38 protein-coding genes, 2 tRNA genes and 1 pseudogene are annotated in these 43,639 nt (G+C 67.9%); 21 read left to right on the forward strand and 20 right to left on the reverse strand.

Annotated features, from left to right (window positions below; all coding sequences use genetic code 11):
* On the forward strand, positions 1-923 hold a 923-nt coding region (locus E3O62_RS03375; protein WP_134397547.1), incomplete at its 5' end, for an HNH endonuclease signature motif containing protein.
* Between the two features lie 138 nt (positions 924-1,061).
* On the opposite strand, the gene E3O62_RS03380 is transcribed toward E3O62_RS03375, so the two are convergent.
* From E3O62_RS03380 to serS, 5 genes are all read right to left on the reverse strand, one after another.
* Positions 1,062-1,152: transfer RNA gene (locus E3O62_RS03380), tRNA-Ser, on the reverse strand.
* A 104-nt stretch (positions 1,153-1,256) separates the two neighbouring features.
* Positions 1,257-2,501 (reverse strand): LCP family protein, encoded by a 1,245-nt coding sequence (locus tag E3O62_RS03385; RefSeq protein WP_134397548.1) that lies wholly within the window; start codon positions 2,499-2,501, stop codon positions 1,257-1,259.
* Between the two features lie 41 nt (positions 2,502-2,542).
* Positions 2,543-2,627, reverse strand: a tRNA-Ser gene (locus tag E3O62_RS03390).
* Positions 2,628-2,748: 121 nt separating this feature from the next.
* Positions 2,749-3,561, reverse strand: a complete 813-nt coding sequence (locus E3O62_RS03395) for an HAD family hydrolase (RefSeq protein ID WP_134397549.1) — start codon at positions 3,559-3,561, stop codon at positions 2,749-2,751.
* On the reverse strand, positions 3,558-4,826 hold the full coding sequence (gene serS / locus E3O62_RS03400) for a serine--tRNA ligase (RefSeq protein WP_134394391.1): 1,269 nt from the start codon (positions 4,824-4,826) through the stop codon (positions 3,558-3,560). The genes E3O62_RS03395 and serS overlap by 4 nt, the downstream gene beginning before the upstream one ends.
* A gap of 48 nt (positions 4,827-4,874) precedes the next feature.
* Here serS and E3O62_RS03405 point away from each other — a divergent pair, with 48 nt between their 5' ends.
* Complete coding sequence (locus tag E3O62_RS03405) at positions 4,875-5,870, forward strand: diacylglycerol kinase family protein (RefSeq protein WP_134397550.1); 996 nt, start codon at positions 4,875-4,877, stop codon at positions 5,868-5,870.
* Positions 5,871-5,900: 30 nt separating this feature from the next.
* On the opposite strand, the gene pheA is transcribed toward E3O62_RS03405, so the two are convergent.
* The gene (gene pheA / locus E3O62_RS03410; RefSeq protein WP_134397551.1) at positions 5,901-6,842 is read right to left on the reverse strand and encodes a prephenate dehydratase; all 942 of its coding nucleotides are present in this window, start codon (positions 6,840-6,842) and stop codon (positions 5,901-5,903) included.
* Positions 6,843-6,878: 36 nt separating this feature from the next.
* Between pheA and pgm the strand changes: the two genes are divergently transcribed.
* Complete coding sequence (gene pgm, locus E3O62_RS03415; protein ID WP_134397552.1) at positions 6,879-8,495, forward strand: phosphoglucomutase (alpha-D-glucose-1,6-bisphosphate-dependent); 1,617 nt, start codon at positions 6,879-6,881, stop codon at positions 8,493-8,495.
* A gap of 83 nt (positions 8,496-8,578) precedes the next feature.
* On the opposite strand, the gene E3O62_RS03420 is transcribed toward pgm, so the two are convergent.
* On the reverse strand, positions 8,579-9,289 hold the full coding sequence (locus E3O62_RS03420) for an amidase domain-containing protein (protein ID WP_134397553.1): 711 nt from the start codon (positions 9,287-9,289) through the stop codon (positions 8,579-8,581).
* A gap of 154 nt (positions 9,290-9,443) precedes the next feature.
* Positions 9,444-10,244, reverse strand: coding sequence for a D-alanyl-D-alanine carboxypeptidase family protein (locus E3O62_RS03425; RefSeq protein WP_241973291.1), 801 nt, complete (start codon positions 10,242-10,244; stop codon positions 9,444-9,446).
* 149 nt (positions 10,245-10,393) lie between these two features.
* On the opposite strand from E3O62_RS03425, the gene E3O62_RS03430 reads away from it, so the two are divergent.
* From E3O62_RS03430 to E3O62_RS03465, 8 genes are all read left to right on the forward strand, one after another.
* Positions 10,394-12,172, forward strand: coding sequence for an MDR family MFS transporter (locus E3O62_RS03430; protein ID WP_241973292.1), 1,779 nt, complete (start codon positions 10,394-10,396; stop codon positions 12,170-12,172).
* A gap of 164 nt (positions 12,173-12,336) precedes the next feature.
* Positions 12,337-13,017 (forward strand): NAD(P)H-binding protein, encoded by a 681-nt coding sequence (locus E3O62_RS03435; RefSeq protein WP_134394396.1) that lies wholly within the window; start codon positions 12,337-12,339, stop codon positions 13,015-13,017.
* A gap of 204 nt (positions 13,018-13,221) precedes the next feature.
* On the forward strand, positions 13,222-16,725 hold the full coding sequence (locus E3O62_RS03440; protein WP_134397554.1) for a hypothetical protein: 3,504 nt from the start codon (positions 13,222-13,224) through the stop codon (positions 16,723-16,725).
* A gap of 125 nt (positions 16,726-16,850) precedes the next feature.
* The gene (locus E3O62_RS03445; RefSeq protein WP_134397555.1) at positions 16,851-18,128 is read left to right on the forward strand and encodes an ABC transporter substrate-binding protein; all 1,278 of its coding nucleotides are present in this window, start codon (positions 16,851-16,853) and stop codon (positions 18,126-18,128) included.
* A gap of 107 nt (positions 18,129-18,235) precedes the next feature.
* Positions 18,236-19,222, forward strand: coding sequence for a carbohydrate ABC transporter permease (locus tag E3O62_RS03450; protein ID WP_134394399.1), 987 nt, complete (start codon positions 18,236-18,238; stop codon positions 19,220-19,222).
* Positions 19,219-20,061 carry a carbohydrate ABC transporter permease gene (locus E3O62_RS03455; RefSeq protein WP_134394400.1) on the forward strand — a complete coding sequence of 281 codons (843 nt, stop codon included), beginning with the start codon at positions 19,219-19,221 and terminating at the stop codon, positions 20,059-20,061. The genes E3O62_RS03450 and E3O62_RS03455 overlap by 4 nt, the downstream gene beginning before the upstream one ends.
* A gap of 41 nt (positions 20,062-20,102) precedes the next feature.
* On the forward strand, positions 20,103-21,515 hold the full coding sequence (locus E3O62_RS03460; protein WP_134397556.1) for a GH1 family beta-glucosidase: 1,413 nt from the start codon (positions 20,103-20,105) through the stop codon (positions 21,513-21,515).
* A gap of 40 nt (positions 21,516-21,555) precedes the next feature.
* A complete protein-coding gene (locus tag E3O62_RS03465) occupies positions 21,556-22,584 on the forward strand; it encodes a LacI family DNA-binding transcriptional regulator (RefSeq protein ID WP_134394402.1) in 1,029 nt (342 codons plus the stop codon).
* 110 nt (positions 22,585-22,694) lie between these two features.
* On the opposite strand, the gene E3O62_RS03470 is transcribed toward E3O62_RS03465, so the two are convergent.
* Positions 22,695-23,621 (reverse strand): LLM class F420-dependent oxidoreductase, encoded by a 927-nt coding sequence (locus E3O62_RS03470; protein ID WP_174720102.1) that lies wholly within the window; start codon positions 23,619-23,621, stop codon positions 22,695-22,697.
* Entirely contained in the window at positions 23,618-24,628 is a 1,011-nt protein-coding gene (locus tag E3O62_RS03475; protein ID WP_166786408.1) for a site-specific DNA-methyltransferase, read from the reverse strand. The genes E3O62_RS03470 and E3O62_RS03475 overlap by 4 nt, the downstream gene beginning before the upstream one ends.
* A gap of 34 nt (positions 24,629-24,662) precedes the next feature.
* On the opposite strand from E3O62_RS03475, the gene E3O62_RS03480 reads away from it, so the two are divergent.
* On the forward strand, positions 24,663-24,995 hold the full coding sequence (locus E3O62_RS03480; protein WP_134397557.1) for a GNAT family N-acetyltransferase: 333 nt from the start codon (positions 24,663-24,665) through the stop codon (positions 24,993-24,995).
* Positions 24,996-25,019: 24 nt separating this feature from the next.
* On the opposite strand, the gene E3O62_RS03485 is transcribed toward E3O62_RS03480, so the two are convergent.
* Positions 25,020-26,069, reverse strand: coding sequence for a biotin/lipoate A/B protein ligase family protein (locus E3O62_RS03485; RefSeq protein WP_104170055.1), 1,050 nt, complete (start codon positions 26,067-26,069; stop codon positions 25,020-25,022).
* Positions 26,070-26,078: 9 nt separating this feature from the next.
* Positions 26,079-26,930: an alpha/beta fold hydrolase gene (locus E3O62_RS03490; RefSeq protein WP_134394405.1), complete on the reverse strand. Its 852-nt coding sequence runs from the start codon at positions 26,928-26,930 to the stop codon at positions 26,079-26,081.
* A 192-nt stretch (positions 26,931-27,122) separates the two neighbouring features.
* On the opposite strand from E3O62_RS03490, the gene E3O62_RS03495 reads away from it, so the two are divergent.
* From E3O62_RS03495 to E3O62_RS03505, 3 genes are all read left to right on the forward strand, one after another.
* Positions 27,123-27,527 (forward strand): MarR family winged helix-turn-helix transcriptional regulator, encoded by a 405-nt coding sequence (locus E3O62_RS03495; RefSeq protein ID WP_241973293.1) that lies wholly within the window; start codon positions 27,123-27,125, stop codon positions 27,525-27,527.
* A gap of 5 nt (positions 27,528-27,532) precedes the next feature.
* Positions 27,533-28,846: an MFS transporter gene (locus E3O62_RS03500; protein WP_134397558.1), complete on the forward strand. Its 1,314-nt coding sequence runs from the start codon at positions 27,533-27,535 to the stop codon at positions 28,844-28,846.
* A gap of 155 nt (positions 28,847-29,001) precedes the next feature.
* On the forward strand, positions 29,002-29,622 hold the full coding sequence (locus E3O62_RS03505) for an AbiV family abortive infection protein (protein WP_241973295.1): 621 nt from the start codon (positions 29,002-29,004) through the stop codon (positions 29,620-29,622).
* A gap of 605 nt (positions 29,623-30,227) precedes the next feature.
* On the opposite strand, the gene E3O62_RS03510 is transcribed toward E3O62_RS03505, so the two are convergent.
* The 3 genes from E3O62_RS03510 to E3O62_RS03520 are packed head-to-tail and all read right to left on the reverse strand — an operon-like array spanning position 30,228 to position 32,113.
* A complete protein-coding gene (locus E3O62_RS03510; RefSeq protein WP_134397559.1) occupies positions 30,228-30,641 on the reverse strand; it encodes a hypothetical protein in 414 nt (137 codons plus the stop codon).
* Positions 30,634-31,266 carry a TetR/AcrR family transcriptional regulator gene (locus tag E3O62_RS03515; RefSeq protein WP_134397560.1) on the reverse strand — a complete coding sequence of 211 codons (633 nt, stop codon included), beginning with the start codon at positions 31,264-31,266 and terminating at the stop codon, positions 30,634-30,636. The genes E3O62_RS03510 and E3O62_RS03515 overlap by 8 nt, the downstream gene beginning before the upstream one ends.
* Positions 31,259-32,113, reverse strand: coding sequence for an alpha/beta fold hydrolase (locus E3O62_RS03520; RefSeq protein WP_134396157.1), 855 nt, complete (start codon positions 32,111-32,113; stop codon positions 31,259-31,261). Before E3O62_RS03520 ends, E3O62_RS03515 begins: the two co-directional genes overlap by 8 nt.
* A 458-nt stretch (positions 32,114-32,571) precedes the next feature.
* Here E3O62_RS03520 and E3O62_RS03525 point away from each other — a divergent pair, with 458 nt between their 5' ends.
* Complete coding sequence (locus E3O62_RS03525; RefSeq protein ID WP_134396158.1) at positions 32,572-33,624, forward strand: IS30 family transposase; 1,053 nt, start codon at positions 32,572-32,574, stop codon at positions 33,622-33,624.
* Positions 33,625-33,953: 329 nt separating this feature from the next.
* On the opposite strand, the gene E3O62_RS03530 is transcribed toward E3O62_RS03525, so the two are convergent.
* Positions 33,954-35,420 (reverse strand): peptide MFS transporter, encoded by a 1,467-nt coding sequence (locus E3O62_RS03530; RefSeq protein WP_134397561.1) that lies wholly within the window; start codon positions 35,418-35,420, stop codon positions 33,954-33,956.
* Between the two features lie 115 nt (positions 35,421-35,535).
* Between E3O62_RS03530 and E3O62_RS03535 the strand changes: the two genes are divergently transcribed.
* The 4 genes from E3O62_RS03535 to E3O62_RS03550 all read left to right on the forward strand — a co-directional run bounded on the left by E3O62_RS03535 (position 35,536) and on the right by E3O62_RS03550 (position 39,385).
* On the forward strand, positions 35,536-35,931 hold the full coding sequence (locus E3O62_RS03535) for a sortase (protein WP_134394409.1): 396 nt from the start codon (positions 35,536-35,538) through the stop codon (positions 35,929-35,931).
* Between the two features lie 152 nt (positions 35,932-36,083).
* On the forward strand, positions 36,084-37,184 hold the full coding sequence (locus E3O62_RS03540) for a glycerophosphodiester phosphodiesterase family protein (protein ID WP_134397562.1): 1,101 nt from the start codon (positions 36,084-36,086) through the stop codon (positions 37,182-37,184).
* Between the two features lie 124 nt (positions 37,185-37,308).
* Entirely contained in the window at positions 37,309-38,109 is an 801-nt protein-coding gene (locus tag E3O62_RS03545) for a FadR/GntR family transcriptional regulator (RefSeq protein WP_134397563.1), read from the forward strand.
* 16 nt (positions 38,110-38,125) lie between these two features.
* A complete protein-coding gene (locus E3O62_RS03550; protein WP_134394412.1) occupies positions 38,126-39,385 on the forward strand; it encodes an alpha-hydroxy acid oxidase in 1,260 nt (419 codons plus the stop codon).
* 108 nt (positions 39,386-39,493) lie between these two features.
* Here E3O62_RS03550 and rocD read toward each other — a convergent pair whose 3' ends face one another.
* Both rocD and ddaH read right to left on the reverse strand, forming a co-directional pair.
* Entirely contained in the window at positions 39,494-40,738 is a 1,245-nt protein-coding gene (rocD, locus tag E3O62_RS03555) for an ornithine--oxo-acid transaminase (RefSeq protein ID WP_134397568.1), read from the reverse strand.
* A gap of 8 nt (positions 40,739-40,746) precedes the next feature.
* A complete protein-coding gene (gene ddaH / locus E3O62_RS03560) occupies positions 40,747-41,625 on the reverse strand; it encodes a dimethylargininase (RefSeq protein WP_134397564.1) in 879 nt (292 codons plus the stop codon).
* A gap of 347 nt (positions 41,626-41,972) precedes the next feature.
* On the opposite strand from ddaH, the gene E3O62_RS03565 reads away from it, so the two are divergent.
* Positions 41,973-42,410 (forward strand): Lrp/AsnC family transcriptional regulator, encoded by a 438-nt coding sequence (locus E3O62_RS03565; RefSeq protein ID WP_104099917.1) that lies wholly within the window; start codon positions 41,973-41,975, stop codon positions 42,408-42,410.
* A 62-nt stretch (positions 42,411-42,472) separates the two neighbouring features.
* Here the strand turns inward: E3O62_RS03565 and E3O62_RS03570 are convergent, their stop codons facing one another.
* Complete coding sequence (locus tag E3O62_RS03570) at positions 42,473-43,216, reverse strand: ABC transporter permease (protein WP_134394451.1); 744 nt, start codon at positions 43,214-43,216, stop codon at positions 42,473-42,475.
* 176 nt (positions 43,217-43,392) lie between these two features.
* Positions 43,393-43,639, reverse strand: a pseudogene (locus E3O62_RS03575) (NAD(P)-dependent oxidoreductase); the annotation flags it as partial.

Consider the following 43,639-nt stretch of genomic DNA (forward strand, 5'->3'; position numbering starts at 1 on the left):
GCGGGCTGCCCGGGGAGGGGTTCGCGTTTCCCGCGGACCTGGTGCGGGGTATGGCGGGGCAGTGGCAGGCCCGCCTCGATCCCGACGGCACCGCCCCGAGCGAGCCCGTCGCCGAGGCCCGCAGCACTGTGGGGTTCGGGCTCTTCCGTGACGGTCTCTACCCGCTCCGCGGCGGCGTCACCGCGGAACTCCGCGGCATCATGAACGCCCTCTTCGACACCTACCTCTCCGCCCACGCGGCGCCCGCATTCCCCACGGCCGAAGAACAAGCGCGCATGGCTTCAGGCCAGCTGATCCCGGGGGCGGAGGCGGCGGCCCTCAGCGACGACCGTGACGGTGGTCAGAAACGCGCCGACATCCTCCGCGGTGTGTTCGAAGCCGCCACCCGTGACGCGGGGACCCCGAGCATGGGCGGCGCCGCCCCCACCGTGATGATCCACGTCAACCAGGCCGACCTGGCCGCCGACCAGGGGGTGGGCTGGATCGACGGCGTCGAAGCGCCCATCTCGCTGGTCAGTGTGAAGCAGGCGCTCTGCGCCGGCGGATTCCAGGAGATCGCATTCGGCCTGAGGAACGAGGTCCTTGCCCTCAGCACCGAGAACGGTTTCTTCAACCGGGCACAACGCCGCGCCCTCGCCGCCCGCGACGGCGGCTGCACCATCCCCGGCTGCACCATCCCGGCGGCGTGGTGCGAGGTGCACCACGTGATTCCCTGGTACCGCGGCGGAAAAACCACGATCGACAACGGGGTCCTGCTGTGTTGGTACCACCACCACACTATTGATACTTCCGGCTGGCAGATCCGGATGGTGCGCGGCAAACCGGAGGTCCGGGCACCGTACTGCTACGACCCCACCCGCACCTGGCGGCCTGGGGGAGGGAACCGGTTGAGGGCTCGACAAGCTCAACCAACGTTGGCGTGATTTTTCGGGATCGAGTCACCAAATGGCTCAGACGCGGACGTGGGTTTGAGCCTCTGGAATCACGTCACCGATGCGTTCCGGGACAGAAAAACCCCCGCACCCCGTGAGAAAAACCGGGATGCGGGGGAACGAGAAGCGCGGAGACGGTGGGATTTGAACCCACGGTACCCCGTGAAGGGTACTCCACCTTAGCAGGGTGGTGCACTAAGCCGTACTATGCGACGTCTCCTTGATGCCTGCAATGCAAACACACGTCAATGATCATAACCGTACAGACGGCATCCGCACGAACCGAGCACGCACGAACCGAGAGCTGCGGGCTCCGCCCGGAGGCTACTGGTCCTCGAGCGACCGGCCTGCAGAGCAGGTGACGTCTCCGGCGGTCTGGCCCTGGACTGAATCGGAAAGCACTGCGGCCGGGGGCGTCGCGGCCGGATCCGGGACCGGTGCGGCCGGATCGGTCGTGTCATTGGGATCCGGGATCGCAGCCGGGTCCTCCGCAGCCGGGTCTCCGGCCAGTTGGAGCGACTCGTCATCTAAGACGGCGGTGAACAGGTCGTCGAAGTCCGGCTGGATCGGTTCCACGCCGCCGTCAACACTGCCGGTCGGGGCCTGCACGAAGACCACCTTGCTGAGGTCGATGTCCTTCAGGGCCACGGCAATCGACGCCAGGGTGGCAACGTCGTTGAGACTCGTGGACAGGTTCATGTTGGCCGTCACGGCCTTGGCCAGCGAGTACACCTTGACGGGGTCGGAGAGTGTGGACGCACTCTTCACGGTTCGCACGAGGGAGGACAGGAACACCTGCTGGTTGCTGATCCGCGTCAGGTCGCTACCGTCACCGACGCCGTGGCGGGTGCGCAGGAACTGCAGGGCTTCCAGACCCTCGAGCGTGTGCATTCCGGCCGGAAGGAAGGTGTTCGTGTACTCGTCTTCGATGTCTTCGGCGACACAGACCGGCACGCCACCGACGGCCGTCGACATGGCCATGACGCCGTCGAACTGTACCTCTGCCGCATAGGGGATGCTCAGGCCGGTGAGCTTCTCGACCGTGAGCACGGTGCACGCCAGACCACCGTAGGTGAGGGTGGTGTTGATCTTCTGGCGGCTCATCGCGTCGAAGGTGCCGCCGGCAGGGTCCGGGCACTCGGGGATGGGAACATACATGTCCCGGGGGAAGCTGATCACGGAGGCGTTGGTGTGGTCTTCGGAGATGTGCAGCAGCATGGTTACATCATTGAGGTCGCCGGTGGAATCCTCCGGCCCGAACGAGGCATCCTGACCCTTTCGGCTATCACTGCCGACCACCAGCAGGTTCACGCCGCCCGGGATCGCATCGATCTTGGGGGCAGGACCCTCGGTCTCGTTGGCCAGAGGCACGCTCTCCTGCACACTCGACGCAACATCGTAGGTCGCGATCGCGGCGACGGATGCGCCACTCACGAGCAGCACGGCCAGTGACGCGGCGAGCACCTTGACCACGGTCACGAACGGGTTGGAGCGGCGCAACCGGCCATGGCGGGCGATGGTACTGAGCCTCTTCGATCGTGTCGAGCGGGGGCGTAATTCGTCGCTCACTCCGGTCCCTTCGTTAGTGCAGGCCGTGCAGAATCGAGGTGCGGAGGGCGTGGGATTCGAACCCACGAGACATCTCTGCCCACCAGTTTTCAAGACTGGCTCCATCGGCCGCTCGGACAGCCCTCCCGGTTCGCTGCCCGCGGCGCTGGTGGAACACGCGGTCGCGGACTAGCGAATACCGACCGATTCTAGCCGCTTGCAGACTTACCACAGTGCCAGAGGATGCTGGCAGCGGGCTGGGCGCCGCCTAGAGGCTGCTCAGAACGAGCGCGAGCCCATCTTCGTGAACGGCGCCGGTGATCTCGGCGGCCGCCGCGAGCACCTCGTGCGGAGCCTGCCCCATGGCAACTCCCCGACCCTGGACCGACGCCCACTGCAGCATCTCGATGTCGTTGCGCCCGTCGCCGACGGCCATCACACGGCTCCGCGGAATCCCGAACTCGGCGCGCACCCGCTCCATGGCGGTGGCCTTGTTCACGCCGTCGGGAGCGATATCGAGCCAGGCAGTCCAGCCGATCGCGTAGCTCACCCGGTTCAGCCCCATCCGGTCGACGATCTGAAGAAAATCCTCCATGTCGTGGTCAGGCGAGATGACGACCACCCGGGTGGCGTCCTGGCGCAGCAGATCGTCGAACTCGACGTGCTCGCTGTCCAGCCCGATCGTGGCATCCGGGAACGGCTCCGTGTAGCGGTAGAAGCCGCGCTCGTCTTCGACGGCGTACCTGGCACCGACCAGGTGCGAGCGGATCTGCAGCAACACATCGGTCGGATCGAAGGTCTCGACCCATTCGCGCCGGTAGCCGGTGGGGGAAGCCGGGTCGCGGTGCAGGGTGATCGCACCGTTCGAGCAGACCACGAAGCGCGGGGTGATGTCCAGGCGCTCGAGCACGGGGAGCGTGGTGGCGGACGAACGCCCGGTGGCGAGCATGACCTCATGACCGGCCGCGGCGAGCCGTCGCACCTGGTCGAGGACGCCGTCGCTGATCGTGCCGTCCTCGTGCATGGTGGTGCCGTCGATGTCGAGGGCCACCAGCCAGGGGGCATCCGTCCGCGTCGTCATGCGCCCACCGGCCGAATGACGTCGAGGCCGCCCAGCCAGGGGCGCAGCGCCTCGGGGATGAGTACCGAGCCATCCGCCTGTTGGTGCGTTTCGAGCAGGGCCACAATCCAGCGGGTCGTCGCCAGGGTGCCGTTGAGGGTTGCGACCGGCGCGGTCTTGCCCGACTCGGTGCGGTAACGGATATCGAGCCGGCGCGCCTGGTAGGTCGTGCAGTTGCTCGTGCTGGTCAGTTCGCGGTAGGCGTTCTGGGTGGGGACCCAGGCCTCGATGTCGAACTTGCGGGCGGCGCTGGAGCCGAGGTCGCCGGCGGCCACGTCGATGACGCGGTAGCTGAGGCCGAGCGCCTGGAGCATGTCCTCCTGCAGGGCGACGAGGCGGTCGTGCTCGGCCTCGGCATTCTCCGGCAGCACGTAGGTGAACATCTCCAGCTTGTTGAACTGGTGCACCCGGATGATGCCGCGGGTGTCCTTGCCGCCCGAACCGGCCTCGCGCCGGTAGCAGGTGGACCAGCCGGCGTAGCGGAGCGGTCCGCCGGACAGGTCCAGGATCTCGTCCGAGTGGTAGCCGGCGAGCGCGACCTCGCTGGTGCCGGTGAGGTAGAGGTCGTCGGCGGGGAGGAAGTAGACCTCCTCGGCGTGCTCGCCGAGGAACCCGGTGCCGTCCATGATCTCGGGCCGCACCAGGGTGGGCGTGATCAGGGGGATGAAGCCGGCCGCCAGCGCCCGGTCGAGCGCCATGTTCATCAGCGCGATCTCGAGGCGGGCGCCGATGCCGCGCAGGAAGTAGAACCGGGCGCCGGACACCTTTGCCCCTCGGGCCATGTCGATGGCGCCGAGCAGTTCGCCCAACTCGAGGTGGTCGCGCGGCTCGAAGTCGAAGGCGGGCACGGCGCCGTGGGTGCGGAGGGTGACGAAGTTCTCTTCACCGCCGGCCGGTACGCCGTCGATCACGGGGTTCGCGAGGGTGCGCACGACCGCGGTGAACAGCGCCTCGGCCTCGCCCGAGGCGGCCGCGGCGGACTTGACGTCGGCAGCGAGGCTCTGCGCCTGGGCGACGAGGGCCTTCTTCTCCGCGGGAGGCGCGGAGGCCACCTGCTTGCCGAACTGGTTCTGGGCGGCACGCAGCGCCTCGAACGCCCGGATAGTGGCGCGACGCTCCGCGTCGGCGGCGAGCGCATCGTCGACCGCCTCGACCGACGCACCGCGCGCTTTCTGCGAACGCTTGATGAGGTCAGGATTCTCTCGCAGCAGCACAGGATCAATCACCGAATCAGTCTACAAGCGCATGGTCCGGCACCTTGCTAGCCTTACCGCGTGGATACTCCCGATCAACCGAGCGTTGTTCGGCGGGCGGCAATCGTCTACAACCCCACCAAAGTCGACCTGGACCGCCTGCGGGCGAGCGTGGCCCGCGCGGAGACCGCGTCGGGCTGGGCCGACTCGCTCTGGCTCCCGACCGCCGCGGACGACGCCGGCAGGCAGTCCGCCCGGCTCGCCTTGGCGCAGAGTGCGTCCCTGGTGCTCGTGGCGGGCGGCGACGGCACGATTCGCGCGATCGCCGACGTGCTCCGTGGCTCCGGTGTGCCCCTGGCCATCGTGCCCGTCGGCACCGGCAATCTGCTCGCCCGCAACCTGGGCCTGCCACTGTCGAACCTTGACGAGGCCACCATGGTTGCCTTCACGGGCGGAAACAGGCCGATCGACGTGGGTGTGGCATCCGTGCGCGCCGACGACGGCGCCCTGGCCGACCACGTCTTCCTCGTGATGGCGGGCATCGGCATCGACGCCCAGATGGTCGTAAGCACGCGGCCCGAACTGAAGCGGGCGGTGGGCTGGCTGGCCTACGTCGACGCCGTGGCGCGCGTGCTCCCCCGGGTCAAGCCGTTCCAGATCCGGTACAGCCTGAACGGGCGCCCGCACCGGCCGGCGCACGTGAGCACCATCCTGATCGGCAATTGCGGCCTGCTGCCGGGAAATATCCAGATTCTGCCGGATGCCCGCCTCGACGACGGCATCCTCGACATCGCCATGCTGCAGCCCAAGGGTGTGCTCGGCTGGCTCACAATCTGGCGCCGGGTGACGTGGGAGAACGGCGTTCTGCGCCGCTCGGCGGCCGGGCGTCGCATCATCGAGCGAACCGAATCGACCACTGCACGGGTGATGACGACGCTGCACGCCGCCGATATCCGGATCGTGTTGGTCGAGGCGCAGGAGTTCGAGGTGGACGGCGACGCGCTCGGCCCGGTGCGCTCGGTGTCCCTGCGCACCGACCCTGCCGCCCTCGTCCTGCGGGTTCCCGTCGCGCCCTGAGGGCCGGGCTGGGCTGGGCTGGTGGGACCGTCAGGCCGCGGGCTCGCCGAGCAGGCCGCGCAACCAGGCGCGCGCACCGATGAAGACGTTGTCGTTGTAGCGCGAGGTGAACTCGATCGGCTGCTTGTCGGCCCGCGGGTACGAGCCGAGGAAGATCACCTGGGGGCTGAACCGGCGAAGGCCGAGCAGCGCGTCGGCCACGCGTTCGTCGTGGATGTGACCGTCAACGTCGATCACGAACCGGTAGCGCCCCAGGGCGTCGCCGATGGGGCGCGATTGGATCAGGCTGAGGTTGACGCCCCGGGTGGCGAACTGCTCGAGCATCTCGAGCAGGGCGCCTGAGCGGTCTTCGGGCAGCTCCACGATCAGGCTGGTCTTGTCGGCGCCAGTGCGGGGCGGCACGGTGGTGTTTCGGCTGACGAGCACGAAGCGGGTGACCGCGTTGGCGTTGTCGCCGATGCTGCGGGCGAGCACGACCACATCGTGGTGCTCCTCGATGCCGGGCGGGGCGATGGCGGCATCCGCCTGCCCTGATTCGACCAGCGACGCGGCGGCGGCCACGTTGCTCGACGCCGGAAGGTGGCCGTGGTGCGGCAGATTGGATTCCAGCCAGCGACGGCACTGCGCATAGGCGACCGGATGCGCGTTGATGGTGTTCACATCGGCCAGCGCGGTGCCCGGGCGAGCCACCAGGACGAAGTTCACCGGAACCAGGTACTCGCCGATGATGCGCAGGTCGGGCACGCTCGCGAGGGCATCCTGCGTGGCGGACACGCCGCCGTCGACGGAGTTCTCGATCGCGATCATTGCGGCCACACTGCGGCCGGACACGACGTCGTCGAACGCCTCGCCGACGTTGTTCACGGCCCGCCACGGCTTGCCCTGGGCTTCGACGACCTGGGTGAGGGCTGCCTCGGTGAAGGTGCCCGTCGGCCCGAGGAAGCTGTAGCTGACATTGCGCGACTCGGACATGCAGATCAGCCTAGTTGCAGTGCAAGACTGGACACCATGAACGAACGCGCGGGCACAGCGGCCCTGGAATCTGACCTTGTCGATGTCGAAGCGCTGGTGAAGGCGTACTACGACCTGAAACCGGATGTCACGGTGCCCGGCCAGCGAGTGGCCTTCGGCACCTCCGGTCACCGAGGGAGCTCCCTCAACACGGCCTTCAATGAAGACCACATCATCGCGACCACTCAGGCGATCGTTGAATTCCGCGCCATGCAGGGCATCACCGGGCCGCTGTTCATCGGCACCGACCCACACGCCCTGAGCGCGCCAGCCTATACGACCGCCCTCGAAGTGCTCGTCGCGAACGGCGTGCGCGTGCTGGTCGACGAGTTCGACGACTATGTGCCCACCCCTGCCCTCTCGCACGCGATCCTGGCCTACAACCGGGCCGGGAACAGCGACGAGGCGGATGGGATCGTGGTCACCCCGAGCCACAACCCGCCCTCCGACGGCGGCTTCAAATACAACCCGCCGCACGGCGGACCGGCCGACAGCGACGCCACCTCGTGGATCGCCGCCCGGGCCAACGAACTCATCGCCGCCGGGCTCAATGATGTCAAAATGAGCGAGCCCAGCGCGGTCGAGACCTACGACTTCCGCGGTGGGTACGTGAACGACCTTGAGAACATCATCGACATGGCCGCCATCAAGGCCAGCGGTATTCGTATCGGAGCCGACCCGCTCGGCGGCGCGAGCGTGGGCTACTGGGGTGCGATTCGCGACCGCTACGAGCTCAACCTGACCGTGATCAACCCCCACGTCGACCCCACCTGGCGCTTCATGACCCTGGACTGGGACGGAAAGATCCGGATGGATCCGTCGAGCCCGTCCGTGATGGCGTCCGTCGCCGCCCACAAGGACGAGTTCGACATCGTCACCGGCAACGACGCCGACGCCGACCGGCACGGCATCGTCACCCCCGACGGCGGGCTGATGAACCCGAACCACTTCCTGGCCGTGGCCATCGACTACCTGTACAGCCACCGCGAAGGCTGGCGGGCGGATGCCGCGATCGGCAAAACGCTCGTCTCCTCCACCATGATCGACCGCGTCGCGGGTTTCCTCGGCCGCGACCTCTGGGAGGTGCCGGTCGGTTTCAAGTGGTTCGTTCCGGGCCTGATCGACGGTTCGGTCGCTTTCGGCGGCGAGGAGAGCGCCGGCGCCAGCTTCGTGCGCTTCGACGGAACCGTCTGGACCACCGATAAGGACGGCATCCTGTTGGCCCTGCTCGCCTCGGAGATTCTCGCCGTGACCGGCAAGACGCCCAGCCAGCGCTACGCCGAGCTGGCCGAGCACTTCGGCGACCCGGCCTACGCCCGGGTGGACGCGGCCGCGACGCCCGCCCAGAAGGCGCAGCTGTCCAAGCTCGACGGAGCCGCCATCACGGCCACCGAACTCGCCGGCGAAAAGATCATCGCCAAGATGAGTCACGCTCCCGGCAACGGTGCGGCAATCGGCGGCGTCAAGGTCGTCACCGAGAACGCCTGGTTCGCGGCCCGGCCGAGTGGCACCGAGGACGTTTACAAGATCTACGCCGAGTCCTTCACGGGCCCGGAACACCTGAAGCAGGTGCAGATCGAGGCCAAGGCCATCGTCGACGGCGCCATCGCCTGACGCGTCTGCCCTGGACGGGCTCGCCCACCGCGGCGGTCGAGCCCGCCGGGACCGGAGACCAGCAGTAGGGAGTGCTTCGGTACCTAGGGAATGCTCCAGTAGTACGCCGTGGCGCCCGGGTGCTTCTCGGTGATCGCGTAATCGACCGACCGGAAGTCGGTGTCGTCGGTGTGGCCGGCATAGTAGATCTGGATGTCGTCGCCCGACCCCTCGATCCGGGTGACGACCCCGGTGTGGTCGCGGTCCCCGGAGTTGTCCCAGTCGAACTGGGCGACGTCGCCGAGCCTGACCTGATCGCGCTGGTCATCCGTCAGGGCGGTGGCGCGGCCGGACTGCGCGACGTAGTCCCGGAACGCGGTTGAGCTGATCCACGGTGACGAGGTGTCGAAGTCGGAGCCGGTCCCCTCTGCGTACCACTGGTCGTCCATGGTCCAGCCCCGCTCGATCAGGGATTGGCTGGTGAAATTGACGCAGTCGTTGTCGGTGATGACGCCGTAGTCATCCGTGTTGTAGTCGGTCCAGTGGGCGAGCATGTAGCTGACCTGCGCCTGAACCTGGGCGTCGATGGGGACCGGCGCTGCGGCCTCCGCGGGGGCGGCCCGGTCTGTGGCCGTCGCGTCAGACTCGGCCGCATCGGCATTCGGCGCCGTTTGCGTGGAGTCAGCAGCCGGGGTCGGAGTCGCCGAGACGACGGGTTCGTCCCCAGTTACCTCGGCCACGGCGGCCGTTCCGGCCACGAGGCCACCCAGAACGAGCACGGCAGCGACGATGCGGAAGCGTCGGGTCAGAACCACAGATTTCTCTCTTCGTTCGGGGTGCCACCGGAGGGTGTGGCAGACACGCCCCGTTCGGGGGACGGTTTCTAGATAATCACACTTATCCGGGAAATGCCCGGGTGGACGACAGACCGGTCCTGCGCGGATCAGGAAACGGGATCGGGGAACGGAATCAGTGGTAGCCGGGAGCCGCCGGGAGCCCGAAGAACTCCTCGAGGGTGGCGGTGCCGGTGGCGTGCATCTCCATGGCCAGTTCCGTTCCGATGTAGCGGAAGTGCCAGGGCTCGTAGCCGTAGCCGGTGATGGCCACCTTGTCAGCCGGGTAGCGCAGCAGGAACCCGAAACGCCAGGCATTCACGGCAAGCCACTGCCCCTGTGGGGTGTCGCCGAAGCAGGCATCCAGCGAACAGATTCCGGGCAGTGCGCTGATGTCGATGGCCAGACCGGTCTGGTGCTCGCTGGTTCCCGGCCGGGCCGTGCTGGTGTCGGCGAACGCCTGTCCGTTCGCGGCGACATCCGCGTCGTAGACCATCACCTGGGCCGCGAAACTCCGATAGGCGCTGTGGGACTGCAGCTTCAGCCCGGTCTCCGCCTCGAACGCGGAGAACAGGGCCACGGTTGCGTCCGACGCCTCCCGGCGAAGTTGCGGGCTCCAGACGTGAGCCACCGGGACGTCGACGAGGTCGGTCGGAGCGTAGTCGGTAGGGTTCAGCGGGCGGGTCTTGTCAACGACGACCCAGAGGCTCGCCGGGTCGTCGCGTGAGCGGGCGGAACGGTCGAAGGTAGGCATCACGACCGGCTCCGGGGAACCTGTCGGGGCGGCACGAGGCGGGGTGGGGGTGGCGCTCGGTTCGGCACGGGGAATCAGCGTCGGAACGACGGCGGAACCGACGACGGGCGGCACGGTTTCCCCGGTCAGGGCTCCGGCCGCCACCGCGCCGGCGGCGAGTACAGAGATGACGATGGACAGCACGACGATACGCCTCCGCCGGAACGGATGCGCGACCCCCACTGCCCGATCTGCCCACACGGTGCTGAGCCTAGACCGCAGCGAGCTCCGCCAGCCTCCGACGGCCCGAAGGTGCTTGAAGATTGTTTGCCCATCGTGTAACTTTGCGCACAATGCAAACTTCTTCCGCTCTCGCCGCCCCGCCGCTGATGTCCCACCGGCAGATTCTCTTCGTCATCTTCGGACTGGTGGCCGGAATGTTCCTCTCCGCCCTCGACCAGACCATTGTCGGGACATCGATGCGCACCATCGCCGACGACCTCGACGGCATGGCGTTGCAGGCCTGGGTGACGACCGCCTACCTGATCGTGTCGTGCATCAGCACGCCGATCTACGGCAAACTCAGCGACATTTTCGGGCGCCGCCCGCTGTTCCTGATCGCGATCACGATCTTCCTCATCGGCTCGCTCCTGGCCGGACTGGCGAACTCGATGTACGAGCTCGCGATCTTCCGGGCCATCCAGGGGCTCGGCGCCGGCGGCCTGATGGCTCTCCCCCTAACGATCATGGGCGACATGCTGGCACCCCGGGAGCGGGCGAAATACCAGGGGTACTTTCTGGCCGTCTTCGGGGTCTCCAGCGTGATCGGCCCGCTCATCGGCGGCGTCCTGTCGGGCTCGGACACGATCCTCGAAATTACGGGCTGGCGGTGGGTCTTCCTGATCAACCTCCCGATCGGCATCATCGCCCTCGCAATCGTGCTGAAGTTTCTACACGTTCCCCACTTCGCCCGGCCCGTTCGCATCGACTGGTGGGGAGCGGTGACTGTGATCCTCGCGGCCGCGCCGCTACTGCTCGTGGCCGAGCAGGGCCGCACCTGGGGCTGGGGCTCGATCCCCTCGATCGCCTGCTACGTGATCGGACTCCTCAGCATCGCGGCCTTCATCCTCGCCGAGCGGCTGATGGGCGACGACGCGCTCATCCCGCTGAAACTGTTCCGTTCGTCCACGTTCAGGATGGCGACCATCCTGGGCGTCTTCGTCGGCTTCGGTATGTTCGGCGCCATGATGACGGTGCCGCTCTACCTGCAGCTCGTGAACGGGGCCACCCCGACGGAGAGCGGCTTCCTGATGCTGCCGATGATCGCGGGCCTGATGATCTCCTCCATTGTGAGCGGCCAGCTGATCGCCCGTACCGGGCGCTACAAGATGTTCCCCACCATCGGCACTGCCTTCATGTCGGCAGGCTTCCTGCTCTTCACATTCGCCACCGCCGACAAGCCGGTCGGATTCATGATGGCCGGGATGCTCCTGATCGGCCTCGGCCTCGGCCAGCTGATGCAGACGCTCACCATCGCCAGCCAGAACTCGGTCGGCCCTCGGGATATCGGCGTAGCCACATCCGCCTCGACGTTTTTCCGTCAGATCGGTGGCACGCTCGGCACCGCCGTACTCTTTTCGGTGCTGTTCACCCGCATCCCCGACACGATCGGCGCGGCCTTCGACAACCCGACCATCATCTCCGGGGTCAGGGACGCTGCAACGGACCCGGCCGTGCAGGCCGACCCGGCGAACACCGGCATCCTGGCGCTGTTGGCCAACCCGGGCAGTGTCGGCGGCGCCCTCGACGGCGACACCTCGTTCCTCAACACGGCCGACCCGCGGCTCGCGGAGCCGTTCCTCGTCGGCTTCAACGACGCATCCGTCACCGTCTTCTGGGTGAGCCTGGCCGTCGTGCTGGTCGCATTCGTGCTGAGCTTCTTCCTCACGGCGCCGCCGCTGCGCAACACCTCCGCCCTGCAGGAGGCCGCGGACGAGAACGCGGCCGAGCTGGCCGCGCAGGCCGAGCTGACCCGGGACGCGCAGCGAGCCGCCGACAGGATGGGCGCCCTGGTCGAGCCGGGGATCGACGTCGACGAGTTCGAGCGCGAGACCCGCACCCAGCCCCGCTAGCACCCGAACGAATTCGACGGAGATCTTGCTCCTACCGCCCCGTTTGGGCCTCAAACCGTCGCTTTGTGGCAAAATCTCCGTCGAATGCGCACAGGGCGCGCAGTCACGGATGGCCCGGTCCGGGCGTTGGGAATTGTGCGGGCCATCGGGGCGTTGTACCGATAATGCGCATTGTTATTGCAGGTGGACATGGAAAAATCGCCCGGCAACTCACGCGGGAGCTCACGAAGGACGGCCACGAGGTCGTCGGGCTGATCCGCACGGAGGATCAGAGGGCGGACCTCGTCGCTGTCGGAGCCGTTCCGGTGGTGATCGACCTCGAAAAGGCCTCATCGACCGACATGGCGCACCTCTTGGCCGGCGCCGACGTCGCGGTGTTCGCCGCGGGCGCCGGAGCTGGCGGCAGCGAGGAGCGCCGTCAGGCCGTCGACTTCGGCGGCTCCGTGCGGCTGGCCGATGCGGCCGAGGCCGCCGGCGTGGCGCGCTTCATCCAGATCTCGTCGACCGGCACCGAGAAGGTGCGGGACGGTCAGACCCCGACGGATGTCCCGGCGGACTTCCTGGGCTACCTGCAGGCCAAGCTGGCGGCCGAAGAAGACCTCATCACCCGCCCCCTGGCCTGGACGATCGTTCGCCCCGGCGGCCTGCTCGACGAGGCAGGAACCGGACTGGTGCGCCTGAACCCCGCCGGCCCCGGCCTCTCGGAAGAACGTGCGACTGTGCCCCGCGCGGACGTCGCGGCCGTCCTTGCCGCGCTGATCGAGACCGGCGCCGCCGAGCGCCGGGTGCTGCACCTGGTCTCCGGGGACGAACCCGTCGCTGTCGCCGTAGCCGCGTTCGCCTGAGGCTTCGGCCGCCAGGCCGGCCTCCTCCAATCGACCCCCTTCACCTTCAGCCGACCCAGCGCCGGCCCTCCGCACAACACCGCGGGGGCCGGCGCTTGAACGCGTGGCAGATGTCTGGCAGTCTGTGAGAGCGCTCTCATCAGTGTGATGGTGGAGCACTCGCCGACCGGAACATCTGCCGGAGTGAATCCAATGGAGGATCGCATGCCCCTCGAGACCATCATTCAGCCCATCGACCGGGGCGAGATCCCGTTCGACCCCGCAGAGGGCACTGACCCCGCGGAGGGCACCGTCCGGGGCGGACCGGTCGACCTGGACGGACGCCGGTTCTACCGGATCCAGGCCTACGACCAGATGCCGCCGTTCTTCATGACCCTCGTCAGCGCGAGCGACGTCTGGCTCTTCATCTCGAGCACGGGCGGCCTGACGGCAGGACGGGTCGACGCCGATCGGGCCCTGTTCCCGTACTACACCGACGACAAGATCACCGAGAGCGGCGGCCGAACCGGCGGGTTCAGCGTGCTGCTCGTTCGACGCCCCGACGGGACCAGGATTCACTGGCAGCCGTTCGCGGAGGTGCGTCCCGGCGATCAGGCCGTGCAGCGCACGCTGTACAAGGACGCCCTCGGCACGACCCTGGTCTTCGAGGAGACCCGCCCGGATCTCGGCCTGCGCCTCCGCGTGACCTGGCAGACGAGTGCCCGCTTCGGCGTCGTGCGCAGCTGCGCCCTGACCTCGCTCACCGACCAGCAGCTCACCGGCGAGCAGCTCGGCGAAACGCTCGACGTCGACCTCCTCGACGGCCTGGTCAACATCCTTCCCGCCGGCGCCCACAAGAAGACGCAGAACGAGCTGAGCGTGCTGCTCGACGCCTACAAGCGGGCCGAACTCGACTCTTCGACGGGCCTCGGGCTGCTGACGCTGAACGCGACGCTCTCCGATCTCGCCGAACCCAGCGAGTCGCTGCAGGCCAACGTGGTCTGGCAGGTCGGGCTGGGCAACGCCGAGCACCTGCTCTCGATCAGCCAGGTGGCCGCCTTCGCCCGGGGCCGGGGCATCACCGCCGAGACGGATGTCCGCGGCCGGCGCGGCGCCTACCTCGTGCACGCGCGGATCACGCTGCCCCCCGGAAGCACGCAGCGCTGGCAGATCGTCGCCGACGTCAACCAGGACGCGGCCGATGTCGTCGCCCTGCGCGAGAAGCTGCGCGATCCCGCCGGGCTCGCCGAGGAGCTCGCGGCCGACATCGTCGGCACCCGGTCCGACCTGGAGACGATCCTCGCGGCCACCGACGCCGCCCAGCACAGCGGCGACGAGCTCGCGACCATCCACCACACCGCCAACGTGCTTTTCAACACGATGCGCGGCGGCGTTCCGGCCGAGGGCTACACGGTGGAGTCGAGCGACGTGCGGGCGTTCATTGTTCAGCGGAGTCAGCCGACCGCCCAGCGCTGCGCCGGCGTGCTGGCGGCGCTGCCCGAGCGGCTGCGCGCCGACGAACTCATCGCCATCGCCCAGGAGCACGGCGACGGAGACCTGTGGCGCCTCACCACGGAATACCTGCCGCTCACGTTCAGCCGCCGGCACGGCGATCCGAGCCGGCCGTGGAATCAGTTCCGGATCGTTCTGAAAGACGAGAGCGGCATCCGTCGCCTGGAATACCAGGGCAACTGGCGGGACATCTTCCAGAACTGGGAGGCGCTGGCCTGGTCATTCCCCGAATACGTGGAGTCGATGGTCACGATCTTCCTTGACGCCACGACCGCCGACGGCTACAACCCGTACCGGATCTCCCGCGAGGGCATCGACTGGGAGGTTCCCGAGCCCGAGGACCCGTGGGCCAACATCGGCTACTGGAGCGATCACCAGATCATCTACCTGCTCAAACTGCTCGAGACCTCCCGCCGCTTCCATCCGGGGCGCCTCGACGCCCTGATCAACCGGGCGGACTTCACCCACGCCGATGTGCCGTACCGGATCGCCGCCTATGCGGACATCCTCACGGACCCGTACAACACGATCACCTTCGACGACGAGCGGCAGCGCACGATCAGCCGGCGGGTCGCCGCGGAGGGCTCGGACGGTCGGCTCGTGCACGGCGCCGACGGCGACCTCGTGCGGGTGACGCTGGCCGAGAAGGTGCTCCTGCTCCTGCTGGCCAAGCTCGTCAACCTGGTGCCGGACGGCGGCATCTGGATGACGACCCAGCGTCCGGAATGGAACGACGCCAACAACGCGCTCGTCGGCCGCGGCCTGTCGGTGGTCACCCTCGCCTACCTGCGCCGCTACCTCGTCTTCGTTCAGGACCTCCTGACGGTCGACGTCGAGCTCTCGAGCGAGCTCGCCGGACTGCTCACCGCGGTGCGCGACGTGCTCTGCGAGCATGCGGATGCCCTCGCCGACGGGTTCGATTCCACTCGCCGCCGGACCGTGATGGACGGTCTGGGCGAGGCAGGGACCGCCTATCGTGAGCGGGTCTACGCCGGGTTCGGCGGAGCTCGCATGACGGTCGCCGCGGGAGACGTGGCCGAACTGCTCGATCTGGCTCGGCGCTTCGTCGAGTCCGGCCTGCACGCCAACCGGCGGGACGACGGGCTCGTGCACTCCTACAACGTGCTGGAGCTCGGGACCGATGGGGCCGACGTGCGGCGGCTCGCGGAGATGCTGGAGGGCCAGGTCGCCATCCTCTCCTCCGGTCTGCTCGGCCCGGAGGAATCGCTGGTCCTGCTCGGCGCCCTGCGCACGAGCCGGCTGTACCGCGCCGACCAGCACAGCTACATCCTCTATCCCGACAAGGACCTTTCGTCCTTCCTCGCACGCAACACCTTCAGCGCCGAGCGGGCCGCCGACTGCCCCCTCACCCTGCGCCTCACCGCGGCCGGCGACCGCAGCATCGTCGTGCGGGACGTCCAGGGCGACCTGCACTTCGCCGCCCACATCCGAAACGCCCGGGGCGTGTCGGAGGAGCTCGACCGGCTCAGCGCCGACCCGGCCCTGCAGGGCGCCGTGGAACAGGACCGGGCCGAACTGCTCACCATCTTCGAGGAAGTCTTCCGGCATGCGGAATTCACCGGGCGCTCCGGCTCGTTCTTCGCCTACGAGGGCCTCGGCAGCATCTACTGGCACATGGTCGCGAAGCTGCTGCTCGCGGTGCAGGAGACACTCGACCGGGCCGTCGCAGAGCAGGCGGATGAGGCCGCGATCCAGGGTCTGATCGCGGCGTACGAGGATGTGCGTGCCGGCATCGGCTACCGCAAGGATCCGCTCACCTACGGCGCATTCCCCACCGATCCCTACTCGCACACGCCCGCCGGCCAGGGCGCCCGGCAGCCGGGGATGACCGGGCAGGTCAAGGAGGAGGTGCTCACCCGCCTGGGCGAGCTCGGCCTGCGGGTCGAAGACGGTCGCATCCGTTTGCGGCCCACCCTGCTGCGGGCCGGCGAGTGGACCACGGCTCCCGGCACGTTCGCCTACCGGGATGTCTTCGGTGAACAGCACAGCGTCGCGCTGCCCGCGGACACGCTCGCGTTCACGTTCTGCCAGGTCCCGGTGGTGTTCCACCGCGGCGGCCCGCTCGAGGTGGTTGCGCACCTCGCCGACGGCAGCCAGGTGCCCGGCCCGGGCGGCGCGCTCGACCCCGAAGTGAGCGCGAGCGTCTTCCGCCGCGACGGCCGGGTGCGCTCCCTCACGGTGACGGTGCCCGACTGAGAGCGCTCTCTTGACAAACCAGCGATGCGCACACTAGCGTAAGCATCACAACGTGAGAGCGCTCTCACAGCACTGCTGAGAGCGGCCTCGCATCCACCCATCAGCACGCACACAAGGGAGTGACCGTGAAGCGTTTCCCGCGCACCACACTTGCAGTAACAGTCGCCGGAGCAGCATCCTTTGCACTGGTTCTATCCGGTTGCTCGGCGGACGCCGGCACCGGGCAGTCGACCGACGAGAACGTCAAACTGACCGTCGCGACGTTCAACGAATTCGGCTATGACGACCTGTTCGCCGAGTATGAGAAGGCCAACCCGAACGTCACCATCACGCACAAGAAGGCCGCCACCTCCAACGAGGCCCGCGACAACCTCACGACCCGTCTCGCCGCAGGCAGCGGCCTGAGCGACGTCGAGGCCATCGAGGTCGACTGGCTGCCCGAGCTACTCCAGTACTCCGACCAGTTCATCGACCTCGCCTCTGACGACGTCGACTCGCGGTGGCTCGACTGGAAGACCGAGGCCGCGACGGATGCCGACGGCCGCCTGATCGCCTACGGCACCGACATCGGGCCGGAAGCCGTCTGCTACCGGTCCGACCTGTTCGCCGCCGCCGGCCTGCCGACCGACCGCGCCAAGGTCGCCGCACTCCTCGGCACCAGCTGGGAGAGCTACTACGCAGCCGGCGACACGTTCGCTGCTGCCGGCACGAACGTGCCGTGGTTCGACTCGGCCGGAGCCACCTGGCAGGGGGTCGTCAACCAGATCCCCAACGCCTATGAAGAAGAAGACGGCACCATCATCGCCACCGAGAACCCGGAGGTGAAGGAGGCCTACACGAGCGTGCTCGAGGCCAGCAGCACGCTGTCCGCGCACCTCGGACAGTGGAGCGACGACTGGACCGCCAGCTTCCAGAACGACGGCTTCGCCACGATGCTCTGCCCGGGCTGGATGCTCGGCGTGATCTCCGGCAACGCTGAAGGCGTCGCCGGCTGGGACATCGCCGACACGTTCCCCGGCGGCGGCGGCAACTGGGGCGGTTCGTACCTGACCGTTCCCGAGCAGTCCAAGAACCAGGTCGAGGCCCAGAAGCTCGCCTCCTGGCTGACCGCCCCGGAGCAGCAGCTCAAGGCGTTCGCGTCCAAGGGCACCTTCCCGAGCCAGGTCGAAGCCCTCGAGAGCGACGAGCTCCTCGGCGCCACGAACGAGTTTTTCAACAACGCGCCGACCGGTGAGATCCTCGCCAACCGCGCCGCGGCCGTCGACGTCACCCCGTTCAAGGGTGAGTTCTACTTCGCGATCAACGACGCCATGCAGCAGGCGCTCACCCGCGTCGAAGACGGCACGATGACGCCCGACGAGTCGTGGGCTCAGTGGGTCACCGACGTCGAGTCGCTCGGCTAACCAGCACCACCCCGCCGGTCGGGCCGGTCGAGACCACCTGGTCTCGACCGGCCCCCGGTCTCGACAGGCTCGACCACCGGACAAGCTCAACCACCGAAGGACTGTTCATGACTACCGCCGCCGCCGTCGAGGTGAATGCCCGCAGCATCCGCCGCATCGCCCTCAGTCACAAACTGAGCCGCTGGGATGTGCGCTTCTCGCCCTACCTCTACATCTCCCCCTTCTTCCTCGTCTTCGCCGTCATGGGTCTCTTCCCGCTGCTGTACACGGCGTGGGTGTCGGTGCACGACTGGAACCTGATCGGCGGCCAGGGCGACTTCGTCGGCCTGGAGAACTTCGTCACGGTTCTGACCCAGGGGTACTTTTGGAATTCCTTGCGCAACACGTTCAGCATCTTCCTGCTCTCGAGCATCCCCCAGATAATCGTCGCGCTCGGCATCGCCGCCGTGCTCGACTTCAACCTGCGCGGCAAGACCTTCTGGCGCATGGGCGTGCTCCTCCCCTACGTCGTGGCCCCGGTCGCTGTCGCGCTGATCTTCAACGACCTCTTCGGTGACAAGTTCGGCCTCATCAACAGCGCGATCATGAGCATGGGCCTCGAGCCCGTTCGCTGGCACGTCGACGTGATCCCCAGCCACCTCGCCATCGCCACAATGGTGAACTTCCGCTGGACCGGCTACAACGCCCTCATCTTCCTCGCCGCCATGCAGGCCGTGCCGCGCGACTACTACGAGGCCGCCATCATCGACGGCGCCAACCGCTGGCGCACCTTCCGGTCGATCACCCTGCCGCTGCTGCGACCGATTGTCATCTTCGTCATCCTGACCTCGACGATCGGCGGCCTGCAGATCTTCGATGAGGCGCGCATGTTCGACAACGTCGGCCAGGGCGGGGCCAGTCGCCAGTGGCAGACGCTCACCCTGTACATCTATGAACTCGGCTGGAGCCAGCGCAACTTTGGCCGGGCCTCCGCCGTGGCCTGGCTGCTCTTCCTGATCATCATCCTCATCGCCGTGATCAACTTCCTCATCACCCGGCGCATCGCGGGCACCGCCGAACGCAAGCTGCGCGTCCGCGCGAAAGGCATCTCATGAGCAGGACCATCATCGGCGGCCACGACCGTCGACCCTCCCTCTGGGTCTACGGCATCCTGATCGCGGTTCTCCTGGGCTCGGCCTTCCCGATCTGGTGGTCGTTCCTGATCGGCAGCCAGGACGCCTCCGCGCTTAACCAGAACGGCATGATGTGGATCCCGGGCGGCAACTTCCTCGCCAACGCGGCCACCGTCATCGACAGCATCCCGTTCTGGACGGCCCTCGGCAACAGCATCATCGTGTCGTCCGTGGTGTCGCTCAGCGTCGTGATGTTCTCGACGCTCGCCGGCTATGCCTTCGCCAAGCTGAAGTTCCGCGGCCGGGAAGGCATGCTCATCTTCGTGATCGCGACCATGGCCGTGCCGACTCAGCTCGGCATCGTGCCGCTGTTCATCGTCATGTCGAGGCTCGGCTGGACCGGCAGCCTCTGGGCCGTCATCGCACCCGCCATGGTGACCGCATTCGGCGTGTTCTGGATGACCCAGTACCTGCGCGACGCGCTACCCGACGAGCTGATCGAGGCGGTGCGCATGGACGGAGCGTCGATGATCCGCAGCTTCTGGCACATCGGCCTCCCGGCCGCCCGGCCGGCCGCCGCGATGCTCGCCCTGTTCACGTTCATCGGCACCTGGACCAACTTCTTCTGGCCGTTCATCGTGCTCGGCCCGGGCAACCCAACCCTCCCCGTGGCGCTGCAACAGCTGCAGGCAGCCTTCTACGTCGACTACTCGCTGGTGCTCGCCGGCGTCGTACTCTCGATCATCCCGCTGATCCTGGTGTTCATCTTCCTGGGCAAGCAGCTGGTGGCCGGCATCATGCAGGGTGCGGTCAAGGGATGACCTCGTTCGGAACACGCGAAACAATCACCGAGAATATGGGTATGACCTCACACGCACGTTCCTTCCCGCCCGAGTTCCTCTTCGGGGCGGCGACGGCCGCCTACCAGATCGAGGGCGCCGCCCATGAGGACGGCCGCACGGATTCCATCTGGGACACGTTCAGCCGCGTGCCGGGTGCTGTCCTCAACGCCGACAACGGTGACGTCGCCTGCGACCACTACCACCGCTACCGGGACGACGTCGCCCTGATGAAGGACCTGGGGCTGCAGACCTACCGCTTCTCCACGTCCTGGGCCCGGGTGCGTCCCGACGGCGGGCCGGTCAACCCGAAGGGCGTGGACTTCTACTCCCGCCTGGTCGACGAGCTCCTCGGCGCCGGCATCAAGCCGTGGCTGACCCTCTACCACTGGGACCTGCCGCAGGCCCTCGAGGAGAAGGGCGGCTGGACCAACCGCGACACCGCCGCACGCTTCCGGGACTACGCCCTCTCCATGCACGACGCCCTCGGCGACCGCGTGGGCGTGTGGACCACTCTCAACGAGCCGTGGTGCTCCTCCTTCCTCAGCTACACCGGTGGCGCCCACGCGCCCGGGCGGCAGAGCCCCCGGGACGGCCTGGCCGCCGCACACCACCTGCTCCTGGGGCACGGCCTCGCCATCGAGGCGCTCCGTGAACGCGACCCGAAGCTCGAGCTCGGAATCACGCTCAACCTCACCGTCGCCAAGCCGGTCGATCCCACGCATGCCGGCGACGTGGACGCCGCGCGCCGCATCGACGGGCAGTTCAACCGGGTCTTCCTCGATCCGATCTTCCGCGGCTCCTACCCGGAGGATGTGCTCCAGGACGTCGCCGAATTCGGGCTGACCGATTTCATCCACGAGGGAGACCTGGCCCAGATCAACCAGCCGATCGACAGCCTCGGCGTGAACTATTACCACGGCGACCTGGTCAGCGATCGCCCGCCCGAGCATCCGCTGCTCGCCCAGGCTCCGACCGACCGCCCCACCCGGTCGCCGTACCCCGCGGCCGACGGCGTCTACGACCACCCGCAGGGGCTGCCGCTGACCGCCATGGAGTGGGAGGTGCAGCCCGACGGGCTGCGCGAACTGCTCGTTCGCGTGAACACCGACTACGCCGCCCCGACCGGCACGAGCCTCTACGTCACCGAGAACGGCGCGGCGTTCGACGACGTCGTCGCCGCGGACGGCAGTGTTCCGGATGCCCGGCGCACCGAATTCCTAACCGACCACCTGGGCGCCATCCTCGATGCGATCGATGAGGGCGTCTGCGTCTTGGGCTACTTCTACTGGTCGCTGATGGACAACTACGAGTGGGCCTGGGGCTACGAGAAGCGCTTCGGCATCGTGCGGGTCGACTACGAGACCCAGGAGCGCACCGTCAAGGACAGCGGCCGAGCTTACGCCGAGATCATCCTCAACCGCGCCCTCTCCTGATCCGCATCGGCGACGGACACGGGCAACTTAGAATGACGTCATGACAACCAGTGTGCGCCAGGCCCGCCCCTCGCAGCCCACCCTGGAAATGGTGGCCGAGGTGGCCGGGGTCTCCCGGGCCACCGTGAGCCGGGTCGTGAACGGGTCCACGAAGGTCAGCCCCGAGATCGTCTCCTCGGTGACCAAGGCCATCAACCAGCTCAACTATGTTCCGAACCGGGCTGCCCGCTCGCTCGCGAGCCGGCAGACCGAGGCCGTGGCCCTGGTCGTGCCCGAGGACATGACCCGGTTCTTCGGTGACCCCTACTTCGCCGCGGTCGTGCAGGGCATCACCCGCCGACTCGACCAGAGTGACTACACGCTCAACCTGCTCGTCGCCTCGAGCGACCCTCGGCACAAGACCCTGCGCTACCTGCGCTCGGGCAACGTCGACGGCGCGCTGATCATCTCGCACCACACCGGTGACGATTTCGTGGCCGAACTCGAGACCACGATGCCGGTGGTCTTCGGCGGCCGGCCGCCGAACGCGGACAACCTCGACGCCTTCTTCGTCGACGTCGACAACGCAGCGGGAGCCGAGACGGGCACCCAGCGCTTGATCGACATCGGTCGCCGCCGCATCGGTACGATCGCCGGAGCGGTGGACATGCCGGCCGGCATCGACCGCCTCACCGGGTTCGAGCGCACGCTGGAGCGGGCCGGGCTGCCCACGGATGCCGTCGAGCTCGCCGACTTCACGGCCGCCGGCGCAGCGGCGGCCACCCGCCGGTTGCTGGAGCGTTGCCCCGACATCGACGGCCTCTTCGTGGCGAGCGACCTGATGGCCACCGGGGCGGTGGATGTGCTGCGCGAGCTCGGCCGTTCAGTGCCCGGCGACGTGGCCATCGTCGGGTTCGACGACAGCCCGGCCGCGACGAGCGGCCCGGTGCCGCTGACCACGGTGAGCCAGCCCTCCGAGGAAATGGGCTACGCGATGGCGGACATTCTGCTGCGCCGGCTCGCCGCCGACGAGAGCATGCCGCACCGCACCCTCATGCCGACCCGTTTGGTGCTACGCGAGTCGGCGTGACACGCGCGGCTTCCCCGGTGCGGGTGCTGCGCCGTTGCGCGCGTGGCGCGCCGGCAGCGTAGCGGCGCAGCACCCGCGCACCGGCAATACCGGCGGGACGGGCAGGGCGGTCAAGCCAGCTGAGGCATGACCTCGCGGGCGATGAAGTCCAAGTGATCGAGGTCGGACAGGTCCATGATCTGCAGGTAGACGCACTCGACCCCGTCGTGGGCGAGGGCGCCGAGGCGGTCCACGACCTCGGACGCCGTGCCGGCCACGCCGTGCGCCCGCAGCTCGGCCGGTTCCCGGCCCACGGCCGCGGCCCGGCGAATGAAGTCGGCCTCGTCCGCGCCCGCGACGGCGATCAGCGCCGCCGAGTACACCAGCTCACGGGGATCGCGACCGATGGCCTCACAGGCAGCGCGCACGCCGGAGAACTTGACCGGGACATCCGCGAAGTCCGGGAACGGCAGGTTGAACTCCGTGGCGAAGCGGGCAGCCAGGGCCGGGGTACGCCTGGCGCCGCCACCGCCCACGATCACCGGGATGCGGGCCTGCACGGGCTTGGGCAGGGCGGGCGAGTCGACGAGCGTGTAGTGCTCGCCGGCAAAGCTGTAGCGGTCGCCGACCGGGGTCTTCCAGAGCCCGGTCACGATCTCCAGCTGCTCCTCGAGCATGCCGAACCGCCTGGCCGGGAACGGGATGCCGTAGGCCAGGTGTTCCTGCTCGAACCAGCCGGTGCCGAGGCCGAGCTCGACCCGCCCGCCCGACATCTGGTCGACCTGCGCCACCTGGATCGCGAGGATCCCCGGCGGACGGTAGGTCACCGACGAGACCAAAGTGCCCAGGCGGATGCGCCGGGTCTCCCGGGCGAGGCCCGCCAGGGTGGTCCAGGCATCCGTCGGCCCCGGCAGCACGGGAGCCGTGTCTCCCATCGCGAGGTAGTGGTCGGAGCGGAAAAACGCGTCGAAGCCGAGCGTCTCCGTGGCCTGGGCCACGGCGAGGATGTCGTCGTAGGAGGCACCCTGCTGCGGTTCGGTGAAAATGCGAAGTCTCATGCTCCCAATCTTGCCTCGGGCCGGTCGGCGCCGAAATCGAACAGCGCCGGCTGGGCCGGCTCCGGCACGGCCGGTTCGGGCACGGCCGGCTCCGGCACGGCCGGTTCGAATCCGCCGGGCAGGAACTCCACCGCGGGCAGCAGTGCGAAGCGCGTGCGCATGACCTGGATCGACTCGGGGTTCTGGTCCACCAGCACGAAGCGGCGGCCGAGGGCCGCGGCAACCGCGCCCGTCGTGCCGCTCCCGGCGAAGAAGTCGAGCACCCAGTCCCCCTCGCGGCTGGACGCCTGGATCATGCGGCGCAGGATGCCGACGGGCTTCTGGGTGGGATACCCGGTCTTCTCCTTGCCGGTGGGCGACACGATCGTGTGCCACCAGACATCCGTCGGCAGCTTGCCCTTCGCGACCTTCTCGGGGGTGACCAGACCGGGCGCCATATAGGGCTCGCGGTCGACCGTGGTCGAGTCGAAGTAGTACCGGGCCGGGTTCTTCACGTAGACCAGGATCGTGTCGTGCTTGGTCGGCCAGCGGTTCTTCGACTTCGCGCCGTAATCGTAGGCCCAGATCAGCTCGTTCAGGAAGCAGTCCCGGCCGAAGAGGGCGTCGAGCAACACCTTGGCGTAGTGCGCCTCGCGATAGTCGAGGTGCAGGTAGAGGGTGCCGTCATCGGCCAGGAGGCGCCAGGCCTCGATCAGGCGCGGCTCGAGGAAAGCCCAGTAGTCCTCGAACTGGTCGTCGTAGCCGAGCAGGTCACCCTTGATCCGCTCGTACCGCTGGCCCTTGAAACCGGTGATGATGCCCGCGGCGTCCGCACCCAGGGCGACGGATGCCGGGCTCGCCGCTGCGCGCACCGACGTCGTGGTCTGCCGGTTCTGCTTGCGCCCCGTGTTGAACGGCGGGTCCAGGTAGATCAGCGTGAAGGCCGCGTCGGGCAGCTGCGGCAGAACCTCGAGGTTGTTGGCGTGGACGACACGGCTGGGGGAGGAGGGAGACCACGCGATCGGCATTCCTACATTGTGTCAGGGAGCCTACGCTGAGGGGATGACACCAGATGCAGCATCCCCGGAAACGACCGGGGAATCCGACTCGGTCGTATTCCGTCACGAACCGGCCCTGGCCCGGTACACGCTCGAGTTCGCCGGCACCACGGTGGGCTTCGCCGACTACGAGGTCGCCGGCCAGGACGTGGTGTTCACCCACGTCGAGGTGGACCCGACGCACCGGGGCGAGGGGCTGGCGGGCATCCTCGTCGAGCAGGCGCTCGACGATGTGCGCACCCGCACCACCCTCACGGTCGTGCCGGTGTGCCCCTACGTCGTGCGCTGGATCGACCTGCACGCCGAGTACCAGGACCTGCTCACGCGCGGACGGTAGCCCGCATACCGACGGCCCCGTGGCCTAGGGAACCCGCCCGATCCACTCCTCGGTGCCGAACTTGGTCTCGACCAGCTCGGTCGCCCTGGCATATTCCGCCTCGGTGATCTCTCCGGCGACGGCGCCATAGAGCCCGGTGAAGGTCGCCTTCATCCGGTCGATGATCGCATCCCGGCTGAGGCCGGTCTGGCTGCGGAGCGGGTCGACGCGCTTCGCGGCGCTCGTGATGCCCTTGTCGCTGAGTTTTTCCCGGCCGATGCGGAGCACCTGCACCATCTTATCGCCGTCCATGTCGTAGCTCATGGTGACGTGGTGCAGCACGGCGCCGCTGCCGAGACGTTTCTGCGCGGCCCCGCCGATCTTGCCCTTGGGGCTCGTGATGTCGTTCAACGGCTGGTAGTACGCGTCGATGCCGAGGGATTTGAGCGCCGTGAGCACCCACTCGTCGAGGAATGCATAGGAGTCGGCGAACGTCATGCCCTGAACGAGGTCGGTCGGTGCGTAGATCGAGTAGGTGATCACCGAGCCGGCTTCCATGAACATGGCGCCGCCGCCGCTGATCCGGCGCACGACGGTGAAGCCGTGCTTGGCGGCCTGGACCGGGTCGACCTCGTTCTTCAGGGACTGGAAGCTGCCGATGACGACGGCCGGCTCCGTCCACTCCCAGATCCGCAGCGTGGGGTTGCGGCGCCCCTCGCCGACCTCGATCGCGAGCACCTCGTCAAGCGCCATCTGCATGACGGGAGCGACAGCCTTGGTGTGGATCAGCTGCCACTCGTAGTCGCGCCAGCCGCTGGCCTGGGCGAGGGAGCGACGGATCGCCACCGCCACCGATTCGGGCGAGAACCCGAGCAGCGTGGCATGGGCCGGGAGCGCGGCGCGCACTGCGGCGGCGATGCTGACCGCGTCGCTGTCGGCGGACAGGCCGTTCACGGCCGCGTTGATGTCGCCAAGCGCACTGTCGGGCTCGAGGAAGAAATCACCGGCCAGCCGGAAGTCGACGATCGTGTTGTCAACGACATCGAGATCGACGACGACGAGCTTGCCGCCTGGAACCTTATATTCACCGTGCATGACGCCAGCCTAATCGGCGCGCACGGCAAAACGTTTGGCCAGCCACCCGATCAGGTCGTCGAAGACATCCTCACGGTTCGTCTCGTTGAACACCTCGTGGCGGGCACCGGGATAGATGATGATCCGGATGTCCCGGAGTCCCGACCGCCCGGAATAGGCCCGAACCAGCCTGCGAGCGCTGCGCTCCCCGCCCACGATGTCGTCACCGCCGACCAGGATGAGCAGCGGCAGGCCCGGCGGCAGGTCGCGGCCCGGCCTGCCGAAGAGGCGCGCCGCCTCCCGCAGCCCGAACAGCTTGGCCAGCGGGGTCGTGGTCGTGAGCGGGTCGGCGATGAAAGCGCGGGCCACCTCTGGATCGCGGCTCAGCCACTCCACCCCGGTGTCACCGAGGTGCTTGTGACGGCGGTTGAGGTCGCCGCTGTCCAGGTAGCCGGGCATCCGGTAGGCCGTGCCGCTGAGCACGACCGCATCGTAGTCGGAGGCGTGCGCGTTGACGATCATCTGCACCATGAAGGACCCCCAGCTGTGGCCGAGCAGCACGAGCGGCAGGTCAGGGTGAGTGGCGCGGATGATCCCACTCAGCTGGCGTACGCCGGCCACCGCCGCGCGCAGTCCGCCGGGGCCGAGGCGGCCGAGGCGGGACAGGTCGCCGTCGTACTGGTGCACTCCGGTCTGGCCGTGGCCGCGGTGGTCATCGGCGTAGACCGTGTAGCCGGCCGTGTTCAGTCGGGTGGCGAGCTCCGCATACCGCTGCGCATGCTCACCGACCCCGTGAGCGACCTGCACGATGGCCCGCGGGCGATCGACCGGCCAGGTGAAATACGTGATCGAGACGCCAAAGTCATCCGTGTAGGTAGGCACGAGGCCAGTCTGGCAGGACTCGCCCCGCGCGTCTCTGGATTCCGGTTGTTCGCCGTCGATCCTGAACTAGGCTGCGTGCAGGGAATACTTAGCAAGGCTAAGTGGTTAGGGTGGGTAGCTATGGAATCTTCACCGACATCTCACGTGCTTGCGCCGGAGGTCTCTCCTGGTCGACGTGCGACGGTAGCCGAGTTGAGTCATGATTTCCGGCTGGCCAACGGCCGGCTGGCCCGCCGCCTGCGGCAGGAGAAGGCCGACAATGAGCTCAGCTCGAGCCAGTTCTCGGCACTCGGCACCCTGTTTTTCCATGGCCCGTTCACCCTCCGCGAGCTCAGCGAACGCGAGCGGGTCACCCCGCCGTCGATGAACCGCACGGTCAACGCGCTGGTCGACGCTGGCCTCGTGAACCGGGCCGGCTCTGCCGACGACGGCCGCAAGGTGGTGCTCACGGTGACCGACCAGGGGCGCACCCTGATGCGGGAGACGCGCAAACGCCGGGATGCCTGGCTCGCCCAGCGCATCGTCACGCTCAGCTCCGACCAGCGCCGGATCCTCACCGAGGCCGTCGACATCATGAAGGAACTCGCCAACAGTTGAACAACATGTTCCGCTCCCTGAGCATCCCGAACTATCGAATCTGGTTCGCGGGGGCCCTCGTGTCGAACATCGGAACCTGGATGCAGCGCACGGCCCAGGACTGGATCGTGCTGACCGAACTGACCGATTACAACGCCACCGCGGTGGGCATCGTGATGGCTTTGCAATTCGGGCCCCAGCTCGTGCTGATGCCCTGGTCCGGCCTCATCGCGGACCGGTTCAACCGGCGCAGACTGCTCATCCTGACGCAGACCCTGATGGGCCTGCTCGCCCTCGGCCTCGGTGTGATCACCGTCACCGGCGTCGCGGAGCTGTGGCACGTCTACCTCTTCGCCCTGGGCCTCGGGATCGTCGCGGCGATCGACGCCCCCGCCCGCCAGACCTTCGTATCGGAGCTGGTCTCCGACAAGGACCTCCCGAACGCCGTGGCCCTCAACTCCGCATCGTTCAACGGTGCCCGGCTGATCGGACCGGCCGCCGCGGGGCTGCTCACGGTCGCCGTCGGCGCCGGCTGGGTCTTCATGATCAACTCGGCGACGTTCGCGGCGACGGTGCTCGCGATGACTCTTCTGCGCACCGTTCAGCTGAGGCCGCAGCCGCGGGCCTCCCGCGAGCGGGGACAGCTGACGGCCGGCTTCCGGTACGTGTCCCGCCGGCCCGACATCATCGTCGTGCTGATCACCGTCTTCCTGGTGGGCACCTTCGGCTTCAACTTCGCGATCTTCACGGCGACGATGGCCACGGTCGAGTTCGGCATGGGTGCCAGCGAGTTCGGGCTGCTCAGTTCGATCATGGCCGTCGGCTCCGTCGCGGGCGCGCTGATGGCCGCCCGTCGCGGCCGGCCGCGGCTGCGTCTGGTCATCGTCGGATCCTTCGCGTTCGGCCTGTCCTGCGCCGTGGCCGCGGTGATGCCCAACTACCTGACCTTCGCGATCTCCCTGACCTTCGTCGGCCTGTCCTCGCTGACCCTGATGACCACCGCGAACGCCTACGTGCAGACCACGACGCGGCCGGCCATGCGCGGGCGGGTGATGGCGCTCTACATGGCGATCTTCGCCGGCGGCACGCCACTCGGGGCACCCCTGGTGGGTTGGGTAGCCGACCAGTTCGGCCCGCGCTGGGCACTCGGCGTGGCCGCGCTCTCGGGCCTCCTCGCGGCCGGGGCGGTGCTCTTCTGGATGGTGCGCTACCGCAGCCTGCGGGTACGGATCCGTCGGGGCGTGACCCCACGAGTGCGGGTGCACCACGACGGAGACGGCCGCACCGCCGAGACCGCCACCCGCGAAATCGCGATCGTCGAGGCCACGGCGACGCGCTAACGGAGTGAGACCTGACGAGCCTTGTGACTGTTAGCGCTTCGTGGCGGCGCTCTTTGATCGCTATTTGGCGCTATCGACGGTCAGGCGCTTCTTAATCCGGTATGAGGCCCAGGGCGCGCGCCCGGCGAGGACCACCCATCTAGCCTGGCAAGGTGATGATGCTAACGCCCGCAGCTGCCCGAGTATTCTGGCTTGCGCTCCTAGAGAATGCAGCGCGGCTCACCGTCGACGCGGACGCACTCTTTCCGTCACCGCGCGCCCAAGCATTGGTTGTTCTTGCCCAGGAAGAAGTGGGTAAAGCGGTCTGGGTCTATAAGGCGTTCTGGGACGCGTGGAACGACAGCGAAGAGACGCAACACGAGGTGCACGAGCTACGCAAGCTGGGGTTAGATCACGTCGCGAAGCATGTACAGGCGAATGACTTCTTGACCGCGATGGTCGACGTCCCCGGCTTCTCGGATTCCGTGGACATCGAAATCGCGAGGGAACATGCCCCCGATGCGCTGCGTGCCTATCTTGCGTCTCTCGCTCAGGAGGACAACGACGCTAAGAAGAAGGCCTTTTACGTCGATATGAAACCAGACGGTTCGTTCACCGTCCCTCACGAGATCGACCGGCCTTTCCTAAGATTCGACATATACCGGGTTGCTGACATGATCCATTGGTTTTGCGCCGAGGACCAGCTTCGAGCCAGCGTCAGCAGCACGCCGCGATCCCCGACCCAACACATCGAGGTCATGTTAGAGCCGGTCTTGGCTAAGGGCTCGGACGGCTGAATCCGAATACGAAGGTAAGTTATCTCTCCCTCACGAGTGCAACTCGACTTGTTCCGGCCCTCGCGAATACCGACGCAGTCGGGCGTTCTTGCCGGTGTCTCATAACCCAGTTGTCGCGTAACCCATGGGATACGCGAGTCATAGCTGTCGCACAGCGGCAGGCCGCTGATGTGCTCGCAAACGATCGTTTGTGGGCGCGGCGAGGGTTGCGTCATGGACGCGATCACACGATGCCGCCATTTAGCGGAAACGGTGTGTGTCATTTTTCGTACTCGACTGCACGGATCTTTACGCTCGTCTGCACGGCACCAGCTGATGGCGCACTGTGCGGACTATGCAAGCCTCTAGATCGATTTCACCGTCTTGTATTCCATGGGACATGAGGCGCTTTTGAAGTATCAGGTTGGGCCGTCATCGTCGCCATGACCTGGTGAACTGCCCGGCACTACAGGGTGGCAGCTCGGCGCATCATGTAACGTTCGTGATACACGGCGACACAGATCAGGAACGAGCGCGGCCAGCACGTTTGTTCCTCGAGCATTTCTCCGGAGCCCGATCACGGCACGCTCCACTCATCGAACAATGCCTCTCAGACCGCGGCAGTTTCACTGTCGTTTGGTCAGTGCGCGCCATCGTGGTTGCTCGGTGACGACGACGACGAGACAGAGCGCGGTGACGAAGACAGCGATCCACGACGGCCAGAGCACCCATGACGCCCAGCTCGCCGCGACCAGCTGAGCGACCAGCAGCAGGATGGTCACGATGCCAGGTGCCGCTACGGGTCCGCCGCCGCCGGGACGGTCGCCGGGCGTGCTGAACACGGCCGGGAGTCCGATGAGCAAAACCACGACACCGATCGCCAGCAGGATCGAGTGCGGCCACAACGCCCACGGGGTCGCGACCCAGGCGACGAGCTCGGTCAAAAAGCGGAGGCCGCCGCGGACCGGATCGGGACCGGGACCGGGACCGGGCGGGTGCGGGTGCGGGGTGCGCGAGGACGAGCGTTCGCGCTCAGCCACGGGATGAACCCGTCACTGGTCGGGCCGCGTCCCGATCACCCTTTCCCGTATCGGAAGACTCGCCGCCGACACGCAGGCCTTGGTCGATGAAGGTGATCATCCAAGCGAAGCTGTCGCCAACAACGGTGTCCATCTGGAAGCCATCGGACATCTCCAGGGACGCGAAACCGTGCAAGCTGCTGCGGAGCATCCGAAGCGCGTGGATCTCTTCCGTCGGATCGAGTCGGTAGCCGCGTAGGACTGCCGAGAAGGAATCGAGACTCCGACTCAGCGCCGCGTGCAACGGATCATCGGGGCCGCCCGGCCGGGCACCGAGGGTCGCGGCATACCGGCCGGGATGTCCCTCGACGAAGGACCGGAGGGCGTGGGCTGCGGCGGCAAGTGCGTCGCCGCCGGCTCGGCCCTGCGTAGCGTCTCGAATGGCATCGCCGAGCTCCGTGGTAGCAAGGATCGCGATGCGGTGGATGAGCGAGGACAGGCTGTCGACGTGTTTGTAGAGCGAGGGTCCTTTCACGCCGAGGCGTTTAGCAATGACGTTCATGCTCAGGTTCGCCAAACCGATCTCGTCGGCCAAGGCGGCGCCGGCCCGGGTCACGACGTCGGCATCGAGGCCGGCCCTAGGCACGGTGTGCCGGGGGGGTGGCCGGGAGAGTTTTGGATAGGAACGGAAGAAGCAAACCGAGAAGCTTCTCGGGCGTCTCGGCATGCAGGTAGTGGCCTGCGCCGTCGATGACGGCAAGCTCCCCAAGACCGGCCGGGAGGTCTGCGATGATGCGTTCGCCCTCAGCCCGGGGGTTGGCCCAGTCCGGGTCCGCGCCGCCTTCGACGATGAGGACCGGGCAGCGAACGTTGGCCAGCTGGGCGCCGGCGTCAGCCGGGCTCGTCTTGGTCATGGCCTTCAGGACTCCCATGCGATCCGGGTCGCTCAGCATTGTCTCGATGCGGGCGCGTTCAGTACTCCAGTCCGCGGGCTTCGTGGGGATCGCGAGGTTCAGGTAGTTCATCCAACCCTTGAGGCTGCCGCCCAGCATGACTTTCGCCAGCTGGACCGTTCCGCGCCGGTGGTTCTTGACGCGGAGCAACCCGCCGAGATCAGCCGACTGCTTACGGGTGAAAGGCGCCAACTCGACGACACCGGAGATCAGATCGGGTGCCGTGGCAGCAGCGATGGTCGCCGCCCCGCCGCTGATCGACTGGCCCACGATGACGGCGGGCCCGCCAAGATGACGCGCGAGGGCCACGAGGTCGCCCGCGATGTCGGTGCGCTCGTACTGCGACCATCCGGTGCTCGATTCGCCGCTACCGCGAATATCCGCGTTAGCGACCCGGTAGCCGGCCGCTACGAGAGCGGGGACGATGAACCGGTATGAGTGTCGGCTGTCACCCATCCCGTGGGCCAACACGACAAGCGGGCCTTCGCCCTGCAAGTCGTATGCGATGGTTCCTTCATCGATGTTCAGTGTCTCCGTCATAATGCCCTCCAGTGGCTAAGTGCGGTAGCGCAAAGCTAGCATGCATAGCCTGAGGTGTCTACTTCTTCGTCGATCGAACGTCTGCGGCCGTCGTTTCGAACGAGACAACGGCTGGCAGAAATATTGAATGGGCGCTCCGACGGACTCCTACCACCCCGTTGTCACCCGGCCCGCTCAGCGGCAGCCCCTTCGTGCGAGCCGCTCAAGGCCCGCCCGAAAGCCAATCCTTGGGTTCTCGCGGTGGTCGCAACGCTTACTGAATGGAGAGTGTTGTGGCGGGCTTGGCGTTGAGGTTCCGGCTGGATCTGGTCCAGCTGGCATGGGAGTGCTTTCAGGCGGGGCAGTTCGCGAGTGAGGCGGGCGAGCGGATCGGGGTGGATCGCACGACCGCGAAGAGGATGCTCCTGGCGGCCGGCGGGGTCAGGCCGCGCCGGGGCCGGGACCTTTAGTGCCGGTATCTGTCGTTCGTGGAGCGCGAGGAGATCGCGCTCGGGATCGCCGCCGGCCAGTCGATCTGTGCCGTCACGAGACGTATTGGTAGGGCGCCTTCGACGGTCTCGCGGGAACTCGCCCGGAACAGCATCAAGGGCGGCTATCGGGCCTCGAGCGCTCAGGTGGCGGCGCACCATCGCGCCTCACGCCCGAAGTCGGCGAAGCTGAGGGTGAATGAACGTCTGCGTGCGAGGGTGGAAGCGGACCTGGCCAAGCGGCGATCGCCGGAGCAGATCGCCGGTCGGCTACGTCGAGAGTTCCCCGACGATCCGGAGATGCAGGTGCAGATCAGCGACGACCTCGCGGTCGTGTTCGCCGGCCAGGCCGAGCTGCAGGTTTCGCACGAGTCGATCTATCAAAGCCTCTACGTTCAGAGCCGCGGTTGCGCCGGAGTGCGCCTGCACCGTCACCTTCGACGGGGCCGATCCGCCCGGAAACCACGGGGCACACAGCTGAACGCGCCGGGCAAGATCCGCGACAAGGTGATGCTGAGCGAACGGCCCAAAGAGGCCAACGACCGGAAGGTCGCCGGTCACTGGGAGGGCGACCTGATCGTCGGATCCGCGTCGGGATCGGCAATCGCGACTCTCGTTGAACGCACGAGCCGGTTCGTCGTCTTGGTGCATCTGCCCAATGGCCACAGCTCCGGCGCACTCCACGATGGACTCATCAGTGCATTGGACGGTCTGCCGGTACTGCTGAGGCGCTCTTTGACGTGGGATCAGGGAACCGAGCTGGCCCGGCACGTTGACATCACCAAAGCCACCGGCGTTCCGATTTTCTTCTGTGATCCGGGCTCACCGCGGCAGCGCGGCTCGAACGAGAACACCAACGGCCTGCTGCGCCAGTACTTCCCGAAAGGCACCGATCTGAACGCCCACAGCGCTCAACGCCTCCTCGAAGTCGCCACTGAACTCAACGAGCGACCCCGCAAAACCCTCAAACGAAGCACCCCAGCCGACCTGCTCAGCGAGCTAACCTCGAGGAAGGAATTAGCCCCTGTTGCTTCCACCGCTTGAAACCGCCCATGAGATACGAGACGCTGACTCCCCACCGGCAACCAGGTCGATGCGCCAAATAGCGATCACAGAACGCCGCCACATAGCGCCGAAAGTCACAGACGAGCCTGGCGGCAGTTCTCCCCGAACGAATTCGACGGAGATTCTGCCCAAATCGTTGCCATAAGGCCCGAAAAGGCAGGTTTCGCTCAGATTCTCCGTCGAATTGGTTCAACACCGGACACCGCGCCCCCCTGTGCTGCACAGAGTCCGCGCAGCGCAGCCAGCTCCGAGTTCGTGGGGCGCAGCACAGCACATCGCTTGGCACCCACTCGGCTGACGGATGCCGGTCAGCGCACGCCGTTCATCAGCCGCAGGATCGGTCGGGCGATCAGTGCGAGCAACAGCCCGAGCGCGATCGCGACCCCGCCGATCACGCTGAAGTAGACCGTCTCCGACACCGAGGTGTACCACTCGGCGAGCCAGCCGGACACCGCGGTGCCCAGGGCGATCGAGAGGAAGAACAGCGCGACCATCTGGGTCTTGAAGGGTTCCGGGGCGAGCCGCGTCGTGACGGCCAGGCCGACCGGCCCGATCAGGAGCTCCGCCACGGTGAGCACGAACAGGATCGCGATCATCGCGACCAGTGGCGTCGAATTCGGGCCGCCGTCGACGAACGGGAGGAACAGCAGGAACGCGGAACCCATCAGCGCGGTGCCGAACGCGAACTTCACCGGGGTGGACGGCTGGCGGGAACCCCAGCGCGTCCACAGCGCGGCGAAGGCACCCGAGAGCAGGATGATGAAGACCGGGTTGAACGACTGCACCCACGAGACCGGCAGCTCCCAGCCGAACACGTCGCGGTTGAGCCGTTCGTCGGTGTAGATGGTCACCACCGTGAACTGCTGCTGGGAGAGGGACCAGAACGCGGCACTGGCCACGAACAGCGGCATGAACGCGTAGACGCGTCTGCGCTCGAGGGCGGTGATCTGACGGTTGCGCAGGATGACCACGAAGTAGCAGACCGTGGCGATCAGAGTCAGCGCGATAACAATGGTGACCAGGCCGGATGCCGTGATCACACCGAGCAGGACCAGCACCACGATCACGGCGGCCGTTGCGATCGCGGCCCAGAGGTAGCTGGCGTGGCGCGACGCCGGCAGCGGGTTCGGCACCTCGTGCACGATGGCCGGCAGGCGCTTGCGGCCGAAGGAGTACTGCACCAGGCCGATCGCCATCCCCACGGCGGCGAGCCCGAACCCGTAGTGAAAGCCGAGGGTCGTCTGCAGCAGGCCGGTCAGGACCGGCCCGAAGAAGGCACCCAGGTTGATGCCGAGGTAGAAGAGCGAGAAGCCCGCGTCGAGCCGAGGGTCGTCCTTGGCGTAGAGCGCGCCCACGACGCTGGTCGCATTGGCCTTGAGCCCGCCGCTGCCCAGCGCGATCAGGATGAGCCCGGTCGCCACGCCGCCGAGGCCCGGCAGGAGCGCGAGCGCCACATGCCCTACCGCGATCACGATGGCGCTGAAGAAGAGCACCCGCTCCGAGCCCACCAGGCGGTCGGCCACCCAGGCTCCCAGGATGGTCGACAGGTAAACGCCGCCGCCGTAGGCCCCCACGGTGCCTGCCGCGGTGGCCTGCGGGATTCCGAGGCCGCCGTCGGCCGCGGAGTAGTACAAATAGAGCAGCAGGATGCCCTGCATCCCGTAGAACGAAAACCGCTCCCACATCTCGACGCCGAACACGTTGGCAAGGGCGCGAGGCTGTCCGAGGAAGCTTCGGTCGTCACGGGTGGGGGATTGTTCAACAACCGAGCTCATTGCTTGACCTTACCGTGTGCCCCCAGACCTGGGGGCATCGGCCGGGTCGCGGCATCCGGCCCGGTGGCGCGGTACGATTTTGCCCGTACCGTTACGGCGACCGGGAAGGGGCATCGTGGACACCTACTCGCTCGTTTCCCTTCTCAGCGAGGTGCTGACCCTGGTCGGCCTGGCCGTCGGCGGGGCACTCTTCGCGGCCGGTCTCGTCGCGCGCGGCGTGAAGGGTCGCTGGGTGCTGACGGATGGCGTCATCGCGTCCTCCCGGGCCGGAACGGTCATCCGCTGGTTCGACCGTGACGGCGAGGTGCACGAGTGCCCGGCGAACACACACGAGACGCACGGGCTCGCGCCCGGCGACGACGTGCCGGTCTGGTTCAGCCTCCGCACCCCCTCCCGGTGCCGCACCCACACCCCGGAGGCCGAGGGTAGGGCGCTGCGCCTGACCGGCCTGATCCTGCTCGGCATCGGCGCCGCGTCCGGCGTGCTCGGCATCGTGCTGCTCTTCATCTGAGATCCTCTGCGTTCGCACGGAGCCCGCCGCCGTGACCAGGCCCGTTCATGTTGAGTACAGGCGACCTCTCCACCCCGGCCACCTCCGGTTCGTAGCGTGGAAAACCGGGGGCAGACTGCCGCCGGTTCACGCAACACCAGGGGGAACACGCAATGCGCACAATCCTGCTCTCGGTGGCCGCCGCCGCCATCCTCGCCGGGGCCGTCACCGGGACGTTCGGAGCCTCGCCGGCCCGGGCCGCTCCCTCCGATCCGGGCACGCCGGCCGCCACAACCGCCGATCCGTCCGGCTCCGAAACGACCGGCACGGTGAACGCCCTTCGGTCCAACCAACGCAATGGATCATTCGATCTGCAGTCGCACCGCGGCGGTCGTGGCCAGTGGACCGAGGAATCACTGACCGCCTTCGCCGGGTCTCTCGAGTTGGGTGTGAGCACGCTCGAGCTGGACACCCATTTGTCCAGTGACAACCAGGTGGTGGTGTGGCACGACGACGTGATGACGTCCAGCAAATGCGCCGACACCGCGCCCGCGTTCCCCGGCGACCCGGCCTTTCCCTATGCCGACGACCGGGTGCGCGACCTGAGCCTGGCCGAGATCCGCACCCTGGACTGCGGCTACCAGCAGTTGCCGGGTTTCCTTGAACAGGCGAACACCCCCGGTAGCCGAATCGCGACGCTGGGCGAGGTGTACCAGCTGGTGCGCGACTACGACGCCCGCAAAGTGCACCTCAATGTCGAAACCAAGGTGGAGGTCTCCGGTCCTGACGGAGCCGAGGAGATGGCGGCCCTCACCCGCGCCGTCGTCGGTGAGATCGAGGCTTCCGGCATGGCGGATCGGTCAGTCCTGCAGAGCTTCGACTGGGCGTCACTGAACCTCACCCGGCAAATCGCCCCGGACCTGACCCTGGGGGCCCTGTCGAGCGGGGATTCCTGGCTGGGCGTCGGGCAGCCCGGATCCAGCCCGAACCTGGGCGGCATCGACATCGACTCCTACAACGGTTCCCTGGCCCAAGCGGCTGCGGCCCTGGGCTATGACATTGTCTCCCCCGCTTTCGCATCGGTCACGCCCGCTATGATCGCCGACGCCCACGGCCTCGGCCTCCCGGTCGTCCCGTGGACGGTGAACGAGACCGCGGACTTGACCAGCCTGATGGAGGAGGGAGTGGACGGCATCATCACCGACTACCCCGACCGCCTCCGCACGGTCCTCGAGGAGCGCGGCCTGAAGGTGCCGGCGGCGTACACCCGGTGACGGATGCGCCCCGGGCGCTGGTGCGCACCGGGCGCGTCGTGTAGCGTGTGGTCAGACCACACCGTCCGACGCGTGATCCCCCGCCGGGCACACCGCATGCCACCCCAACGTCGAGGAGGACCCCGTGAGCATCGAACGCCGTGCCTGGGAAATCGTGTTGCAGAGCATCGAGCGGGATCTCCTCAGTGGGCGACTACGCCCGGGTGACCATCTTCCGCCCGAGCGGGCCCTCGCCGCCGAACTGGGCGTCGGACGGTCCAGCGTGCGTGAGGCCATCCGGGTGCTCGAAGTACTCGGGCTGCTTCGCACGTCCGCCGGGTCGGGGCCCACGGCGGGTGCGATCATCGTGGCCCTGCCCGGCGGCGGCATGTCGGCGCTGATGCGTCTGCAGGTGGCGGCGCAGGGGTTTCCCGTCGCTGACGTGGTCAAGACCCGGCTGGTCCTCGAGGCCTCGGTCGTGACCGAGCTGGCGGAGGCATCCGCCCAGGCCAGTTCCACCATGGACGCCAACGCCTCCCTGCACCCCGACCTGACGACGCCCGAGCTGCTGCTCTGCGCCATGGAGTCTCCCGCGCTGACCGAGGGGGAATTCCTGGCCCTCGACGCCGCGTTCCACCTGGCCCTGGCCACCGCATCGGGTAACCAGGTCGTGACCGCCACGATGGCGGGGCTGCGCAGTGCCATCGAGGGCTATGTGCGGGCGGGGGCGACCAGCCTCGCTTCCTGGCCCGACACCTCCGCCCGGCTCCGCGCCGAACACCGCGCGATCCTCGGCGCGATCGTGGCCGGCGATCCCCCGGCCGCCCGCAGGCTCGTACAGTCCCATATCGCGGGTTACTACGCGGAAACCCACCTCGCCAACCACCTGCCCGACCTCTTCGCCAACGACCACACGGATGCCAACGGGCACCCGGTGGCCCGATAGAAAGGACCCTTCGACCATGGTTCAACGACGCATCCCGAAGATCAAAGACCTTGCCCCGCTGATGCACTTCAAGACCCCCGAGCTGAACGCGAAGAAGCGCCGCCTCGAGGGCGCGCTCACCATCTACGACCTCCGCGACATCGCCAAGAAGCGCACCCCCAAGGCCGCGTTCGACTACACCGACGGCGCCGCCGAGGCCGAGCTGTCGCTGGGCCGTGCCCGCCAGGCCTTCGAGGACATCGAGTTCAACCCGTCGATCCTGCGGGACGTGTCGGCCGTGTCGACCGGCTGGGACGTGCTCGGCGCCCCGGTGGCCCAGCCCTTCGGCATCGCCCCGACCGGGTTCACCCGGATGATGCAGACCGAGGGTGAGATCGCGGGCGCCCACGTCGCGGCCCGGGCCGGCATCCCCTTCTCCCTGTCGACCATGGGCACCACGTCGATCGAGGACGTCAAGGCCGCGAACCCCCACGGGCGCAACTGGTTCCAGCTCTACATGTGGAAGGACCGCGACCGCTCGATGGCGCTCGTGGACCGGGCCGCGAAGGCCGGTTACGACACCCTGCTGGTGACTGTGGACGTGCCCGTGGCCGGCGCGCGCCTGCGCGACAAGCGCAACGGTTTCTCGATCCCGCCGGCCCTGACCGCCGGAACGGTCATCAACGCACTGCCGCGGCCGGAGTGGTGGATCAACTTCCTCACCACCGAACCGCTCGCCTTCGCCAGCCTCGACCGCTGGAGCGGCACAGTCGCCGACCTGCTCGACACGATGTTCGACCCCACCGTCACCTTCGAGGACCTGGCCTGGATCAAGGCGCAGTGGCCGGGCAAGATCGTCGTCAAGGGCGTACAGAGCCTGGCGGATGCGCGCACGCTCGCCGACCTCGGCGTGGACGGCATCATCCTCTCCAACCACGGCGGGCGCCAGCTCGACCGCGCCCCGATCCCGTTCCACCTGCTGCCGCACGTCGTGCGCGAGGTCGGTAACGAATACGAGGTGCACCTGGACACGGGAATCATGAGCGGCGCCGACATCGTCGCGTCCGTCGCCCTCGGCGCCCGCTTCACCCTGGTCGGCCGCGCCTACCTCTACGGCCTGATGGCCGGCGGCGAGGCCGGCGTCGACCGGGCCGTCCAGATCCTCTCCGAGCAGGTCTCCCGCACCATGCGACTGCTCGGCGTGAACAGCCTGGAGGAGCTCGAGCCGGGCCACGTCACCCAGCTCGCACGCCTCGGCCGCATCGCGCAGCCGGTGGCGGCATCCGTCGGCGTGTAGCGCCGTGGCCGCCCGGCCGGCCGAACCTCGGCGAGTGTCGCCGTTTGTGCCGAGCTGACCCGTTCCCGCGGGTCGACTCGGCACAGGCGGGACAACTCGGCGGCTCGGCTACGCGGCGGCGAGCTCCGCGAGCACGGCGGCCAACTGCTCGACCGCCCAGTCGAGGTCGGCCTCGGAGACCACGATCGGCGGGGCCAGCCGGATGGTGAAGCCGTGGGTGTCCTTCGCGAGCAGGCCGCGGGCCAGGAGGGCCTCGCAGACCACCCGGCCGGAGGCCAGCGTCGGGTCGATATCGATGCCGGCCCAGAGGCCGGCGCCACGCACGGCCACGACGCCCTGGCCGATCAATCCGGTCAACCCGTCGTGCAGGCGGGTGCCGAGAACGCGCGCTCGCTCCTGCAGTTCGCCGGTGGCCAGCAGTTTCACCACGGCGAGGCCGACGGCCGCCGCCAGCGGGTTGCCGCCGAAGGTCGAACCGTGCTCGCCGGGGCGGAGCACGCCGAGGATGTCCCGATTGCCGACGACCGCCGAGACCGGCACGATGCCGCCGCCGAGTGCCTTGCCGAGCAGGTAGAGGTCAGGAACGACGCCCACCAGGTCGCAGGCGAAGGTCGCGCCCGTGCGGCCGAGGCCGGACTGGATCTCGTCGGCGATGAACAGCACATTGTGGCGTTTCGTGATTTCGCGCACGGCCGGCAGGTAGTCGGCCGGCGGCACGACGATGCCGGCCTCGCCCTGGATGGGTTCGAGCAGCACCGCGACCGTGTTCGCGTCGATCGCGGCCTCGAGGGCCGCGGCGTCCCCGTAGGGAACCGTGCGGAACCCCGGCGTGAACGGCCCGAAATCCTTACGGGCCGACTCGTCGTCGGAGAAGCTGATGATCGTGGTGGTGCGGCCGTGGAAGTTCTCCCCGGCCACGATGATGTTCGCCATCCCGGCGGCGACGCCCTTGACCCGGTAGCCCCAGGCGCGGGCCACCTTGATGCCGGACTCCACCGCCTCGGCGCCCGTGTTCATCGGCAGGACCATGTCCTTGCCGGAGAGCTCGGCGAGCGCGGTCACGAACGGGCCGAGCTGGTCGTTGTGGAAGGCGCGGCTGGTGAGCGTGATGCGGCCCAGTTGCTCGCGAGCGGCGTCCAACAGGAGCGGGTTGGAGTGGCCGAAGTTGACCGCGGAGTACGCGGCCAGGCAGTCCAGGTAGCGGCGGCCGTCGACATCCGTCACCCACGCGCCGTCGCCGGACGCGACGACCACGGGCAGCGGATGATAGTTGTGGGCCGCGTGCTCGTCTTCCAGCGCGATATACGCGGCCGGTCCGAGCGCGGCGGCCGGGGCGGTGGCCTGGTCGGTCATCTGGTCGGTCATCGGCGTAGCTCCAGGGTGCAGCACTTCACTCCTCCTCCACCGAGCAGCAGCTCGGACAGGTCGACCCCGATCGGGTTGAAGCCGCGGGCGCGCAGCTGGGCCTCGAAGCCCTTCGCCCGCGCGGCGATGACCACGTTGTAGCCGTCGGAATAGGAGTTGAGGCCGAGGATGGCCGCGTCCTCCTCGGCGACGATGATGGCGTCCGGGAATCGCTCGCGCAGGATGGCCAGGCTCGGCTCGTCGAACGCGCTCGGCAGGTAGGCGATCTCACCGTTGCCCGTGGCCGGCGACGCGTCGAGCACGGCGATGGCCGTGTCGAGGTGGTAGAAGCTCGGATTGATCAGGTTGAGCGTGATCACGGGGCGGCCGTAGATCGCCGACACCTCTTCATGGCTGTTCGAGGCGCTGCGGAACCCGGTGCCCGCGAGGATCACGTCGCCCACGAGCAGGAAGTCGCCCTCGCCCTCGTTGATCTCCGCCGGCACGCGCACGTCGAAGCCGTTGGCGCCGAACCAGTCCATGTAGGCCGGACCTTCCGGCTGGCGTTCGGCGTAGGTGAAGGCCGCGCCGTAGGCGATGTTGTCGATGATGAATCCACCATTGGCCGCGTAGACCATGTCCGGCAGGCCGTCGACGGGGTCGATCAGGTGCACGTCGAAGCCGAGGCCGACATAGGTGTCGTACAGCGTCTGCCACTGGGCGACGGCGAGCGCGGTGTCCGTCGGGATGGCGGGATCCATCCAGGGGTTGATGCGATAGACGACGGAGAAGAAGTCGGGCTTGCACATCAGCACGGTGCGCTTGACGGGCGTGCGCACGGGCAGGGCCGGCGAGACGAGCTCGTCCAGGTTCGGGGTGGTGAGGTTGGTCGTCATGGTGACTCCTTCGGCGGCCATCCGCCCTCTTCGGGTGAGGTCGGCTGGCGGGGTGGATGGCGGACCAGGTCACTCACGAGAGCTCTGCCGGCACGAAACGCCTGGGCAGAGACGCCATGCTTAGTCTCACACAGCACGAATCGGATGTGCACCCCACTCTGCGCCGAAAACGTGCGCGCGTCCGGCCCCTCACGCAGTTTTCCGCCACACCGGGCGATGACGGATGCCGCACGTTCGCCCGTAGATCCGCTCGCCACTGCGCAGCTATCCAGTGAATTGCGCTATCGGGCGCGGGTTTTCTGCGTTCATGAGTGCGCCAGCGCAACGATGCCCCCTAGACTCTCGGCATGGACAACCTCGACCGTGGCATTCTCGACCTGCTCCGCCAGAACGCCCGGGCGGGCTACGGCGATATCGGCTCGGTCGTCGGACTCTCGGCGTCGGCCGTGAAACGCCGGGTCGACCGGCTCGTGGCCGACCGCGTCATCCGCGGTTTCACCATCCAGGTGGATCCGGCCATCGACGGCATGAGCACCGAGGCCTACGTCGAGCTGTTCTGCCGCGGCACCGTGGCGCCCGAGGAATTGTTGCGAATCCTGTCCGGGGTGCCGGAGGTCGTGGACGCCGGAACCGTCACGGGCAGCGCCGACGCCATCGTGCACATCCGGGCCCGGGACATCCCCGGTCTGGAGGCGGCGCTGGAAAAGGTGCGTCTGGCACCCAACGTGGACCACACCCGCAGCGCGATCGTGCTCTCCCGGCTGATCCACCGGTCCGCCGAGTAGCCGCGCGGCTCCCCGCAGGATCGGACCGGCCGGCGCCGAGGGCATCAGCGCGGCGCGTGTCGCTAGCCCGGCACCGGGACGGGGCGCCGGGTCACGGGGGCCAGCAGGTGGATCAGGGCGACCGCCGCGACCGATCCGGCGCAGAGGATGCCGGCAAGCACCACGATCTGGAACCGCCCGGCCTCGAGCGGCGAGGCGCCACCGAAAATCGCTCCCACGAAGGCCCCGGGCAGCGTGACCAGCCCGGTGGTCTTCGTCTGGTCGGTCGAGGGGATCAGAGCGAAGTACACCGCGCGGCGGGCCAGTTCCCGGGTGGACTGGCGCGGGGTGGCGCCGAGGGCCAGCCAGCCCTCGACCTCCTCCCAGTGCTCGGTCACACCCTCGGTGAAGCGCCGGCCGGAGAGCGTGGCGATCGACATGGCGTTGCCGATGATGATGCCACCGAACGACAACACGTAGCGCGGCGTGAACTCGAGCGCGCCGGTGCCGAAGACCACGAGGAGGGTGACCATCACGCCCAGGCCCATCGAGGCGGCCACCCAGGCCGCGTGCCGCCGGGTGGCGCCGATCCGGCGGGTGACCGTGCCGACCGCCGCGGTGAACATGACCGCCAGACCCACGCCGACCCAGAACGGGTCGGAGATGATGCCGCTGAGGATCAGGCTGATCGCGGCGAGCTGCAGGGCGCCGCGCAGCACGGCGAGGGCCGGCGCGAACGGATGCGACACCCGGTAGCCGCGCAGCACCAGCGTGACGATCGCGATGAGCAGCGCGATCCCGAGCAGGGTCGGCGCGAGTCCGGCCATCTGGGCGGGGAGGTCGCGGGGCCAAGTCACGTGACGAGCCTAGCGAGCCGCCGCGCCCGGCAGGCCCCGGTGATCGGAACCCGCCAACGACTGGGCTCCGTCAGCGCGCAGGAGAGGCGCCGCCGATCGTGCGGACGGCCCTGGGCATCCGTTGAGGCCGCCAGTGCCCGAGAAAGCTAGCCGTCGTACGAGGCGGCGAGGCGGCGGAAGCCCTCATCGAGGCTCACCGCGGGCGTCCACCGCAGCTCGGACCGGGTGCGGCGCTGGTCGAACCAGTGCGCGGTCGAGAGTTGCTCGGCCAGGAACCGGGTCATCGGCGGCTCGTCGGCGCCCGGACGGATGCGCCAGGCCGCCTCGATCAGCGCCCCCGCACCGCGGGCGACCCCGGCCGGGACCCGCCAGGCCGGCGCCGGCACGCCGGCG

Origin of the sequence: Cryobacterium sp. TMT2-15-1 (assembly GCF_004402345.1) — a bacterium.
Lineage (GTDB): Bacteria > Actinomycetota > Actinomycetes > Actinomycetales > Microbacteriaceae > Cryobacterium > Cryobacterium sandaracinum.

Coding starts and splice junctions, on each gene's coding strand:
- rocD (WP_134397568.1), bottom strand. CDS start 40,738: ATGACCGACCAGGCCACCGCCCCGGCCGCCGCGCTCGGACCGGCCGCG.
- pgm (WP_134397552.1), top strand. CDS start 6,879: ATGAACGAACGCGCGGGCACAGCGGCCCTGGAATCTGACCTTGTCGAT.
- E3O62_RS03500 (WP_134397558.1), top strand. CDS start 27,533: ATGTTCCGCTCCCTGAGCATCCCGAACTATCGAATCTGGTTCGCGGGG.
- E3O62_RS03540 (WP_134397562.1), top strand. CDS start 36,084: ATGCGCACAATCCTGCTCTCGGTGGCCGCCGCCGCCATCCTCGCCGGG.
- E3O62_RS03455 (WP_134394400.1), top strand. CDS start 19,219: ATGAGCAGGACCATCATCGGCGGCCACGACCGTCGACCCTCCCTCTGG.
- E3O62_RS03440 (WP_134397554.1), top strand. CDS start 13,222: ATGCCCCTCGAGACCATCATTCAGCCCATCGACCGGGGCGAGATCCCG.
- E3O62_RS03470 (WP_174720102.1), bottom strand. CDS start 23,621: ATGAGACTTCGCATTTTCACCGAACCGCAGCAGGGTGCCTCCTACGAC.
- E3O62_RS03570 (WP_134394451.1), bottom strand. CDS start 43,216: ATGGCCGGACTCGCGCCGACCCTGCTCGGGATCGCGCTGCTCATCGCG.
- E3O62_RS03430 (WP_241973292.1), top strand. CDS start 10,394: ATGCAAACTTCTTCCGCTCTCGCCGCCCCGCCGCTGATGTCCCACCGG.
- E3O62_RS03465 (WP_134394402.1), top strand. CDS start 21,556: ATGACAACCAGTGTGCGCCAGGCCCGCCCCTCGCAGCCCACCCTGGAA.
- E3O62_RS03475 (WP_166786408.1), bottom strand. CDS start 24,628: ATGCCGATCGCGTGGTCTCCCTCCTCCCCCAGCCGTGTCGTCCACGCC.
- E3O62_RS03530 (WP_134397561.1), bottom strand. CDS start 35,420: ATGAGCTCGGTTGTTGAACAATCCCCCACCCGTGACGACCGAAGCTTC.
- E3O62_RS03520 (WP_134396157.1), bottom strand. CDS start 32,113: ATGACGGAGACACTGAACATCGATGAAGGAACCATCGCATACGACTTG.
- E3O62_RS03395 (WP_134397549.1), bottom strand. CDS start 3,561: ATGACGACGCGGACGGATGCCCCCTGGCTGGTGGCCCTCGACATCGAC.
- E3O62_RS03485 (WP_104170055.1), bottom strand. CDS start 26,069: ATGCACGGTGAATATAAGGTTCCAGGCGGCAAGCTCGTCGTCGTCGAT.
- E3O62_RS03505 (WP_241973295.1), top strand. CDS start 29,002: ATGATGCTAACGCCCGCAGCTGCCCGAGTATTCTGGCTTGCGCTCCTA.
- E3O62_RS03460 (WP_134397556.1), top strand. CDS start 20,103: ATGACCTCACACGCACGTTCCTTCCCGCCCGAGTTCCTCTTCGGGGCG.
- E3O62_RS03435 (WP_134394396.1), top strand. CDS start 12,337: ATGCGCATTGTTATTGCAGGTGGACATGGAAAAATCGCCCGGCAACTC.
- E3O62_RS03480 (WP_134397557.1), top strand. CDS start 24,663: ATGACACCAGATGCAGCATCCCCGGAAACGACCGGGGAATCCGACTCG.
- E3O62_RS03550 (WP_134394412.1), top strand. CDS start 38,126: ATGGTTCAACGACGCATCCCGAAGATCAAAGACCTTGCCCCGCTGATG.
- pheA (WP_134397551.1), bottom strand. CDS start 6,842: ATGTCCGAGTCGCGCAATGTCAGCTACAGCTTCCTCGGGCCGACGGGC.
- E3O62_RS03450 (WP_134394399.1), top strand. CDS start 18,236: ATGACTACCGCCGCCGCCGTCGAGGTGAATGCCCGCAGCATCCGCCGC.
- E3O62_RS03565 (WP_104099917.1), top strand. CDS start 41,973: ATGGACAACCTCGACCGTGGCATTCTCGACCTGCTCCGCCAGAACGCC.
- ddaH (WP_134397564.1), bottom strand. CDS start 41,625: ATGACGACCAACCTCACCACCCCGAACCTGGACGAGCTCGTCTCGCCG.